Here is a 50,083-nt window from a genome sequence, read left to right on the forward strand (position 1 = left end):
AATCAAAATCATACTCGTACTTGTTTCTGCTTCCTGCTGGTATTTCAACAAAAGCGTCAAAAGTTTCAAATTTACTCATATTCTTAATTTTTAATCTCTTTTCTAAATTGGTTGCAAAAATACTCTAAATAGTGATTTAGAACAAGTTTTAATAACGATTTTAAAAATAAAGTGCAAAAGAACCTTTCACAACGAAATTGCGGGAGTCAGGCATGTCTTTGTAGTTTCCTTTCCAAGAGAGATCAATTCTAATGATTTTAAAAATATTGGCAACAGCTACATAGTATTCATAATAGGTGTCTGTAGGTGCTTTATATACCAAATTAGAAGCATTAATGTCTATGTTGTTTTGTGAAATCTTTCCATGTATAGCTCTAATTCCAATAATCTCTCTTAAGTTTAAATCGCGTAATACAGGAACTCTAGAGAAAAGACGTCCGTTGAAATTATGCTCTAAATGAAGAGAAGTATATTGGTCGGTAACAAAATCATAGTAGTCTAAGTTAGAGAAAGTATTCTCTATTAAGAACCAAGATTGGTTACCTGGAACTACACTTAATAGTCCAAGAGGTACAGTCCCAAATGTTTTACCAATTTCAAAAGTAGGGGTAAGGGTTCCAAAACCTCCTAAAATAATTGGTTTTCTAGCATAGAACTGCAGTTTTTCATAAGCAAAGTCACTTTTGAATACACCTTTAAAGCCTTGGCTGTATTTTAAAAATAAGCGTAAATATCTTGAGTCTAGATCAGTTCTATCTACACCAAAGCCTATAGGGCTTCTTCCAGGGGTATAATCTACTTCAAAACCAAGTTCGGATTGTCTGGTTTCATTGGAAATAATATTATCGGCCTTATTGACATAATAATCTAAATTAAACTCCGGCCCAGCAGGTTTTAAGGTTCTATAGGTAAAGATTGTTTGGAATTTTAAATTTTTCCAAGGTTCAATCTCTAGCCCTAATGTACTCAAGTTAATGGAGGTTAGTTTGGTATTGTCTCCACTACTAAATAAGGAGCTAGAAGCAAAGCTTCGACCTAGTACATCGGATGTTTCCGTTAAACTAACCCCTATTTGTTCAATATCTCTTCGATTACCTCCGTGGAGTATTAATCGATTGTTCTTATTAAGTAAAAAACGCCCACTTATACCATATTTAACCTGATGGTCTTTAAAACCATAAGCAGTATATCCCTCTAATCTCCAAGGGTCATTTTGTCCAAAGTAAGTTCTTGCTCCGAGTCTTAATCGCAGCCCTTCAATGTCATTATAGCCAATAGTGGAGAAAATAGGTCCGTAGGATATCTTGCCTCTATTGTAGTAGTTACTGACTATGGTTTCCGTTATATTAAATAACATTTTAAATTTTGGAACCGTCTTTAATGTATCTAGCATTTGATAAACTCCAACCTCGTCTTTACTTAGAGGTTCAAAGCGGTAAGTACTCCAGAACTCTTCATCCCTTTGATACATGTCCGGGTCGAAGTGGTTTACTTTTTCTACGTAAAAGTCTCCTGGATGAGGTATATTAAAACGATGGTTTTGGTATAAAGTAGTTCGTTTACCATACATTCCTTTAGAGGTTTCTTTCTTAGATAAGGCAAAATCACTCATAAAGTGATCTCTTGTCAATAGAAAGACAGAGTCATTTACTACATCAAACTCTTGTTCAATATAAATCTCTTTTACCCAGTTAATATTGGCATCTCTACTTGCCTCCATATTAATCTTTTTAATAGCAAAAGTAGTGTCGTTCACCCAAAAGTCTCCTTTAAAGGTTAACTCTCCTTTACGTCTAGGGTAGTATATGATATTGTAGCACCATTTATCATCTATATAGGTACTATCGGCTAATATATAGTTGTAAACATTAATTCCTGTTCTTGATAAGGGGCTAACAAAATCTTTGTCAAAAATCTTAATGTAGTTGTCATAGATATTGTATTGGGCATATAAGTCCTTTACAAAGGCAATAATACTTTGGTTGTTGTCAAAACCAGAGTTCTTATTTCCAAGGGATTTTTCTATTTTTCTACCACTAGTATTATCTCCATATACAAAGGCTACACTCTCATTGATAAAGATGGGAAGGTAGGTTTTCCCTGTCACTTTAGAAGTATCAAGTTGCTGGAAAATAAACTCCATTCCCTTGAAAATCTTTTTACTTTGGTAAGCGCTATCTATACTATTTAAGTCAAATTCTACTTTTTCGTACTTATCTAATTCGTATTGGTCAAACATATAAAGACCATTTTTGCGCTTGCGCTCCCAAATCTTACGTAAGATATCTAAGGCTGGGTTGTCTTTTTTGGAGGTTTTCCCTGCGAATATCTTTACCTCTTCTAGTAAGTTATCGGTTGTTAGAACAATTTCTAGATCTAAATTTACTTTGTTTTTTAGTTCTATTTCTAGGGTTTGGTAGCCTAAAAAGGAAATAACCAAAATAGGATGGTTCTTAGGAGATTCTAGATAGAATTTAGCATTTTCATTGGCAATTACCCCTTCTGTTGAATTTTTAAAGTAAACCGATGCAAATGGAACTTCATTATTTTGGTCATCGATAATTTTACCACTAACTTTTGTTTGAGCTAGAAGTAAAAATGGGCACAGTAGAAAGTAAAATATAAATATTAGCTGGTTTCTCATAATAGAATATAACGCATAAAAAAACTCCATCTTAACACAAATTAAGATGGAGTTACCAAATATAGTTTATTTTTTACTTATAAAGAACTTTATTCATTATTTATAAAGAACTTTTTTCACTGCTTTAACTACGTCATTAGCGTTAGGTAACCACTCTTGTAAAAGTAGTGGAGAATAAGGCGCAGGCGTATCTGCAGTAGTGATTCTTTGAATAGGTGCATCTAAGTGATCAAATGCTCTTTCTTGTACTTGGTAAGAGATTTCAGAAGAAATACTACCAAATGGCCAAGCTTCTTCTAAAATAACTAGACGATTTGTTTTCTCAACTGATTTTATTACTGTATCAAAGTCAAGTGGACGAACTGTACGAAGGTCAATAACCTCACATTCGATTCCTTCTTTAGCTAGTTCATCTGCAGCTTTGTAAGCCTCTTTGATGATTTTTCCAAAAGATACAATGGTAACATCTTTACCTTCTCTTTTGATATCAGCAACTCCAATTGGAAGTACGTAATCTCCTTCAGGAACTTCTCCTTTATCCCCGTACATTTGTTCTGACTCCATGAAAATAACTGGATCGTTATCACGGATTGCAGCTTTTAATAATCCTTTTGCATCATAAACGTTAGAAGGAACAATTACTTTTAACCCAGGTACGTTTGCATACCAGTTTTCAAATGCTTGTGAGTGTGTTGCTCCTAATTGTCCTGCAGATGCTGTAGGTCCACGGAAAACAATTGGAATGTTAAACTGTCCTCCAGACATTTGACGCATTTTAGCTGCGTTATTTATAATTTGGTCGATTCCTACTAAAGAGAAGTTGAAAGTCATAAATTCAACAATAGGACGGTTACCATTCATAGCGGAACCAACACCAATACCTGCAAATCCAAGCTCTGCAATTGGAGCATCGATTACACGCTTAGGACCGAATTCGTCCAACATACCTTTTGAGGCTTTGTAAGCACCATTGTACTCAGCTACTTCTTCACCTATTAAATATATTGATTCGTCGCGACGCATTTCTTCGCTCATGGCTTCACATATGGCCTCTCTAAATTGAATCGTTCTCATAATGTTATCTATTAGTCGTAATTAATTTACTCAAAAGCAAAAGTATAAAAAAATATTATAAAACACTTATTTAGTTGTGCCTTTTATGATTTTTAAAGCATTAGCCCTATTTAGCTAGGACTTAAAGCAAAACTATTGCCTAAGGGTGAGATTAACCAAGGTGATATTTGCTATACAAATGGTATTAGACCTTTTTTTTAACAAATCAGATGGGTTTGTAGGAAATACACCAAGGCTGACCAGTAAATATATTTGGTGATTTTACATGTATAATACAAGAGAGATTTGGGGTAAATCTATGGAAATGGGGTGTTTTTTGTTTTTTTTATTTGTGTAAAGTAGAGAGTTTGCAACTGTTTTTTTACCGATTAAATCCCTGTGCTTTAGCAGAGGTAAATGAAATGCACTTATAAAACAAGGCTTATATTTTTAGAAGTAGTTTGATTTTTGTATGCATGCATAGTAAAATATCGGAAAATATTCTTATTTTCGTCACTCTGAGAATAACAAAAATCAAAAAACTATAAATAATGAAAATACTAGTTTGCATCAGCCATGTGCCTGATACTACATCGAAAATTAACTTTGTTAATGGCGATACTGAATTTGATACAACTGGAGTTCAGTTTGTAATTAACCCAAACGATGAATATGCTTTAACCAAAGCAATTAAATTAAAAGAAGCTCATGGAGCCAGTGTTACTGTAGTAAACGTAGGAGATGCTTCTACCGAACCAACTATTCGTAAAGCACTAGCTATCGGAGCAGATCAAGGTATTCGTATTAACGAAAAACCTATCGATAGTTTTTCTGTTGCTAACGCTATTGCAAAAGTAGCTAAAGAAGGAGAGTACGACTTAATTCTTTGTGGAAAAGAGTCTTTAGATTATAATGGTGGAATGGTACCAGGAATGGTAGCAGCTTTACTAGGTTATGAGTTTATCAACTCTTGTGAAGGTTTACAAATCCAAGATCAAAGTGTAACTGCTATTAGACAAATTGATGGAGGAACAGAAACTATTTCTGCAAAACTACCTTTAGTAATTGGTGGACAAAAAGGATTAGTAGAAGAGAAGGATTTAATCATCCCTAATATGCGTGGAATTATGACTGCACGCTCTAAAGCTTTAAACGTTGTTGAAGCTACTGCGGATGAATTAGCAACTCAAACAGTGAAGTTTGACAAACCAGCTCCTAAAGGTGCTTGTAAAATGATTTCTCCAGATAATGTTCAGGAATTAATCGATTTACTTCACAATGAAGCTAAAGTAATCTAGTGCCAATTTTAATTTTAAAACTACAATTATGTCTATTTTAATATATGCTGAGTCAGCAGAAGGAAAATTTAAGAAAGTTGCATTAGAGTTAGCCTCTTATGCAAAAAAAGTTGCAGAATCATTATCAACAACTGTTGTTGCAGTTACCATTAACCAAGAGGACGTAAGTGAATTGGGTAAATATGGAGTAGATAAAGTGATTAATATCAACGCACAAGGATTATCTACTTTTAATGCTAAGGCTTATGCTAAAGCAATTCAAACAGTAGCACAAGAGCAATCAAGTCAATTAGTAGTACTTTCAAGTAGTACAGATAGTTTATATTTAGCTCCTTTATTGGCTGTGGATTTAAAAGCTGGTTTAGCTACCAATGTAGTTGCTTTACCAATTAGCACTTCTCCTTTTGTAGTAAAAAGAAATGCGTTTTCTAATAAAGCTTTTAACGAAACACAAATCAATACAGCTGTTAAAGTTATTTGTTTAGCTAAAAACTCTTTTGGTTTAATCGAGACTCCTGTAGATTCTACAGTAGAGCAAGTAGACCTAGCAGTAGATGCAGCTAATTTTGGTTTAAAGGTAGAGAAAACAGAAAAAGTTTCTGGAGTAGTAACTATTGCAGATGCTGATATAGTTGTATCAGGAGGAAGAGGATTAAAAGGACCAGAGAACTGGAAAATGATTGAAGATCTAGCAGATGTGTTAGGAGCAGCTTTAGCTTGTTCAAAACCAGTTTCTGACTTAGGATGGAGAGATCACGAAGAGCACGTTGGACAAACTGGAAAACCAGTTTCTGCTAACTTATATATCGCTGTGGGTATCTCTGGAGCTATTCAACATATTGCAGGGGTAAACTCCTCTAAGGTGAAAGTTGCAATTAACACAGATCCAGAAGCACCATTTTTTAAAGTGGCTGACTACGGAATCGTTGGAGATGCTTTCCAAGTAGTACCAGAACTTGTGGAAAAACTAAAACAGTTTAAGGCAAACAATCAATAAAGACCAACTCATTTGGCCTTATAAAGGTTGCAAATACTGCCTAAAGTGAAAATAAAGTTACGGGCAAGTAAAACGAAGTTTTTTTTATACCTTTGTTTTACTTGCCTTTTTTTATATTGAGAATACTAAAGATATGAGTTTAATAAAGTTAATGGTCAAAGGAATTTCCTATAGCCATACCCAAAATGGAGCATATGCCCTTATTTTAGATGAGGAGAAGGGAAATAGAAAATTACCCATTGTTATTGGAGCTTTTGAGGCCCAAAGTATTGCCATTGCAATAGAACAGGAAATCAAACCACCAAGACCTCTAACTCATGATTTATTCAAAACCTTTGCAGATTGTTTTGACATTGTAATCAAACAAGTCATTATACATAAACTAGTAGATGGAGTGTTTTTCTCTAGTCTTATCTGTGAAAGAGATGGAGTAGAGCAAATTATTGACGCTAGAACTTCAGATGCAATTGCTTTGGCAATTCGCTTTTATGCCCCTATATTTACCTATAAGGACATTATGGATAAAGCAGGTATTGTACTTGAAGTTAGAGAGTTTGAAGAAGACTCCTTTGAGGAAGACCAAGAAGTTAAGGATGGCAATATTGTAGCCCAAGTAGAGCAAATATTAGAGAATCCTTCTTCTGATCAAGCCTATAGTTCTTTTACTTTGGAGCAAATAAATTCTTTATTAGAACAAGCCATTAATAACGAGGACTATGAAAAAGCAGCTTTACTTAGAGATGAGTTAGCTAAGAGAAAATAGATAATTACAAAAGATATAATGAAACAATATAAAGACTTATTACAGCAAATAGTAGACCAAGGTGCAGGGAAAGAAGATAGGACTGGAACTGGAACTATTAGTATGTTTGGACATCAAATGCGTTTTGATTTAAGCCAAGGATTTCCTTTAGTTACTACTAAAAAAGTACACTTAAAGTCTATTATTCATGAATTATTATGGTTTTTAAAAGGAGATACTAACATTGCTTATTTACAGCAAAATGGAGTGAAGATTTGGGATGAATGGGCCGATGAGAATGGAGATTTAGGACCTGTGTATGGTTACCAATGGAGAAATTGGAACGGGGAGGGAATCGACCAAATCAAACAAGCTATTCATACTTTAAAGACCAATCCAACTAGCCGTAGAATTATGGTTACAGCATGGAATCCAAGTGTGATGCCTGATACTACTTTATCCTTTAGTGAAAATGTAGCCAATGGTAAAGCTGCTTTACCTCCATGTCACTCTTTTTTTCAGTTTTATGTAAACGATGGTAAATTATCTTGTCAATTATACCAAAGAAGCGCAGATGTGTTTTTAGGTGTTCCTTTCAATATAGCATCTTATGCTTTATTAACCATGATGGTTGCTCAGGTATGTGATTTAGAATTAGGAGACTTTGTACATACTTTTGGTGATGTGCATATCTACAATAATCATATGGAGCAAGTAAAAACCCAGTTAGAAAGAGAGCCAAAAGCTCTACCTACCATGGTTTTAAATCCAAAGGTGAAAGATATTTTTGATTTTACTTACGAAGACTTTACTCTTGAAGGGTATGATCCCCATCCTGGTATTAAAGCAAAGGTTTCGGTGTAGATAGTTTAATAGAATTAAAATATAAGATATGCAAGACAATCAAGAGTACAAAATGTATGATTATGCTAAGGCTAGAATAAAGCAAAAGAGATTATTGTTATTTCACTTTATACTATTTGCCTTAGGTAGTATTTTAATGTATTGTATTAACAACTTTATACAAGACCCTTTACTTGTTGGAGATTGGTGGATGTGGGCAGTAAGTGTATGGGCTGTTGTTCTGTTAATTCAAGTGGTAAATGTAGTCTTTGTAGAGCGTTTTATGGGTAAGGCTTGGCAGGATAGAGAGATGGAGCGATTAATTGCCTTACAACGTAAGAAAATTGAAGAATTGCGTAAAACGGTGGAAAAAGATTTTCCTTTAGTAAATGTAAAGAGAGACTTAGCGCAAGCCCCAACTACAGAACAAGATACCCTAGAGGATGTTTCTAAAGAGAAGGGAAAAGACGATATTATTTTATAGAAATTGCTTAAAAATGATTATATTAATAGCAGCAATAGGCAAAAATAAAGCCTTAGGTAAAGACAATAAATTACTTTGGCATTTACCAGACGATTTTAAGCATTTTAAAAACCTAACTACGGCTCATCACATTATAATGGGAAGAAAAACCTTTGAATCTTTTAAAGGGCTTTTACCCAATAGAACCCATGTGATTATTACCAGACAAAAGGACTATAAAGCCCCTGAAGGATGTATAGTGGTACATAGCCTAGAGCAAGCCTTAGAGGTTTGTAAAATGCAAGAAAAAGTTTTTGTTATCGGAGGTGGTGAAATTTATACTTTGGCTTTAGAACATGCAGATGTATTAGAGCTAACTCAAGTAGATAATGACTTTGAAGCAGACGCTTTTTTTCCAGAATTTTCTTTAGAACAATGGGAATTAACCAAAGAGGAATTTCACCCAAAGGACGATAAGCACCTTTATGATTTTACATTTTTAACTTACCAAAAAAAATAAGTTATGCGTTATTTAGTTTGTATTATACTTCTGTGGAGTAGCTGGAATAGTTTAGCACAAGATACTTTGAGTACTCGTTTTTCGAATTCAGAGAATATCGGAAAGGACCAAGTATTTATAGCCAAAGATATTTATGATAATACTTTTTTACAGCAGGATAATACATTACTAAAAATTAGTAAATACAATTCATCTAATTATACTAATTCCCAAATGGATTCTTTAACCCAAGTAGACATTACACTAGCTTTGTCTCCTTTGGTATTTTATAAAGAAAACCAAGTGGTTTTTAGTTTAAGCAGAGAATTAGCTCAAGTAAGTCGCATTGATTTTTCAGAGAAATTCCCTAATATGCAAGCCGTTTATGTAGCCAATAGTGCTGCAAGAAGGCTTTGGATTGTAGATGCTAATCACACAGGGGCTATTCGTCAGTATAATACTTCTTCCTACGAGAGACATTTGATATATACTTTAGAATCAGCCGAAAACAAAGATTATTATTCTACCTTAAACCACCTTTTTTGGGTAGATAAAAATAATGTTCTTCATGGTATTGACACCAAAGGAACTGTAGTTTTAGAATATGCTTTACCTTCTTTATACGATAAAATGCAAGTTTTGGATCCCAAAAAGCTATTTTATTTATACCAAGATAATCTCTATTATGTTGATATAGTTAAAGATAAGGTATATCCTATAGCATTACCAGATAAAAGCATTTTAGGGTTCTTTTATAACACCCAAAAATTGAGTATTTTTGTGGGCGAAAAATTAAACAATTACATAATAAAATTACCATAATGCATATAGCTATAGCTGGAAATATTGGAGCAGGGAAAACTACTTTAACTAAAATATTGGCTGACCATTATCAGTGGGAGCCTCATTTTGAAGATGTAGTAGATAATCCCTATTTAGATGATTTCTACCATCATATGGACCGTTGGTCTTTTAATCTGCAGGTGTATTTCTTAAATAGCCGTTTTCGTCAAGTATTGCAAATTAGAGAAAGTGGAAAGCATATTATTCAAGACCGTACCATTTATGAAGATGCACATATATTTGCACCTAATTTGCATGCTATGGGATTGATGAGCCAAAGAGACTATGAGAATTACTCTTCTTTATTTGAGCTTATGCAAGGTCTTGTTAATGGACCAGATTTACTTATTTACCTTAGAAGTTCAGTGCCTAATTTAGTGGATCAAATCCGTCAAAGAGGAAGAGACTATGAGAACTCTATCTCTGCGGAATACTTATCTAAGTTAAACGAACGCTATGAACAATGGATTAAGGGGTATAATAAAGGAAAACTTCTTATTATAGATGTAGATAATCTAGATTTTGTTGGAAAACCAGATGATCTTCAAGATGTACTTAAAAAAGTAGATTTACTTTTAGAGGATATAAAATAAAAATAGAAAAGCCTTTTAGCATGTTGCTAAAAGGCTTTTTTATTTGGGATACCTATCAAAAGTTCGCTTAATACTAAAGATTTTCACTTGTTTTAAACGACTAAGAGTAAAGGTCATTGGATAAAAAATCTTATTTGTCGAGTTTTTTAAGTGTTTATAGGTAAATATTCTTTATCTATATATTCTTTAAGTGTAATATTCTGTAATTAAACCTTTGTAGTAGAATTGTTTTGTAATTTGTATATTTGATTTGTGTTAAAAAAAAGGGTAACTAAGATCTTGTAGAATAAGGTCTTATCTATATGTCAGTTAAAGATAGCTAGGTCTTTAGAGGATTAACACCCCTAATTTTGAAAAGAAACATTTACTATTGAGAAAAAGATTGTTAGTCAAAAAAATGGTCGGAAAGTATTTCCGACCTTTTTTGGCTATTATCTTTTTTACAACATTGCGCTATTTGAAAAAAATAAGGTTTCTTATAGGACCTTATATATGTTTTATGAAGAAGTTATTTCGCGGAATAAGTGTTCTAGATTTTGATTTTTGATTCCCATAGACAAGGTTTTTAATCCTTGCTCTTGTGCGAAATCATATACTGCAGTACGATAATCTTGATCCAAAGGAAAAAGTAATTCCCATTTATTGTCATGAATATGGATTGCTTGGATCAGGTTTGGAATACGTTCAATAAATTGGATCTCGATTTTAAAGTCAAATTCCACTGCAATTATCTGCTTGTCCTTATGACCAAGCATATCTTTTAGGCTTTGGTCAGCTTTAATTTGTCCTTTATTAATGATGATTACTCTATCACACATGGCCTCTACCTCTTGCATAATATGAGTAGAGAGTAATACAGTTTTATTCTTACCAATGTCTTTGATTAATTGTCTTATTTCAATTAATTGATTAGGGTCTAATCCAGTGGTAGGTTCATCTAGTATTAATACTTGTGGGTCGTGTAATAATGCGGTTGCTATACCAAGACGTTGACGAAAACCTTTAGAGAGTTGGTTGATTTTTTTATCATACACCTCTTCTAAAGAAGTTTGCTGTACTACTTGTGTAATGCGGCTATGATCTACTTTGTAGATTTGCGCATTAAATTTTAAGTACTCCCAAACATACATCTCCAGATATAAAGGATTGTGCTCTGGCAAGTATCCAATGGATTTTTGTACTTGTTTAGCTTGTTTGTCCACATCAAAGTCATTTACTAAAGCCACTCCTTGATCAAGGGTACTAAAAGTAGTAAGGATTTTCATCATCGTTGATTTACCCGCGCCATTTGGACCTAAAAAGCCAACGATTTGCCCAGAGGGAATATGGAAGCTGACCTTATCTAAGGCTTTTAATGCTCCATAGGATTTGCTGAGGTTTTGAACCGATATTGACATAAAAAGTATATTTAAAAACAAAAGTAAGGTTTTATAGTTTATAAAAGAAGTGTTCTTTTTTAGCACCTTTAACCCACAGAGTAAATACGGTATGCAATAAGAATTTGCTTACAGGACGCTTTTGCTCTTTAAAATAAATAAAAGCACTATAGAAAAGCAAAGTAGTATAAAACATTAATTAGGTGGAATTCAGAGGTTTTGTAAAAAAAATAGTAGTCAAAGCTCTTTTTCACCTTAAATAAATAAAAATAAACACGAAATGTTGATAGAAAATTGTATTTTTCAAAGTCAAATAATAGCCAAACTATATAAATAAAAATAATTAATTACATTACAATGGAAAAAATGAATGTTAACACACAATGGTTAAGTATCTTTGCAGGGGAGAATCCTGCGATTATTGCTGGACCTTGTAGTGCTGAGACACCTGAGCAAGTGCTAAGTATAGCTAGATCATTACCTAAACAAGTGAAAGTATTTCGCGCTGGGATTTGGAAGCCAAGAACTCGTCCAGGAGGATTTGAAGGAGTTGGGGCTATTGGATTAAAATGGTTACAACAAGTAAAGAAAGAAACAGGTATGCTTTTAGCAACAGAAGTTGCTACAGCTGAACACGTACAATTGTGTTTAGAGCATGATATCGATATTCTATGGATTGGAGCTCGTACAGCTGTAAATCCATTTGCAGTACAGGAAATTGCAGATGCTTTAAAAGGTAGTGATAAAATCGTACTTTTAAAGAATCCTGTAAATCCAGACTTAGCTTTATGGATGGGTGGTATTGAGCGTTTGTATGAAGCTGGTATTACTAAATTAGGAGTTATTCATAGAGGATTTAGTACTTATGAAAAGACTAAGTATAGAAATAACCCAGAATGGCAAATACCAATTGATTTAAAGTTACATTTGCCTAATATTCCAGTTTTCTGTGATCCATCACATATTACAGGAAATAGAGAAAGAATATTGCAAGTTTCTCAACAGGCTTTAGATTTAAACTTTGAAGGTTTAATGATTGAAACGCACTGTGATCCAGATAATGCTTGGAGTGATGCAGCCCAACAAGTAACCCCAGAGAGTCTAGAAGAGATCATTGATCGCTTAACGGTTAGAAATATTACCGATTCTACAGAGGAGTTCTTACAAAAGATTCAGAGCTACCGTATTCAAATCGACGACATGGATAGCAAGTTGTTAGATTTATTGAGAAAACGTATGGCTATTTCTGATGAAATTGGAAGTCTAAAAAGAGATAAAAACGTTGCAGTTTACCAACAAGGTAGATGGAGTGAAATGTTAGAAAAACTACAAAAAGAAGGCCAACATATTGGTTTTACTAAAGAGTTTGTTACCGATATTTATACTGCCATTCACCAAGAAAGTATCCATAGACAGGATAAGATTATTAATAAGAAATAAAGTAAAGATAAAGGCATTATATGAAAGGAGTAGTTTACAAATCAACAGGTAGTTGGTATATTGTTAAAGCAACTGACGGGGTATTCTATGATTGTAGGATTAAGGGGAAGTTTCGCCTAAAAGGTATTAAGAGTACCAATCCTATTGCCGTAGGTGACCATGTTGAATTTGAGCTTGAACAAAATAATGATATTACCACTGGGGTAATTAATCATATTGAAAACCGTAAGAACTACATTGTTCGAAAAAGTGTAAACTTATCCAAACAAGTGCATATTATTGCCTCTAATATTGATACGGTGTTTTTAGTAGTTACTATCAATAATCCTGTTACAACAACAAGTTTTATCGATCGTTTTTTGGTAACTTCTCAAGCCTATGGTATTAAAACGGTATTGGTTTTTAATAAGATTGATACCTTTGATGAGGATGCTTTAAATGATCAATTGTATTTACAGTATATTTATTCCTCTATAGGTTATGACTGTATTCGGGTTTCTGCCACAACAGGAAAAGGACTTGATCAAATAAAAGAACGCATGCTAGGTAAGGTTTCTATGTTTAGTGGGCATTCGGGAGTAGGTAAGTCAACTTTAATCAATGCCATTGAGCCAGGGTTAAACTTGAAGACCTCTACTATATCCGAACAACATCAACAAGGACAACATACCACTACATTCGCTGAAATGTATGATTTGAGTTTTGATGCCCAAATTATCGATACCCCAGGTATTAGAGGATTTGGTGTGGTAGATATGGAGCCAAATGAAGTAGGGGATTACTTTCCTGAATTCTTTGCTTTAAAAGACCAGTGTAAATTTAATAATTGTTTACACCGACAAGAGCCCTATTGTGCTGTGAAAGATGCCTTAGATAGAGATGAATTATCTTGGTCTAGATACAGAAGTTATATTCAAATTCTAGATGGAGAAGAAGAACATTATCGAACCGATATTTATAAAGATGGAAAAAACCAAGACGAATAGTCTTGGTTTTTTTTTATATTAAAATATATTATTTATACTAAGGGGTACACCTTTTGATTATGTAACTTTGTCGTAATAGGCCAATTGAAATTAAATAAAATAAGCATGATACATAGCAAGTATTTTTATGTTACCTTTTTGTTGTTCACCACAGTAGTGTTTGGACAAGATTTTTTAGATAAAGTTACTCCCTTGGAGTTAAGTCAAAATCAAAGTGAAGTCTTTTTGCAAACCCCAATAGAGATCCTACAAGAGCATCAAGAAATCTATTTTGCTTTTAGCAATGTGGATGCGGAGTTTAAAGTAGTGGAGCAAATAAGTAGAAAGATAAAAGTGTACGATTCCAAAGCTGCTTCAAGAGCTAACCTTAAAGTGGATTACTTTCAAAATAATTATGTGCAAGAGCAAGTGGAACTACTCTCTGCTTATATCTATACTTTAGATAAGACCAAAGTAGTTAAAACAAAGGTGCCTTCTAGTTGGATGATAAGCAGTGAGAGCAAATCTTCTTTTAAGTATACAGGAATTGATTTCTCTAAAGTACCATCGGGAAGTATTATTGAATACTCCTATGCAAAAATGAGTAATTATTTAGATAACCTGCCAGTTTGGGAGATTCAAGGGAATTTACCTAAAATTATAAGTACCTACACTAGTAGGGTGCCTAATTATTATAATTACGAAATCATTGAATCAGGTTCGGTGAAAATCCTTAAAGAGCAAGCCCAAGTAATGAGTGATTTCTCTAGTTCGAGAATGTTTTTATCTCAAACTAAAGTGCCTTCTTTACAAACCAATATGATGGCCCAAAATATAGGAGAAATTCAAAATGAACCTTTTGTAGATAACTTACAGAATTATTTGGCCTACGTAAAGCAAGATTTGGTTTGGGTAGCTTATCCTTTATCCCCAAAGCAAGTTGTTCTGCCAAGTAAGAAAGAGTTTTTGGAGTCTTTGTATAAGAGTAGATCTTTCTATGGACAAATTAAAAACCAATCCTATTATAAAAAGAGTATAGATAAGCTTGTGTATATGGAGCTTGAACCTAAGGCAAGGGCTCAAAAAATATTAGAGTTTGTTCAATCTAAAGTAAAGTGGAATAGAAATTATTCCATTTATCCAGAATTTGGAGTGAAAACAGCCTTTAATAAATCACTTGGTAATTCAGCTGATATTAATTTAATGCTTATTAGTATGCTTGAGTATGTTGATTTAAAAGTTACTCCTTTACTTTTAAGTACGGTGCAAAATGGGCGAAAAACTACTTGGCAAAGCAATTATTATAATAACGTAATTGCTGCTTTACAAATAGGCGAAGATTATTACTTCTTAGACGCTAGTAGTCCTTTGTCCACCTTAGGCATATTGCCTTTAGAGGATTTAAATGGACAGGCCATTTCAGTGGCAGAGAATGCATCTTCTTTACATTTTAATTTAACCCCTGGATTTCTATCTTCAAGCTCTTTGGCTTACCAAATAGAGTTATTAAACAATGGCGCTATTAAAGGAAGTATGCTAGCCAATTATAATGGCTATGATCAAATCAAGGTAGGGTCTATATTTCAAGATGGTGGTAAGTTTGGTTTTGTTAGCGAGTTTCAAGCCAAAAATGGAGGTATTCGCTTGAGTAATCTAACCACATCAAATATGTATTCTTTAGAAAATACTTTGCGTTTAACCGCAAATATTTATAAAGAGAATGCAAGTGTTTTCTTCAATAACAAATGGTTTGTAAATGTCTTTGATTGGTTTGAGTTTAGAGTTAATCCATTTACAGCAAATACCAGACTCGGGGATATCTACTTTGGCTTTGCAAGTAAACAAAGTTATATGGTAGGAGTAAGTATTCCTCAGGGCTATAAATTAGAGAGTCTACCTAAAGATTTTACTATACAAGATGTAAGTATCGGATTAGGGGTTCAAGTAAAATTTAGTGCCCAAGCCAATAAGGTGGAGGCCCACTTAAACCTTACAAGAGCTCAGGCCAATATTAGTGTAGAGCATTACCCTAAAGTAAAAGCTTTCTTTGAGGAGTTAGAAAATAAACTACAGGACTACATTATTTTTACTCCAGTACAATAAAATAAAAATCATCTCTAAAAGAGATGATTTTTTGTTTATCTATCTATGGGTAACACTTTGATTTGGAATTAGGGTATTTACGGGGCTTTAAATGCGGCTTTAGTAAGAAATATGCACTAAAATCCCCTCTAAAATTCTTCTTAAGAGCTAAAGTTTTTTAAGTTTGTATAATAGGTAAGAAAAATAAAAACAGTGAGAGTAGTTATACAACGAGTAACACAAGCTAGTGTTAGAGTAAGTGATCAAGTGGTTGGTCAAATTAATCAAGGATTATTAGTATTAGTTGGAATAGAGCAAGAAGACAATGAACAAGATATGGATTGGCTTGCTAATAAAATTGCAAATCTTCGCATTTTCGACGACCAAGATAAGGTGATGAATAAATCTTTATTAGATATAGATGGTCAAATTCTACTAGTTAGTCAGTTTACCCTGCATGCCTCTACTAAAAAAGGAAATAGACCTTCTTACATAAAGGCAGCAAGACCAGAATTCGCCAATCAAATGTATGAGCAGTTTGGTAGTATTTTACAGCAAATTACTAATAAGCCAATACAAAAAGGAATCTTTGGAGCCGATATGCAAGTTAGTTTAAATAACGATGGACCAGTGACCATTCTTATAGATACAAAGGATAAACAATAGATGAATTACATAGCAAAACTAGGGTTATTCACCCTTTTATTTATTGTGCTAAACTGGTTTATCTCTCAAGACATGTTTTGCGCTTTACAACTAAACCCATCTTGTATGTTTAGTTTCTTTAGCAAATATATTGTCTTTATGATTGCCATGGTACTTTACGATAGATACAAGAGTAAAAAAAATATACAAAAACTTAAATAGTCAAGGAATTATGAATATACAAGATGCACAAAAAGCGGTAGATAATTGGATTAAAGAACATGGTGTTCGTTACTTTAATGAGCTTACTAATATGGCTCAATTAACCGAAGAAGTGGGAGAGGTGGCCCGTATTATTGCTCGCCGTTATGGAGAACAGTCGGAAAAGCCAAGTGATAAGGATAAAGATTTAGGGGAGGAGCTAGCAGATGTTATTTTTGTAGTATTATGTTTAGCTAACCAAACTGGTATTGATTTACAAAAGGCCTTTGACAAGAAACTAGATATCAAAACCAAAAGAGACCACGATAGACACCACCAAAATGAAAAATTAAAATAAAGCTTTTAACCAACCAACTAATAATTAACCAAAGTGAATATAGTATTACATCAAAGTAAAATAAAAAACAACCAAACCATTACTATCTCTGGTAGTAAATCAGAGAGCAATCGCCTTTTAATCTTACAAGAGTTATTTCCAAATTTAGTACTACATAATTTATCGGATTCTGATGATGTAAAAGCCATGCAGAGTGCTTTAAGTAGTAATGCATCTACAATTGATATACATCATGCGGGTACTACCATGCGTTTTTTAACCGCATATTATTCTTTATGTACTACTAAAAGACTTGTTCTAACTGGAAGTGAGAGAATGCAACAAAGGCCAATAGGTATTTTGGTAGATGCTTTAAGACAACTTGATGCAAATATCACTTATACTAAGAATCAAGGATATCCTCCTTTAGAAATTCAAGGGATTTTAAGCCAAGGAGGTAAAATTAGTTTGCCTGCTGATATAAGTAGTCAATATATTTCGGCTTTGTTATTAATTGGAACCAAATTGAAAAACGGTATACAATTAGAGTTAATTGGACAAATTACTTCTTTACCTTATATTCAAATGACCTTAAGTTTATTAGAAAGTCTTGGGGTACAGACAAGTTTTGAAGGTAATACCATTAAGGTTAGTCCTCTTTTGGATAACCCTGTGTTAGATTTTACTGTAGAACCAGACTGGTCTTCAGCTTCGTATTTCTATTCCATTATAGCTTTATCAGAAATAGGTACAAGTATTACTTTAAACAATTATAAAAAACAAAGCCTGCAGGGAGATAGTGAGATTGTTTCTCTCTACCAAGAGTTAGGAGTAGAAACGGTATTTATCCAAGATAAAGGTATTGTTTTGACTAAAATAAACAAGGGCACAGATTATTTTAAAGCCGATCTTATACAAACCCCAGATTTAGCTCAAACTATTGCAGTTAGCTGTTTTGCAATGGGTATAGGTTGTAAGTTAAATGGTTTACATACTTTAAAAATCAAAGAAACAGATCGCCTTGTTGCTTTACAAAATGAGTTAAGTAAGTTAGGGGCAGATATTCAAATTACCTCCGATAGTCTTTGTATTGCTCCGAGCTCTACAATTATAGCAAATGTAGCTATTGATACTTACCAAGACCATAGAATGGCAATGGCTTTTGCTCCACTTGCATTAAAATGCCCTATACAGATTAATGAAAGTGAGGTAGTAAGTAAGTCTTTTATTAATTTTTGGGAAATTTTATTAACTCTTGGCTTTCAAATGGATAAGCAAGATGCATTATAAAGATAAATAATTGGTTAAATACTTGACAAGGCCTACTAGAAGGTTGTATATTTGTAAATTGTTTTAAATAAAACAAGTCTTTGTTTAATTTTTAAAAAATTGTATTCAATGAAGTTATCAAACTTTAATTTTGATTTACCAGAAGAATTGTTGGCTGAGTTTCCTGCCGAATCTAGAGATGAGTCTCGTTTAATGGTAGTGGATCGCGCCAGTGGCAGTATCGAACACAAATTATTTAAAGACTTAATCGATTATTTCGATGAAGGAGATGTTATGGTATTAAACAATACTAAAGTATTTCCTGCTAGATTGTATGGTAATAAGGAAAAAACGGGTGCTAGAATTGAAGTTTTCTTATTAAGAGAGCTTAATGCAGAGCAACGTTTATGGGATGTATTGGTGGATCCAGCACGTAAAATTCGAATTGGAAATAAATTATACTTCGGAGAAGATGACTCATTAGTTGCTGAGGTAATAGACAATACAACTTCAAGAGGAAGAACACTTCGCTTTTTATACGATGGTTCTTATGAAGAATTTAGAGAGAAATTACAAGAATTAGGAGAAACTCCAATTCCAAAGTATATCAATCGTGAGGTTGTTCCAGAGGATGCAGAACGCTACCAAACTATTTACGCGAGTAAAGAAGGTGCAGTTGCAGCTCCTACAGCAGGATTACACTTCTCTAAACACTTAATGAAGCGTTTAGAAATTAAAGGGGTGCAGTTTGCTGAAGTAACACTTCATATTGGTTTAGGTACTTTTAACCCAGTTGAGGTAGAGGATTTATCTAAACATAAGATGGATTCAGAGGAAATGTTTGTGGATCAAGAAGCTTGTGATATTGTGAATACAGCTAAGGAGAATAAGCAAAGAATCTGTGCAATTGGTACAACTTCTATGCGCGCTTTAGAAAGCTCTGTTTCTTCTAGTCAAACATTAAATCCATTTGAAGGATGGACAAATAAATTTATCTTCCCTCCTTATGAATTTAGTATTGCTAACTGTATGGTAACTAACTTCCATATGCCTAAGAGCACATTAATGATGATGATTTCTGCTTTTTGTGGACATGATTTAATGATGAAAGCATATGATGAGGCTGTAAAAGAAAATTATAATTTCTACTCTTACGGAGATGCTATGTTAATTATCTAATTTCATCCGATATAAAATAAAAAACGCCTATAGGTTACCTATAGGCGTTTTTTATTGCTTTTTATTTTACTGTGTAAAGCCATGGCTTTTTCAGTAATACCCAAAGCTAAAGAGGCATCTAAGTTATCTTGTGTTTTCCATAAAGCACTTAAAGCAGACCAGACAACTACCCACTCTACCATTGTTTGGTATTTGATGTGAGCAATTTGACAAATAAGTAATATATGTTTTTTTAATCTACCAGGTTTGAGTGCAATGGCGCTATTGGGGTTGCATAATATATTGGCGTAATCAAATTCTCTTGGTCCAATGACTGCTTTAGGGTCAATAGCTACCCATTTGTTTTTTTTAGTTACTCCTATATTTAAATGATGTATATCTCCATGTAAGATAAGATCTTTACTTGGTTTGTTAAAAAGGTTAAGAGTAATATCTTTTACTTTGTAATAAAGAGAATCTTCTGGGAAGTCCCCTTCCATAATAGGGGTAAACCACTGTCTTAACAAAGGCGGATTCAAATGGTTATAATCTATTTTATTTTGGTGTAGCTCTTGGATAACTTTGGCAATTATCTCCGTGGCATTTAAGTCTTTTTTCTTGCTTAAGCTACAATAATGTAGCAGCGGGAAACTAGGTATGTACTCCATTAAAATGGCTGCTTGGTCGTAATGGTAAACCATAGCGCTTCCATTACCATTATAATAAGCCATTAATCCGCAGCCAATTTTTTCTTGTTTGTTGGTGGGGATTTTAAGTACTTTTTTTTGGTTTGCATCTTGGCAGTATTGAAGAATACTAGTTGGGGTTACTATAGGTTTTCCAATGGGCTGTAGTTGCCATTTTTGTAATTTTTCCTCTAATAGATGCATGTAGTAAGTGGTGATTTTTCCAATGGGCTATGGATTGCTTTTAAGGCATTTGTTTGTTTTGTTTTGAGCAGCTTTTCAAATGTAAACAAAAACCTTTACTTTTACTATAACCAAAAACATAACCCTAGTAAAAGATGATATTCGAAAACACTTTAGAATTTGCTAAAAAGCTAGACGCTGTTGATCCATTAGCTAGTTATCAACAACAATTTAATTTCCCAAAAATAAACAATAAGAAAGTAATTTATTTTACAGGTAATTCTCTTGGTTTACAACCCAAAAAAGCGGTAGAGTATGTAAATCAAGTGATGAAAGACTGGGCAGAACTAGCCGTAGAAGGACACTTCTATGCCGATAAGCCTTGGTGGGATTTTCATGAAAGATTCTCAGAACCTTTAAGCAAAGTTGTAGGTGCACTTGCAAGTGAGGTAACTGTAATGAACACTTTGACGGTAAATCTACATTTATTAATGGCTACTTTTTATAAGCCAAGTGGTAAGAGAATTAAGATTATTTGCGAAGAAAAGGCCTTTCCTAGTGACCAATATTTGCTTCAATCTCAAGTTAGATGGCATGGTCTTGATCCTAAAGAATGTATCATAGAGGTTAAGAGAAGAAAAGGAGAGCACAATTTCAGAACCCAAGATATTTTAGATGTTATTGAGCAGCACAAAGACGAGGTAGCCCTAGTTTTAATGGGAGGAATAAATTATTACACTGGGCAAGTTTTAGATATGCAAGCCATTAGTGAAAAAGCAAAAAGTGTAGGAAGTTATGTCGGATGGGATTTAGCCCATGCTGCAGGAAATATTATGTTGGAATTACACCATTGGCAAGTTGACTTTGCAGCTTGGTGTAGTTATAAGTACATGAATGCAGGACCGGGAAATGCCTCAGGATGTTTCATACATGAAAAGCATCACCATAACCAAGAACTTGTTCGTTTAGCCGGTTGGTGGGGACACAATAAGGAAAGACGCTTTTTGATGGAGAAGGAGTTTGATCCAATTGCTACTGCTCATGGTTGGCAAGTAAGTAATCCGCCTATATTAAGCTTGGCTCCTTATTTAGCTTCTGTAGAAATGTTTGATGAGGTAGGGATGAAAGCTCTTTGTGAGAAAAGAGATAAAATAACGGCTTATTTGGAATTTGTTATTCAAGATATTGCCAAGCAAAAACAAGTTAATTATCAAATAATTACCCCAGAGGATCCTAAAGAGCGTGCTTGCCAATTGTCTGTGCTATTACATGGACAAGGTAAAGGCTTATTTAATTATTTGATGAAGCAAGGTGTTATTGTAGACTGGAGAGAGCCTAATGTAGTACGTCTAGCTCCAGTTCCTTTATATACCAGCTATCAAGATATATATGATTTTGGACAAATATTAAAGGAAGCTAGTTTGTAAAATCAAATTTCATTGGTTTGTAAAAACAATGGATTATAATTATAAATTTGCAAAAAAATTTAAGACCTAGTAAGATGTCAACAAAACAAGAAAAAATAAACAGCTTTGATCCATCTCAACCTGGATTAGCAGATGCTACTATATATGGTTTACCATTTACCCAACAAGAAAGTGATATTATAATTTTACCTGTGCCTTGGGAGGTTACAGTAAGTTATGGTAATGGTACTTCACAAGGGCCTGAGGCTATTTTAGAGGCTTCTTATCAAGTAGACCTTTTACATCAACAATATCCTGATTTATGGAAATTAGGTATATATATGGATGATAAGGAGTCTGAGCTTGCAGAGCAAAGCCAAAAGTACAAAGAGTTAGCTCAACCGATTATCGAGCTATTGGAAAATGGAGAGGATATTGCTGATCATCCGGCATTACAAAAAGATTTAGATGCCATTAACCAGGCTTGTGCTAAGATGAATCAAGAGGTAGAGGACAGAACTTCTCATTGGCTTTCTCAGGGTAAACAAGTAGTTTTATTAGGTGGAGACCACAGTACGCCTTTAGGGTACTATAAAGCTATGGCTAAACACCACCAGGAGTTTGGTATTTTGCATTTTGATGCCCATATGGATTTAAGAGATGCTTATGAAGGATTTACTTATTCCCATGCTTCTATTATGTTTAATACATTAAAGCAAATTCCACAAGTGAGCAAAATTGTACAAATTGGTATTCGCGATTTTTGTCAACAAGAAGCAGAAGTGGTTTTATCTTCAGACAATAGAGTGTTAGTGCATACAGATATGGACTTAAAGCAACAAGAATTCACAGGAGTATCTTGGCATCAAAAATGTGATCAGATTATTCAAAGCCTACCAAATAAAGTAGTGGTTAGTTTTGATATTGATGGGTTACTACCATGGTATTGTCCAAATACAGGGACACCAGTTCCTGGAGGATTGACCTTTGAACAATCTACTTATATGTTAAGTCAGTTAGCTAAATCTGGTAAACAGATTATAGGAATGGACTTAGTGGAGGTTGCTCCTGGTGAACAAGGAGATGATTGGGATGGTAATGTTGGTGCACGTTTATTGTTCCATATGTGTGGAGCTATGGCAAGTTCTCAAAAAATGCAAGTTGGTAATGAAATAGTATTTCCAAAATAATCTATTTCTAACGATATAATATACAGAGCTCTTTGGGGGATAACCCAGAGCTCTGTTTTTTTTAATAATAGGTTTTTAACCTTTTAAGAAAGATAAGTAAGACACATGTTTTGCTTATAAACTTAAAGTAAGTATGAATTCAAGTATTGCAATTGTTGGAAGTGGTTTAGTAGGGGTAGCCCTAGCAATTACTTTAAAACAAAGAGGGTTGGATGTAGTGGTCTATGATAAAAGCAAAGATATACGCCAGATAGATTTTAAGGGACGTTCTATTAATTTGGCTCTTTCTCATAGGGGGTGGAAGTTATTGGAACACCTAGGTATAGACCAAGAGATCCGAGAAATAGGTATTCCCATGTCGCAGCGAGCTATACATATGGCTGATGAACAGGTAAAATACCAACCCTATGGAATGAATAAGGAAAGTATATGGGCTTTGTCTAGGTCGGAGTTTAATAAGAAACTTATTGATATTGCCATTCAAAGAGGTGTTGTTTTTCAATGGGAAACTCCCATCTGGGATATAGACTTGGACAAGGGGTTACTTTATACGGCTACTTTGGAGCAAGACAAATGGGAGTCTATTGCTCACCAGGTAATTTTCGGTGCTGATGGAGCCTATTCTAAGGTAAGGGCCCGTTTACAACGTCAAAGTAGATTCGAATACCAACAATCCTATTTGTCTCTAGGATATAAAGAGTTAGTTATTAGTCCTTCTAAAGAGGGTAAAGCGCTACTAGATCCTAATTCGTTTCATATTTGGCCTCGCAAAGACTTTATGTTAATTGCTCTAGCAAATACGGATAACTCTTTTACATGTACTTTGTTTATGGCTTATAAAGGAGATGTTTCCTTTGAGAGCATTCAAAGCCCAGGTCAAGTAGAGGAATTTTTCACTACCCATTTTCCTGATATTGTTAGATTGATTCCTTCTTATGATAAGATGTATAAAAATAATCCTGTAAACTCTCTAGTAACAACCAAGTGTTTTCCATGGATTCACAAAGATAAAGTTGCGTTAATTGGAGATGCTGCTCATGCTATGGTACCTTTTTATGGACAAGGTTTAAACGCAGGCTTAGAGGATGTTTTTATTCTAAATAAAATTATGGATGAAAATGCCCCTGAAGACTGGAGTAAGGTTTTTATAGAGTATCAACAACAAAGGAAACCAAACGCTGATGCTATTTGTGAACTATCCGATCGAAACTTTCAAGAGATGAGCGAGCATACTGCCGATGATAGCTTTTTACTTCGCAAGAGAATAGAAACGGATTTTGCTAAAGCTTATCCAGATCTTTGGTTGCCTTTATACGATATGGTTACTTTTAGTGATCACAGTTATAAAAGTGCTTTAGAACTTGGAAATAAGCAAAGAATTATCATGGATAAAATTATGAATCTTGCAGATGTTGAAAAGCAATATAAGCAAGGTACCTTATTAGATAAAATCAAAGATTTAGTATAAAAAAAGAAGGAGTTGTTTTTTTTTGATTGAGTTCAAAATAAGACAACTCTTTTTTTTATGTATTATAACCTGGGATATCTAAGGTGTTTGTTATAACAACAAGCACAATGTTTCTAAAGTGTATCTACATTATTAAGGAATGGTCAATAATAGGAATCAGATAAAGGTTATTAAGCATATCTATATACATTTGTCACGCCAAAAAGTAGAAGGATAGCCTAAGAGTAAACTCTTGTGATAAGAGAGGTTTTTAAGTAAGCAAAAGGTTAGTTTTTATAAAGACCTTACTTGTTTTAGTAATGCGGTGTGGTCTTAGGTAGGGATGTAAAAAGCAATGCTTTAGCGTTTTCACTACTTCAAAAGGACCTTTAGAACAAGTAAAATATCCTCAAAAGTAGAGACTGTTGGTGAAAAAAATATTTTTTTAAAAAAATATACGCTCTATTTTTTGCCTATAAATGGCAAGATATTTCTTGAAAATTGAAATTTTACTTACTGAGTATTTTATTATTTTTTAAGGTTTACTTTGAAATACTATTAATATATTTTGGTAAAAATGTTTTTGCATCGGAAAAATTTCGAATTTTCAAGTAAATAGCATAAGTAAGGAATTTCCAAAGGATTGAGTTAAAAGCCTTAATGGGGTTTCAAAGGATTTTAAAATATAGTAAAAAGGGATGAAAAAATATTTTTTTATCTTAAAAATAAACCTCAATTTGCGGAATCATTTTTCAACAATAAGGCCATTTAGCCTACAGCTTGCAAAAGCAGTGAATACAATAGTTGATATAAAAAACATAAAATACTATTAAAGTTCATTTTTGATAAAAAATGGGTATCATTGCTGAAATATTGTTTTTTGTATAGGCTGTAAATGTTAAAATTGAAAGTAGTGTAAAAAAGATAGTGGTATATTTGAAATAGACTTGTTATCTTTACCCATGCTTAACATTTTATTTAGAATCTTAAGCAAGGCAAAAAGAATAAAACTACATGAGGGTGATAAAAATTAAAAATATTGTTTTTAATTTTTTTATTTCGTGTAAAAACATAAATTTGCGACTCTCATCAGTTGTAAGTGAGAAAAAAAGAAAAATAAGTAATAATTGAAAAAAAGAATTAAATTTTAAAAAGATGACAAACGTATCAAACGAATTAGTTGAGAAAAAAAGTTCTGGCTCAGGAGCAAGTAGAGTAATTGCATCATTAGCAGTAGTTTTTTGTGTGGTTTTTGGAGCACTTATTTGGAACTATGTAATGGGTAGTCCATCTAACTTCGAAAATGGTGACCCAGAAGGACACCCACTTCCAGGAAATATCTTAGGTTTATTTTATAAAGGAGGTCCAGTTGTTGCTTTATTAATTGGATTAATGACAATGACAGTGGTTTTCTCTATCGAAAGATTTTTCGTAATCTCTAAAGCTGCAGGAAAAGGAAACATTGGAAAATTTGTTGCAAGTGTTCAACAAGATATCAACCAAGGAAGAATTAAAGAAGCAATGGAAGCTTGTGATGCACAACAAGGTTCAGTAGCAAACGTGATTAAAGCTGGTTTAATCAAGTACGAAGAAATGAAGAAAGAAGGTTTCTCAAGTGAGGAAGCTACTGAAGCAATTCAAAAAGAAATCGAAGAGGCAACTACATTAGAGATGCCAATGTTAGAAAGAAATATGATCGTTTTAGCAACATTAGTATCAATTGGTACATTAGTGGGGTTATTAGGAACAGTAACAGGGATGATTAAAGCGTTCTCGGCTTTAGCTACATCAGGTACTCCAGATTCAGCTGCATTAGCAACTGGTATTTCTGAGGCGTTAATTTGTACTGCTACAGGTATTGGTACTTCTACATTAGCTATTGTTATGTATAACTCATTCACTACTAAAATTGATAGATTAACTTATTCTATTGACGAGGCTGGTTTTGCTATTACTCAATCTTACAGAAGATTCAAAGGTTTAGTAAAATAATTTCGAACAAAGAATAATATATTAATATCCAATTATTTATCTGCTTTAAGATAAATATTGGATTAATTTAAACTATCAATGGCAAAAGGTAAAATGAAAAAGAAGAGTATGGGAGTGGATATGACCGCGATGTGTGACGTGTCATTCTTACTACTTACCTTCTTCGTATTAACTTCTACAGCGAAACTTCCGGAGCCATTACCTGTTGATACACCTAGTTCAACTGTTCAAACTAAATTACCTGAGAGTAATTTAGCAACAATAACTTTAGGTGATGATAAGGTTTTCTTTGGAGTTTTAGGAAGAGAAGATCGTATTGCAACCCTGGAAGAAATGGGTACTATTTACGGTATAGAATTTAATGATAAAGAGAAAGAAGCTTTTTCTTATTTAGAGGGATTTGGAGTACCAATGAACGAACTAAAAAGTTTCTTAAACCTGCCAGCAGATGTTAGAAATAAAACGTCTGCCGATCAAATAGGTGTTCCTACTGATTCTTTAAATAATCAATTAAAGGATTGGGTTAGAAGTGCACGTGTGGCTGCTAAGAATAAAAACAACCTTGTTCTAAACATCGCTATTAAAGGAGATGCTGACGAATCTTTCCCACATGTTAAAAATGTGATGGACATTCTTCAAGAGCAAAGAGTTAATAAATTCTTCTTAGTTACTGGACTTAGAAATGAGGATTTTTAATCATTAAAAAAACTGTAAATGGCTGAATTAAATACTGGTGGGTCTAAGGGTAAAGACACAAAAGTAAGAAGTAAGAAGCAGAACGCTGGTGTTGACTTAACAGCAATGGTGGACTTAGCATTCTTATTGATTACCTTCTTTATGCTTACCACATCTATGAATAAGCCCCAGTCTATGAACTTAGCAATGCCAGATAAAGCGGATGCTACTAAAGAAGACGATAAAACCAAAGTAGATGAGAATCGTACATTAACGATCCTACTTGGGGCTGATAATAAAATTATATGGTACATGGGTATGCCTCATGAACCAATCGAAGGACCAAACGATACATCTTATGGAAAAGCTGGTATACGTCAAGTATTACTAGGTAAAGAAAAGCAAGCAATTGCTTATTCACAAGATCCTGAAAAAGGTTTAATCGTTATTATCCGCGCTAGTGAAAACGCTAACTACCGTAACTTAATTGACATTTTAGATGAAATGGCAATTACTGGAGTTAAGTCTTACGCAATTGTGGATATTACCGATGCAGATTTAGAATTCTTAGGTGAACAGAAATAGTTAACGTCCTAACGGAAAAACAAGAAATTATGTCAAAATTAAATATCTTTAAAAAAGATTGGATTGATATTGTCTTCGAAGGTCGTAACAAATCTTACGGAGCTTATGAATTGCGATCTAAAGACCCAAAAGTGACTACTTTATCGTTATTGGCAGGTATGGCAGTATTTGGTATATTGCTAGCTTCTCCAATGTTAATTGATATTGCAAAAGGTACTTTTGGAGTTAAAAAGGTGAAGGTTTATGATGAGGTTTTAGAAATAAAAGACATCAACTTACCACCACCAATAGAGGAATTACCTCCTCCTCCAATAGAGGAAGAATTACCTCCACCACCTCCACCAGAGGTAAAGAGTGTGAACGACCAGAAAAAGTTTACAGAACCTGAGGTTACTAAGAAAGAAGAAGTAGTCGAAGAAATTGCAAAACAGGAAGAATTCGAAGGTGACGTAGATCCAGGAGCAAAAGATGCTGAAGGAGATAAAGAGCAAGGAGAAATTAAAACTGGAGATGCAACAGGAGATGCAAACAAAGATGATGTACCAGAGGTAGATGTAAATCAAATTTTTGATGCTGTACAACAAACTGCTCAATACCCAGGAGGGATGGGAGCGTTTAACAAGCTTTTCATTAGTAGATTTAGAACTCCAGATATCGATTCAGGAACTAAACAAATTCGTGTAATTGTTCAGTTTATTGTTGAGGTGGATGGTTCATTAACAGATATCAAGGTTCTTCGTGACCCTGGATATGGAGTTGGTAAAGAGGCTATTCGTGTATTAAATGCAATGCCGAAGTGGTCTGCTGCTCAACAAAACGGTAGAAACGTACGTTCTCGTTTTACCTTACCAATTACAATTCGCGTACAATAATTTATTAGTATGTTGAACAATAAATTTAAACAGAAATCGCCTTTACAGCGATTTCTGTTTGTTTTCGGATTATTCTTTTTCGTACTTTATCTAGGTTTAGGATGCATGTTTATTCTTTGGAAGGATATGCCTTTAACCCTTGATTATACTTCTAGAGCTCTTTTTGGAGGAGTATTAATCATCTATGGGGTATTTAGATTCTATCGATTATGGAATAAGTAAAAAAGCAATAAAGCACTTTTAAAAGCTTCTCTTTAATAAAAGAGAAGCTTTTTTTGATTAGTCTTCTTTGTAAATGCGTTAAAAACATATTTACACTAAGAAAAGATTTATTTTATTGCTTATCTTTATGATTATTAAATGCAAGAAAAAACCAATTTTTGGTTTTAAAAACACTAGAAATGAATAAAAGTATACAAAGAAGGACGTTTGTTCTTTGCCTAAGCCTATGTATAGGGCTTTTTTTTAGCCAATGTAAAGACTATAAACAACAAGTAGTAGTACCTTCAGAAGAGTTGGATTTTAGTCAAATAGCAGAAACTCCAGTCAGTGGACAAACTAGCATATTAGTAGAAGAAAGTATTTTCCCAATAGTGGAAGATGTCACTATATTATTTGAACATGAGTACAATAGAGCTAAGATTGATTTAGTGCAAACTTCTCAAGCGCAAGCTTTACATTTATTATTGAATGACTCCATTCGTATTGCTGTTTTGCCTAGAACTTTGAATGAGCAGGAAATGGCGCTTTTAGAAGGACGTGTAGTTCCTAAGCAGACTCATTTTGCAAGCGACGCTATAGTGTTTGTAGCTAATAAATCTTTCCAAGATTCTATTGTGGATTACCAGAAAATCATTAAAAATTTACAAAGAAAGGGTTCTTCTTTAGATCAAGGGGTGCAACTTAGTCAAGAAATAGACAAAGATCCAATATTGGTTTTTGATAGCTATAATTCCGCTGTATCGAGTTTTTTCCGCCAACAAACCAATAGCGAAGATTTCCCTAAAGATTATGCCTACTTTTTAGCCAATACCCAGGAGGTAATTGACTATGTTAATAAAACGCCTAACGCTATAGGAGTTATTGGATTAAATTGGTTAACCCAACCAAGTGAAGATATCGACAAACAATTGAAAAATGTAAAGGTTTTAGGAGTTAAGAATCCTAACGATGGAAAGTACTATAAAGCTACTCAGAATAATATTGCTACCAAAGATTATCCTTTAACTAGAGATTTATATATCATCGACCTACAAGGGAAGAATGGTTTGGGCTTAGGTTTTGCATCTTATGTTGCAGGATACAAAGGTCAAAGAGTTGTTTTAAAATCCGGTTTAGTACCCTTTAAAACGCCAACTCGTGAACTTGTGGTAAGACAATCATTGTAACCATTAAATATCTACCATATATGTTGAAAAATAAAAGATTATTAAGTGTAGGTATACTTGCTTTACTATCAAGTATGTCTACTTTGACGGCGCAAGACTTACCACAAGCTTTAAAAGCTATGGATAATGGTCAATTGCAACAGGCTAAAAGCATGTTAGAAGAGTTAATTAAGCAAAACCCTACTTCGGGTATTAATTATTATTATTTAGGCGATCTTTATTTAAAACAAAACCAGGTAGATTCTGCTAAAACTATCTTTAAAGAAGGATTAGAACTAAAAGACAATGGGTCTTTAAATTATATTGGACTCGGACAAATTGATTTATTGAATAAAGATGCGCAAGGTGCTATATTGAATTTTGCAAAAGCTCAAAGTAAAATCAAGAGAAAAGATTACGATCAAAAATTACTCGTTGCTCAAGGTTATTTAACGGGAGAGAACCCAAACTACGATATGGCTATTAGTATTGCTAATGAAGTCTTGCAAGATGATGTGCAAAATTCTAATGCATTTCATGTTTTAGGACAAGGGCTTTTAGGTAAAGGGGAGGTTCAGCCAGCTTATGATAATTTCAGACATGCTGTTGCCACTAACCCTGAGAATAATGCTGCGAAGTTAGCTTTGAGTCTTATTCTACAAAAATCTGGTAGTTATAGCCAAGCAAGTAGCCAATTAGAACAGCTTATCCAAAGTGATCCTAGTTTTTTACCTGCCTATAAAGCTTTAGGAGATACTTACTATCACTGGTCTTTAAAGGACAAGGGACAAAGTAGCGCTTTGCAAGCAAAAGCAGCTAAAGCTTATCAAGAATATAGCACTAAGAACCCATCAGATATTTCTGCAACGCAGGATTACGTAACGTTTTTATTAGATACTTCTACTCCTAGCAAAGCTATTGTTCTTTTGGATCAGCTAGCCTCTAAGGAATCTGGCGATGCTAACTGGACAGCTTTTATAGGGCAGTCTTACTATAAAGCAGGGGATTATTCTAAGGCAATAAGTTTTTTACAAAAGAATCTAGGACAAAGCCAAGGGGCTTCCCCAGAGGTATATTTTACTTTAGGTAGTAGTTATTTATTGGATACTTCTAATGGAGAGCAAAACCAGCAAAAAGCCTATGAGTATTTAAATAAAGCTATTTCACTGGATAAAAATACTAGCTCAGAGTTTAACACTCTAGGTGTTAGTTTATTTAGATCTAAAGAGTACCAAAAAGCTATAGAAGTATTTAAGATTGCTACAACGGATAAAACTGGAAGTAATTATGCAATCGATTTATATTATATCGGTTTGTGTTATTATTCTTTAGCTGACCAAGGTGAGCAAGACCAAACAAATTATGTAGCTCAGGCCACCAAGTATTTCGATGCTTGTTTACAAAGTAATCCTTCTATCGGGGAGGCTAATTTTTATAAAGCTAGAGCAAATCGATTAATAAGTGAAGATCCTGCTAATTACCAACTGGTATTTGAGGCATATGATAATTATGTAAATCAATTTAGAAAGTCAGAGCAATTACCAGATAAAACCGATACTGCTCGTTTAATTGAAGCTTATAATTGGTTAGGTAGCTATTATGCTAATAGCGATCAAAAACAAAAAGCGATAGAGTCGTTTAATATGACTTTAGGATTAGATAACACCAATGAATATGCCTTGAAAACAATACATGCTTTAGATGGTATGTAAAAGCGTATAAGCGAAGGGTAATGTGCTGTTTATAGGGAAAGTTTTTTTTGATTTTATTAAAACTTTTGAGTTGGAATAAAGCGTATCTTTGCAACTTTTACAAACAAGTACAATGCTAAAACAACAGGTAAATACCGAATTAGAAAAAGGGGAGGTTCTCCCATTAATGGAGGAGTTTTACACCATTCAAGGAGAGGGATATTATAGTGGGCATGCAGCCTATTTTATTCGTCTAGGTGGGTGCGATGTTGGTTGTCACTGGTGTGACGTTAAAGAAAGCTGGGATGCAGAGCTTCATCCTTTAACCAAAGTAGATACAATAGTTGCTAGTGCAAGTAAACAAGCTAAACTAGCTGTAATTACTGGAGGAGAGCCTTTGATGTATAACTTAGATTATCTTACCAAAGAGCTTAAAGCAAAAGGAATGCAGACAAATATTGAAACCTCAGGAGCTTATGAATTAAGTGGAGATTTTGATTGGATATGTCTTTCCCCTAAGAAAGCTAAATTACCAACCCAGAGTGTATACGATGCGGCCAATGAACTAAAAATAATTGTTTATAATAACCATGATTTTATTTTTGCCGAGCAACAAGCAAGTAAAGTAAATCCTGATGCACTTTTACTTTTACAAGTAGAATGGAGTAAGAGACATGAAATGGGGCCACTAGTAATAGAATATGTAAAGAATAATCCAAAATGGAAAATTTCTGTACAAACCCATAAGTATTTAGATATTCCTTAATGCTTATTGTAAGTAGATATAAAAAGAAAAGCCTTCAAATTAATTTGAAGGCTTTTCTTTTTATATAGAATATCTCGTTGGCTTACTAATTACAAGGTCAATCTTGCTAGGTAGTCGTCCGAATCTCCTTGGTAGATTAATTCGCACTTTAATCCGTTGCCAAATGCAGCATTAGATAAAGTATTATAATCTAAATATAGCCATGGAAAAGATGGGCTAATTTGATTTTTATAACGAAGAGTAAAACTTAATTCTCCATAATAATCCTTGTCTTGCATAGGTATCCAAACACTACCATCAGGCTGTTTATCGAACATATAGATCAAGTCACAACTATCTATTAGTATTTGCCCGTTAGGCTGTAATAAGGACTTTAAATGGCTTAAGTATTGGCTAATGTTCTTTAAATAACCAAAAATTCCTGTACCATTCATTAAAAGTAGAATAGTATCAAATTTTTGGTCCTTTACCTCAAGTAGATCTATACACTGTGCATTGCTTATGCCTTGTAGTTTACAAGCTTCAATACTTTGGCTAGAGATATCAATAGGGTAGACCTCTAGGCCTTTTTTTTGTAAGTACAAGCTATGCGCACCTGCGCCACAACCTACATCAAGTATTTTGCCTTTAGCCATATCTAAAGCGAGCTGCTCTATTTTAGGCATTTGCTTATAGGTTCTAAACAAATAAGCTATTTCCATTACTTCTTCCTCTGAAATGTCTGTAGAGGTGAAAATGTCCTGCGGATTATTGTTGGTTTGGTAGTCTAAGATAGCCTGACCTAAAAGATCTTTCATGGGGTAAAATTTTATTGCAATTTTAATTCGGGTTTTGGTAAATTTGCATCCAAATAAATTTAGATGGATAAAATACTTAAGGACCTTGGTAGAAATGCCAAAGATAAGCATAACGAGAATAAAAAGTATTTAGATAAGCTAAAAAAGAAGCCGCCAAAGGATTTAGATTATCAAATGCAGGAGATTCACCAGAAAGTATTTGACAATACAGATTGTTTGAAGTGCGCCAATTGCTGTAAAACAACTGGTCCATTATTTACAAATGCGGATATTGAGCGAATAGCTAAGTATTTAAAAATGAAACCTCACCAATTTACTCAAAAGTATTTGAGAATTGATGAGGATAATGATTTCGTATTACAAAGTGTACCTTGCACCTTTTTAGATGCACAGAACTATTGTATGATCTATGATGTACGACCAAAAGCATGTAGGGAATATCCACATACAGATCGCAAGAAATTCAATCAAATCACTGATCTAACACTTAAAAATGTTAGTATTTGTCCAGCAGCTTTTGCTGTGGTGGAGCAGATGAAAAAGAAGATTATTTTAAAATAATAGACGTTTTTCAAGTATTAGATAAAGAAGTGTTCTTCTTCTAATACTTGAAGATCTTCCTCTGTAATATCTTCTATTCTTTCTCCCATATAGGAAACTAATTCTAAGATTGCATTTTTCAACTTTTCAAAAAATGCCACGGCATTAGATAAATATCCTTTAATTATGTTAAATAGGTCTAGAATTCTATCCACAAATGCCAATATGCGGTCTTGTATGCTCATAATTATTCGTTTTTGATTGTCTTAGTCTCAAATATAAAGCTTTTTGAGAGAAAGAGTGGATAAAATGTACTAAATTTTATTGAATTATTCTAGCCATTCTTTAAAATTATTTATTAAGTTTTTACTTACCAATATGCTTTCGTTCTCCTGTATATTAGGTTGTAAAATGAGCTCTACTTTTTGCGAAGAATGCCTAATTATTTCTAAGATAGACTTTCTTTGGATAATATATTTTCTATTTATTTTAAAAAAATCACCTTCGTTTAATTTACCTATTACTCCCTTGATTGTATCATTATAGATATACGTTTTATTATCCAAAGTAGTAATGAAAAGATGTTTACCTTGAGCAAAAAAATAGGCAATCTCTGCAGCTTCAATTGATTTCAATTTATGTCCTAAGTGAACTAGAAATCTGGTTTTATAACTTTCTTGCTGGTCTTTATCTAGGCTTGATAGAGCCTCTAAGGTATTATTGTGTTGGAAACTTTGTGTAATGCTTTTGAATTTATTTAAGGCATCTAAAAGCTCTTGCTCGCTAAAGGGTTTTAGGATATAATCAATGGTAAATTGTTTGAAAACTTGAATAGCATAGGAGTCATATGCCGTTACAAAGATGATAGGGCAACTTATGTCTACAGATTCAAAAATCTCTAAACTTTTACCATCTCCAAGATGGATATCCATAAATAATAAATCTACCGTTTGTTCACTTAGATAAGCAATGGATTCCTTTACACTAGGCAATATGGTAATGGAATCAATGGGTAAAATAGTTTGCCTGTGAAGAAGTGTTTTTAAGTAAGCACTTGCTAGGCTTTCATCTTCAATAAGGGCTATTTTCATTGGTCTAATACATTTATTTTGTGTAAAAGTAACCATTTTCTACTTAGGGTAGAAAAAAGCCAAAAAAAAACTACTCTGGCTAGGAGTAGTTTTTTTAAGGGGGTTAATTAGGGAATCTAATTTTGGCTATAAATATGGGTTGTTTTGTTTTGCTTTCTTAGGGAAATCTAAGGTATATCTTATGTCGTTTTCAAATAAGAAATAACTTTCACTTCCTAATTTGTGTTCGATTTGTTTTTGATTAGCTCTACGCAAATCAAACCATCTATGTCCTTCAAAGGCAAATTCTCTAAAACGCTCATCTAATAAATACTTTTTAAAAGAAACTGCATTCATTGAGCTGATTTTAGCTTGCTCTTTAGCAAATCCCTGTGGAGTATAACGATTAACTAAAAGTTGCTCTAGAGTCTGCTTGGCTTGGTCTAATTGCTCTAGCTCAAGAAGAGCTTCGGCTTTAATCATATACATTTCTGAAGTTCTAAAGCTAACTTTGTTTTGAGCTGTTCCAACTTTGTCAACGATATAATTGTTATCCCATCTTTTTACAAAAGACATTGCAAAACGCAAATCATTCTCTTGGTCAAAACTTTGGATAAGATCTGGTGATACAAGAATAGAAGCTCGTAGTCCACCATTTAAAGTTAACTCTAAAGCTTGAATAGACTCCACAGATGTAAAATCTGCTAAAGAAGTTAGGTCGCTATTTAAGTCTTGTAACTCACTTCTGTACTCTAATACCTTATTAGCGCTTTCTAAGGCTTTGTCATACCTTTTTTGGTATAAGTATACTCTTGCTTGTAACGCTAAAACACTCATTTTAGAAAAGCGGTAATTCTTTCCAGTTTGGTGCGCATCTATTTGTAAATGTTCTAAGGCTTTATCAATGTTTTTATGAATTTCTTCATATACTTTTTCCACAGAAGAAGGAGCCTTTTTCTTTTCAATTTGCACTTCGTCCTCTATTACGATACCTCTATCTAAAGAGGCTTGCGCTTGAGTGGTATAAGGTTTTGCATAAAGGTTAACTAAGTCAAAGTACACCATTGCTTTCATACCATAGGCCTCTCCTAGAAGTTGTTGTTTTTCCACGCCTTCTTCCATAGTATTAACTCCATTTAAAATAATAGAGTTAGAGTGGAAGATAGCCTTGTAAAAAGCCTCATATGGAAAATCACTTGTTAATCTATCTTGAGCTTGGTCTTTATAGATATAAATATCTCTAATGGTAAAGAAAGATTCCTCCTCTCCAGTTAATAAGAATACTTCATCGGTTCTTATCGAAGATAAGGACTTATGTTGTGGATAGGTCTCATAAGCGGTAAGAAAAAACTCTCTATACTCTTTTACTGACTTTGGGATTACTTGACCTTGTGGTTGAATATCTAGGAATTTATCACAGCTAGCTGTGGTAAAGACAATAGATAGTGCACAAAGCATTTTATATATTTTTTTCATTGTTCTAGCTTTCTAAAAAGTTACATTTAATCCAATAGATACTGACTTTTGGATCGGTTGAGCGTAAATATTACCGTAAGTTTCTGGGTCAAAATACCCATTATAGTTACTACCGAATACAAAAAGGTTTCTAGCCTCAATGTTAACACGCGCATTGCTAATTCTTACTTTATCTAGCATAGCTTGTGGGAAATTATAACCTAAACGAATACTACTAATTCTAAGGTAGCTAATTTCTTTTGCCCAAATATCTAAGTATTTATAAGCATTACCATTATCTAAACCTCCGAAGAATTTAGTAAGCATATAGTTGTCTGTTCCGTCAAAGGCATCATCTCCAGTTATACCTGGTAATGTTCCATTTGGATTTTGTGGGCTCCAGATATTAAGTACATCTTTTGTGTAATTTCTTCCTGGATCAACAAAAGCACTTTCATAACTTGGCTGACGTAAAATTGTTTGCTTCAAGTTAAAGGCTGCTGAGATAGTTAAATCAAAGTTCTTATATCTGAAATTATTAATAATCCCTCCAGTGAACTTTGGATCATTATCTCCTTTGTAAGTAAATAGATCTCTATATTCTTCAGGAGTTAATTCCGATGTAACCATATACCCTGGTAAGAAATCTGCCCAGGCATCTTTTAATTTGAAAAGCTCAACACCACTTACTTTTTGGTCTCCTTTCCAGAATAGTAAATTACCATTGTCATCTAAACCAGCTGTTTTAATAACAAAAACAGAGTTAACCGGTCTTCCTTCTCTAGATGGGTAGTAATCGTTATCTCCAACTTGGATTCTATCTACTCTACTTACGTTTTTAGCAAAGTTGATAGTAGTTGTCCAGTTAAAGTCTTGGTTAGCGATATTTCTTGTACTTAAAGAAACCTCAAAACCTTTGTTTGTAACTTGAGCCCAGTTCATATTAGTAAACTCAAATCCTGTTTCTAATGGAAGAGCTTTAAGTCCAATTAAATCTGTACTCTTTCTGTTGTAAATATCAAAAGCGACAGATACTCTGTTGTTAAATGCTCCAAGGTCAAAACCAAAGTTAGTATTGGTTGTTTTCTCCCAACGAAGTGTTCCGTTTGGCGCATTGTTTACTGCAATACTTCCTTCAGGATATCCAGGTAAAATAGTAGACATTTTATATTCTCCAATTAAGAATGGAGAAGTAGTACGGTCAATATTTCCTTGTAAACCATAAGAAGCTCTTAAGCGTAGATTAGAAATAATATCTTGGTTTTGCATGAATTTCTCATTACTTACTAACCAAGAACCTGAGATAGCCCATAGTGGAACATATCTATATTTAGGATCTACTCCAAAAAGGTTAGAACCGTCATATCTAACACTTCCAAATACAGTATATCGTCTGTCGTAAGTATAGGAAGCAGTACCAAAGAAAGAAGCATAAGCATTCTCAATTCTACCTTTTTTATAGGTTTCATATTTTTTTTCTGTAGCAAAATCTGTCCCTATTGGGAAGATAATTGGCTTAGAAGTAAGAGTATTGGCATCATATCCAAAACCTTTGGTTTTAATTTGAGTACGGTCCTCTTTTCTAATTTCCATACCAGCCATTACATCTAGCTCATGTACGTCGTTAAATACAGTGTTGTAGTTTAACATTGTCTTCCAGTTATATTGGAAGAAATCATCGGACAAGTTTTCAATAATTCCACCATCTGGCAAGAAGTATTTCATTTCTTTACTAGCACTGTCATAGTATCTAGTACCTTGACGGAACTTTCTTGTACCATAGGTATCTTGAGATTGATACTTTTCTGTATTGCTATCGTCTAATTGTAAACCTAATTGAGTAGTAAGTTTTAAATCATCAATAATTTGATAATTAAGGTCAAATACTGCTTTGATAGATTTGTTAGTCAATTTATACTTAGAATTGTTTCTCTCCTCTAAAAAGTTAAAAGGAATATAGTAATCCTCCGAACCTAAGATATCTGGATCGTAAACATATCCACCATTTGCATCAAAAGGTTGTAAATATGGATTTACGTTTCTTGAATAGTTTGCAGGGTTAACATTAGCATCTATATCCGAGATAAAGCTAGATCTATTGCTCTGAGACGCAAAAATCGCAGCTCCGAACTCTAGTTTGTCTGTTAATTGGTAGTTGTTTTTAAATGTTAAGTTGTAACGCTCAAAACCAGTACCGATAGTAGCACCTTGCTCATCAAAATATCCCAAAGAGAAGTAGTAATCCGATTGATCTGTACCTCCAGAGATATTAACTCCATATTGTTGGTTAACTGTTGAGCGGTATAGTAATTTATCCCACTGTGTATTGATGTCTCTTAGCTGGTTAATTCTATCTAAAGTAGAAGTAGATAAACCTGCTAATCCGTTATTTCTAAAACTTTGTAATTCTCCAGTTTGATTTAATATTCTACTGATTTCTCCTTGTCCTGTACGTAAATGATTGATATCAGAACGCGATGCCAACATTAATTCAAAGTCCACTTTTTCAGAAGCGTTCATTAAATTTAATTTATTGAAATCAGGTCTTTCATTAATAAAGGTATTTGCGGTAAAGTTAACGCGCATTTGCCCTTTTTTTCCTCTTTTAGTAGTAACTAAAATTACACCATTAGCTGCTCTTGCACCATAAATAGCTGTAGCAGAAGCATCCTTTAAGATAGTGATGTCTTGAATATCATCTGGGTTTAATCCAGCGATAGAATAGTTTTGTAATTGGTCAATATTATCTTTGTCATTAAAGTTTGGAACATCATTCCCCTCTAATGGCATACCATCTACAACCCAAAGCGGGTCCTGAGGACCATTTAAAGAAGCAGTACCACGTATTCTAATTTTTGCAGGTGCTCCAGGAGCTCCTGTTTGATTTAATACAGCCATACCAGCTACTTGTCCTTGTAACATATTATCTACAGTTGCTACTCCGTATTGGTCAATAGCATCCATTCCAATTTGTGCTACAGCACTAGTTAACTTTCTTTTTTCAATGGTTTGGTAACCTGTAATAACTACTTCATCCATCATATTGTCATCGTATCCCAACACAATAGTATAGTGAGTAGCTGAACCTAATTGCACTAATTTAGATTCGTAGCCCATAAAGCTAACGCGCAATGCTTTTGCATTGGCAGGAACCTCTAAAGAGAAGTCTCCATCGTAATTTGTGATTGTACCTATAGAGGTACTTTCTATGATTCCTTGGTGAGTGGTTTCATTGGAAACACTTTGGGTTTCTACAATTACCGATGCACCTGGTAGGCCTAGTTTGTCTGCGGAATCAAGAACAATACCTGTAATTATTCTAGGTTGCTGTGCAAAGGCAACACTACAAATTAACAGAGTAAATAAAAGAAAAAATTTCTTCATGATAGTTAATAAAAATGTGAGTTAGTTTTATTTATTATAGATCCAATGCTTGGTCAATTCTATTGATTAAGTCAGCATAATGTGCCTTTGTAGCTGGATCTTTAATGTTCTTCTTTTTTGTAAGAGTTTGTTTAATCTTTAGTAACTCTCCTTTTTTATAAGTTGTTACCTCTGATACTCTTTTCATTACTGCATAGTTGATATTGCGTATAGCTTTATCCTCTTGCAATGCATTACACATAGTTGGGAAACCTAGGTTAGTCTCTACGTGTAATCCCTTTTTATTTGTTTTTTCAAATAGCTTATTTACATCTATAATTAAAGCGTCTACATAGTTTTTCTGTGTCATACGCTCTAAGATAGTTAAGGACTTATTTTTATTTGTCTTCTCGAAGATTGCCTGGTTAAGCATTTCAAATAAGTCAGTAATCGTAAAGTTTAGCTCTTGTTTATTTTGCTCTTGCTTTACTTGGTTCTCAAGTAAGCGAAGTAATCTTTGATCACTTAAGATGTAGTAAATAGCTGTGTATTGTAACTCTCTAGCTAAAGCATATGGAGAGTATTCAAACGGACCAACAGGAGAAGATTTTAAACCATAGGTTTTGTCGATAATCTCTGGGTTGAAAAACAACCATGTTGGGATTGTCAATACGTTTTCACTTATATATTCTACTGCTCTTTTTTGGATGTCATATGGAACTGGTGTATAAGTATTTTTATTATTTCCATAAGTAGCATGGTCAAAGTAAACTCCACCGATATTATTTAAAACATGTTGGTTGTAAGTTTGCCATTGTCCAATACTTGCCATAAGTAATTTTCCAGCCTCTGTATAATCTTTTCCTTGTTCATAGGTCCAAGGAAGAATGTTTTCTACTACGATTTGTAAGTTTTTCAAACCATATGTACTAGCTTTCATTGCATCATCTCCAAGGTCTTCACTTTGACTTCTTGGGTCAATAGTGTTTAAGTAGCTTTGTTGCTCCCCATAGAAATAAATTGGATCATCTTGATGATCTTCAATCATTTTTTTAAGGGCCTCTTTCTCTGTTTGGCTATCTGGGTACCAACGGTATCCCCATTCGATAGCATATTTATCGTATAAACCAATTTTTGGAGTTATTGCAGTAACACCATCCCCTGGTTGTGCTACATAATTATATCTAGCATAATCCATAATAGAAGGAGCAGTTCCTCCCATTTTGTCTGTAAATGTTTTAGAACGAAGAGAGTCTACTGGGAATGCAAAGGAAGATCCCATGTTGTGTTTTAATCCAAAGGTGTGTCCTACTTCATGCGAAGAAATAAAGCGAATAGCTTCTCCCATGTGGTCATCAGAGAATTTGTTTGCTCTTGCTTTTGGATCAATAGGTCCTGTTTGAACTCTCATCCAAGCATGAACAGAAGTCATTACATTATGCCACCAAATAATATCAGCTTCGATAATTTCTCCACTTCTTGGGTCCATAACTGAAGGTCCCATAGCGTTAGACTTTGGAGAAGCAGCATAGGTAATTACCGAGTAGCGTACATCATCAATGTCGAAATCTACATCTTGTTCTGTTGGCTCTTTAGCAATAATAGCGTTTTTGAACCCTGCTTGTTCAAAAGCAATTTGCCAATCGGTTACTCCATCTTTGATCTTTTGTCTCCATTGTGGTGGAGTAGCTGGATCGATATAATATACGATAGGATTTTTAGGTTCTACTAATTCTCCTTTTAAGTATCTTTCAATGTCTTGCTCTTTAGGCTCTAGATTCCATTTTGTGATAAACTCTCTAGATTCCATTTTGTGCTGCTCATCAGTGAATAGCCAGTTTTGTTCTGTAAAATATCCAACGCGTTTATCAGCTATTCTTGGCTTCATTGGTTCTTTAGATAGTAAAACGATATTTGTAGTTACACCTAATGAGACAGCCATATCTCCTGTACCTTCATTAACAGTTGTAGTTAATAGAGATTTTACTACAAGGTTTTTTTCAAAGGTTTTTACAGCTTCAATATAAGAAAGGTTAGTTTTAATAGAAGTAGGTAACCCTAATCCTGCTAAAACGTCATTAAAGCTTTTTTGATTTCCATCAAAAACTTTATTTACTTTAATTACTGTAGAAGTAGAATCTGCATTTTTTGCTTCAATATCAAAAACCTCTAAAACTGATTCAATAAAGTTGTTTTTAACTGATTCAGTAATAGCATCATCTATTGGAGAAGAAACACGTGGGTTTTGTGTTTTTACCCAAATTTTATTTGCAAGAGTATCTTTGTGAAAAGTAATTAATTTATTCTCGTAGTTCATCCCTTTATTTGCTCCTGCATCATTAATCTCCAAAGGAACTTGGGAAAGCTTATTTACAATTAAAAATTGACGATCTAATAAACTATCGGGAATTTCAAAATAGATATCGGTCTTTACCTGGATAGTGTTGAACATTCCTTTTTTGTAAATACCTTTCTTTAAAAGATCCGCATAGCTATTCTTTTTAGCATCTGTAGAATCTTTTTCTTTGGTAAGCTCTTTGTCAGCTTTCGGGGTTGCTTTTTTGTTGTTAGCTAAGCTTGGGTAGGCTGTTAAAAAGCTAAAACAAAACAGTAAAGCACTGATAGTTAGTTTAACCGATTTTTGGTTCATTCCAATAGTAAGTTATAATTATAGGCCCTAAAACTAAGGCGGTATCCTTAGAGTAAAAAATTTTAGGGAGTGAATGGCTTTAATATGGGAGTGAACGGTTTTATTCTATTGTTGAATAAATGGTAATACACATACAAAATCGTCCCTTTTTATTTGGGCTGCAAAGTTAGGAACATTATAGTAATCGTAAATAGTTTTAAGATAATTTAACCCGAAGTTTTCACTGTGTTTAGTATTGTGTAAAGGTTGGTAGTTATTTGTTACTAAAAGTTGATCTTTTTGCAGTATAATTTGTATAACTAATGGATTGTCAAGGGTTGCGATATTGTGCTTAAGAGCATTTTCTATGGTGATTTGCAATGCCAGAAAAGGGATTTTGTCCGTACTTTTGTAAGACTCCTCCTCAATTATATTGATTTTTAGCTCTTGGTTAAAACGAATCTTTTGTAGATTAATATACTGTTTTATGAAATTTAGTTCTTGCTCCACACTTACAATATTAGTACTTGGTGGATGGATAAGGTAGCGATAAATCTTACTTAAATTTAAAGTGAATTCCGTTGCTGTATTAGCATCAATGTTAATAAGCATGTATAAGGAGTTAAGCGAATTGAATAAAAAATGAGGGTTGATCTGATTTTTTAACTGCTGTAATTCTGCTAGTGCTTTTTCTTTATCTACCTTTTCATAGGCTACGGCTAGTAATTCTTTTTGGGTTTGCGCTCTTTTATTGGCACGAAAAAAAAGAAAGAACAGTATAACTATGATAGCAACTGCTGTTATGAAAATTAAAGTAGTGCTTTGCTTTATAGGTTGTAGGTTGTCATCTGCATTGAATTTTGGGAAGTTAACCATGATATATCCCGAAAGATTATCACTTTTAAATGGCGCTAAAAATCGGATAATATCTAATTTAAGATATTCTGATTCTCTTACCCCTAGTTCATTAGTTTGTTGAGAATTAATGGTGTCTTTTTCGCCTATAATGCCTTTTTCAAATAAGTTTGCTCCTAATAAATTAGTGTCAGGATGGTAAATACACAAGCCATTCTTGGTGAAAATAAAAGCATAATTGGCATTAGTAGCATCTACATCGGCTAGGTAAGTATGTAGGTTGTTTAAATCTACTGTAATTCCATAGAAAATTCTTAATTGATCGGGTAGCTTTACTTGACGGTAAAGTAACCACTGTGCTTTGTTATCTTGTTGTACTAAAACTGCAGAATTATTTGTTGGATCGTTTTTTACTAGATCCAAGTACATAGGAGGGATATAGGTTTGGTCGGTAGCAGTATACCATTGTACAGGGGTATTGTCTTTATCTACTATGATATACCAATTCAAAGAAATATAATCTCCAGGTGTGTATACTTGGTTAATAATTTCAAAGTTCTTCGATAAGTCCTTTCTATGTGCATAGTAGCTTATGGTATCTAAAGAGCTTAGATAATTATCAATTTTTTTAAATTCTATCTCTAAAGACTTTAGCTTATTGGTAAAGTTTTTCTTTGTTATATAGGCATAGTTCTGCTGGCTATTCTTTGTAATGGAATAGCTAAGGGTAAATAAAGCGCCTATAGTTATAAGTAGTATTACAATACCAATTACTAAGTATGCTTTTTGGGATAGATAGGTAGTTTTAGGTATTTTCAATGTTAGTTATAAATCAAATAAGGTTGACGTAATGTTTTAAAATCCTCAAGACCTTTAATCCAAGATGCTCTAATTTGCTTTTCGCTCACATTTTGTTTTATTTGCTGTTCTAACTCTGTAGTACCTGCAAGTTTGGTAAAGAAGTTGTTGAAGAATTTGTCTTTTGCCTTACTGTTTTGATAGGCTTTGATAAGCCATTTTATTTCTAATTGGTCTAATGGGGCAGTGTCTTGTAGGTTTTCTCCATGACAAAGTTTATTTTGATTCATTGGATGTTTTGCTCCTGGATTAGAAACAGGTGTAAAACTAAAAGGCATATTTTCTAAATAAGGACTTCCATATATTTGGAACTGTAGGTTTGTTCCTCTTCCACTAGAAACATTGGTTCCTTCAAAAAAGCATAAACTAGCATATAAATCAATAGATTTATCATTAGGTAAATTAGGAGAGGGGGCAACGGGAAGCGAATATTTAGTACCTCTAGTGTAATTCAAACACGGAATAACAGTTAGGTCACAAGATGTGTCGGTTTGTATCCAATTTTGTCCATTAATCATTTTGGCATATTCTCCCATTGTCATACCATGCATGGTAGGTATAGGGTGCATTCCTACAAAGCTTGTGTTTTTCATCTCTAGGGTTGGACCATCAATGATGTGAATATTGGGATTTGGACGGTCTAAAACTATTACAGGTATGTTGTTTTGCGCACAGGCTTGCATTAAATAATGTAAAGAACTGATATAAGTGTAAAACCTAGCACCTACGTCTTGCAAATCAAAAAGCATTACTTCAACCGAGTCAAGTTGTTCTTTGGTTGGCTTTTTATTGCTTCCATATAAGGATATTACCGGTAATCCTGTTATAGGGTCTTTTGAGTCTTTTACATGTTCTCCGGCATCGGCTGTTCCTCTAAAACCATGTTCAGGGGCGAAAATTTTTATTAATTCCACCTGGTTGTTTAATAAGAAATCCACTGTAGATATTTGCTTATCCTCTTGATTAACAACACCAGTTTGATTGGTGAGTATAGCTACTTTCTTACCTTTTAATAGATCTGCATAAAGATCTATTTGTTGGGCTCCTACAACAATTGTTTCCATTGGAGACGCACTTGAAGAGAAAGGATTTTGCTGTGATTTTACATTAAGGCTAAAAAGCAATGTAAAGACTAAAAATAAAACTGTATTTTTGAACATTGAATTAGATACTACCATACCTTGAAATTAGAATATTTTATAACCAAACGACTTGTTACTACTAAAAACTATAAAAGTAGTATATCTGCTCCAATAATTAAAATTGCAATTACAGCAATTGCTTTGGGAATTATTATGATGCTTATTTCAATTTCCACAGGGCTTGGATTAAAATATAAGATCAGGGAGAAGATTTCTGCTTTTAGCGGTCATATTGTAGTAACTAATTACGATAACAACGCAAGTGATATCACTTTAGTTCCTTTAGAGAGAGACCTCAGTAAATATAACGATTTTCAAAATATAGAGGGGATTAAGAATATTGCCCCTTTTGCCAGTATTGCTGGGATAATACGTACTGCTGACTATTTTGAAGGCATAGTATATAAAGGAGTAGACTCTATTTATGATTTTACTCCCATGCAAGAATATCTTGTACAAGGTAGATTACCTAATCTAACCATGCAAATGAGCAATGAGGTATTGTTATCTCAGTTTATTGCTGACCGTTTAAATTTAAAGTTAGGAGATAAAATTACTACCTACTTTATGAAGGAATGGGGTAACAAAGTGCCATTAGTAAGACAATTTGAAATTGTTGGTATATATAGTTCAGGTATACAGCAATTTGATGCTAGTGTTGTTTTAGGGGATTTGCGTCATGTCCAGCGATTAAATAGATGGAAGCCTAATCAAATTGGGGGCTTTGAGTTATTAATTGATGATTTTGATCAAATACAAACTATAGGGGACAAGGTGTATCTAGAGCTTCCTTCCATAGTGGATAGTAAGACAGTCATGGATAAATATGCCAATATATTTAGCTGGATTGATATGTTTGACTTTAATATTCTAGTTATCATAGTTATCATGGTAATAGTAGCCTCTATTAATATGATTGTTGCTCTACTTGTTTTAATTTTAGAGAGAACCCAAATGATTGGAACCCTTAAGGCCTTAGGGGCTAATAATTGGAGTATTCGAAAGATATTTCTATACAATGCTTCTTATTTGATTATAAAGGGACTTTTCTATGGTAACATAATTGGCCTTTCTCTTTTATGGATTCAGAAATATTTTGGTATCATTACTTTAGACCCTGCTTCTTATTATGTTAGTCAAGCTCCTGTACTGCTAAGCTTTTGGCATGTATTGTTGTTAAATTTAGGAGTGATTACTATTTCCATGTTAGTTTTATTAATTCCTTCCTATTTAATTACTAAAATTACCGTTGTGAAAGCTCTTCGTTACCAATAGAAGTATTTTATACCTGGAAGATTTAGTTTTGTCTTTAAATCAGTACCTGAATTATCTGTAATAGTGTTTTGGAGTAGGTGAGTTGTAACTTTTGAATATTCTACTGCTTTAAGACAATTATTGGCAGTTCTTTATTGTAAGTAGAACTAAAGGAAAGATAAGTTTATTTTACACAGGAATATTTTATCACTTTTTAGTTTCCTGTTTCCTTTTTTTTAGGCGAAATTTTATAGATTTCACTTGTGTTTTATTGGTCTAAAAAGGATTTTTTTGCCTTAGTTGAAAAAAGTATTTTTTGAGTTTATTGGGGTGAAATGGGTGTTTTATTTGCAAGTATGTAATTATGTTAATGTTTCTTTAGGGACTTTTCAAAAACATAATTTAAACTTAATGTCCTTTAATTCTAGTTTATTGATAAAATAACTGCTCTTTTAACCTTGTTTTTTGGGTTTTGTTTATTTTAAACAGGGGTATAGCCTTTTTGTAATAAAATTGCAGTAGTGTTAAAAAACTTGATTAATTGTTAGTAATGTGTCAGAATAAAAAGACAAAAAACTAAGATAAGTGTAGTTTATATTTTTATTATTTTCCTATATTGTGCTCTTGTTTGTACAAAAAGTGTGTTTTAGACACTTTTTTCTTTATTAATACCTCTTGTAGTTGTCTGTATATAAGACTGCATGTTTATCTAGGGGAAATAATTAAATATTTAGATGGGATTTAAACGATATTCTGATGCAACCACAATAGGTTTCGCATTATTTGCAATGTTTTTCGGAGCTGGTAATATAATACTACCTCCAATTATTGGACTGATGACTGGTAGCGACTGGAGTTTCGCTGTAGCTGGTTTTTCTATAACTGCTATTTTAGGTCCTTTCCTTGGTATTTTGGCTGTACTATTCTCTGGGGATAGTTTTACGGATTTAGGAAAGCGTATCAATAGTACTCTAGGATGGATTTTAGCTACGGCTATTATTTTGAGTATTGGTCCATTGGTGGCAATTCCAAGAACAGCAGCAACTACTTATGAAATCGGAGTATTGTCTGTTTTTCCTTCGATAGATCCTGGAATGGGAGCTATTATTTCTTCAATAGTTTTCTTTGGTATAACAGCTCTTTTGAGTATATCACCATCTAAAGTGGTAGATATTATTGGAAAATATTTAACCCCTTTATTATTAGTCATCCTAATTTGGTTACTTGTTATTGGTATTACTAATCCAATTGATCCTGCTATGTTGGCGGATTTGAAAAATCCAGAAGCCTTTAGAATAGGATTTACAGAAGGGTACCAGACTTTAGATGTATTGGCCTCGGTGATTTATGCCGGTATTATCATTACTGCTGTAAAAAGTAAGGGGTACGTTAAAATGGGTGAGAAGACAAATGTTGCTTTATTGTCTGGGTTTATCGCAATGTTTTGTTTGCTTTTTATTTACGGAGGTTTAGTATACTTAGGAGTAACATCAGGTTATGAATATTCAGGAAGCTTAAAAAGAACAGAGTTATTACTACATATATCTAATGGATTACTAGGGAAATCAGGTACTTTAGTTTTAGCACTTTGTATCGCCTTAGCATGTTTAACTACTGCTATTGCTCTTGTTTGTGCTACGGGTACTTTCTTCCATAGTTTAACAAAAGGTCGACTTAGTTACCGTCTGGTTGTAATTTTAACTTGTGTGTTTTCTGCGGTATTAGCTGTAGAGGGTGTAGATAAAATTATTGAGTACGCGGGACCTTTCTTAGGAGTAATCTATCCGATTACTTTAACTTTAATCCTATATATGGTTGTATTTGGTAAAGTAGTATATAGAAAAGCACCTTTTGTGGCAGCCATTTTGATGACAACGATTTTGTCGTTATTCTCTTTTAGTGGAAGTGTAGCCTTAGGGTATGGCAATGGGGAGTATAGTACTATGGTTAATAAAGTAGTTAATGCTATTCCTTTAGCTTCTTATGATGTACCATGGCTTATTCCTTCAGCACTAGCATTTGGAGTGGTTTTCTTTTTTGGAAAATTTATAGCTCCAAAGAAACAATAGAACTTAATTCCTTTAAAGGGTGATATAAAAAAATGGGCGACTCAATTTTAGAGTCGCCCATTTTTTTATTTTTATAGAGATATTTTTTCTCCTTGTATTGGGAAAATGTAATTTACATGTAATGGATTGTCTTTGTATAGTTGATTTTTGATTGTTTCAATGGAATTTTGAGAAGGTTTTAAATGGGTAACAATAATATTGATTCCTTTTAATTTCTCCTTAGTGGTATAAGTGGCTAAGTTATTTAATTCCTCTTGAAGCAATTTTGGGGTTAAATGCCCGTATAGTGCATTTTCGGGTTGTTCATTAGGGAAGGATACTTCTATTAAAATGTTTTTTAGTTTATCCTCTATTATTAAAGGTGCAATATCTTTCCATATTATATCTAGGTGATTTGTTTTCTCTATGCGATCTGCCCCAGTATCTCCAAAGTAAAGTACATATTGCTTATTATCGTTATTGATTAATAAAGCGGAACTTGTTTGAGGATTTACATGACTAAGCGTATAAGCTTTAGCTGTCATAGTTGTGTTTGCAATAGGGAACTCTTGCATTTGGTCTAAAGTTGTGTAGGTGTATTTTCCTATTATCGGAGCCTCACCTTGATCTGCAAAATTGGCCCATGCTGCATTTGTAAAATAATTTTTTGTAAGCACTTCTATAACTGGGCTAAAACCATATATAGGTTTAGAAGAGTCTTCAGGGGAGTTGATAATTAATCCTGCTAGATGGTCTAGGTGGCCATGACTTATAAAATACCCTTTTATATAATTTTGCTGTACATGTTGAGCATCTTCATTAAAGGTATTTAAAGCTATGGCTTTATTTATACCACTTCTTATAGTTCCGGCATCTAAGCTTAAGTAGGCATTACTTTGTTCTACTCCTATTAAGTAAGCAGATAAGTTGCTTTCGTCCGAACCTCCATATACTCCAAGAGGAATAATTTCTAGAGATTGGCTATATCCATATAATGAAAAGACTGCTGCTATAGTTAAAAATATTTTTCTCATGATATTTGTATTTTAGGCAAATTTAGAGTTATTTATTTTTAAATGAAAAGCTACCTATATATATAAGAAGAAAACAAACTGTATTTTTAGAAAAGTTGTTCATGGTGATTCCATGGGGAGCGGACTTTTATGGGGATATTTTTACTATTTATACTTGTAGGGTTTACCTTGGATATGGTGTTTGGTCGTTTTACTGGGGTTTTGTTTTCTCTTACTACAATAGGGTGTTTATTATCTAGTTGTTAAGCTGAAAAAAAACAAACACATAAAGTGCTTGTTTATAGCTACTTGTGGTTTGTGTGTGAAAAATAATAAAAAAAAGCATGTATAAAGTTTGGAAGTAAACAATAAGTTTCTACTTTTGCACCCGCATTAAGCAAGACGATCTTATACAAAAAGAAGTAAAGTTACCTTTTAAAAACATTAAAGAAATTTTAAGAAAAATAAATTTGGATAATGAAAAAATAAGGTGGTATCTTTGCAGTCCGCTTTAGGAAATACAAGGGCTGGCAAGAAATTAAAAAATAAAAATTTTCGAAATTTCTTTGGTAGTTTAAAATAAAGTATTACTTTTGCAACCGCTTTGAGAGATAAGCGAAACATTTGAAGACACGTTCATAGACATATTGGATTGACAGCAAAATTTAACAAAGAGTAAGGCAAATCGCAAGATTTGATTTATATATCTAATTTAAGATATAAAAAATATACGATGAAGAGTTTGATCCTG

43 protein-coding genes (1 of these 43 cut by a window edge) are annotated in these 50,083 nt (G+C 33.5%); 29 read left to right on the forward strand and 14 right to left on the reverse strand.

The window, feature by feature from the left end; all coding sequences use genetic code 11:
• The 3 genes from ACYSNM_RS01870 to ACYSNM_RS01880 form a co-directional block, all read right to left on the reverse strand.
• Positions 1–79: the 5' end (the start) of an inorganic diphosphatase gene (locus tag ACYSNM_RS01870; protein WP_461755391.1), read on the reverse strand. Its footprint begins 449 nt before the window's first position; the window shows 79 of its 528 coding nt (coding positions 1–79); the start codon lies at positions 77–79; its stop codon lies beyond the left edge, outside the window.
• 81 nt (positions 80–160) lie between these two features.
• Positions 161–2,644 (reverse strand): DUF5686 and carboxypeptidase-like regulatory domain-containing protein, encoded by a 2,484-nt coding sequence (locus ACYSNM_RS01875; RefSeq protein ID WP_461755392.1) that lies wholly within the window; start codon positions 2,642–2,644, stop codon positions 161–163.
• A gap of 96 nt (positions 2,645–2,740) precedes the next feature.
• Entirely contained in the window at positions 2,741–3,718 is a 978-nt protein-coding gene (locus ACYSNM_RS01880) for a pyruvate dehydrogenase complex E1 component subunit beta (RefSeq protein ID WP_461754852.1), read from the reverse strand.
• A 530-nt stretch (positions 3,719–4,248) separates the two neighbouring features.
• On the opposite strand from ACYSNM_RS01880, the gene ACYSNM_RS01885 reads away from it, so the two are divergent.
• From ACYSNM_RS01885 to ACYSNM_RS01920, 8 genes are all read left to right on the forward strand, one after another.
• Entirely contained in the window at positions 4,249–4,995 is a 747-nt protein-coding gene (locus ACYSNM_RS01885; protein WP_461755393.1) for an electron transfer flavoprotein subunit beta/FixA family protein, read from the forward strand.
• A 28-nt stretch (positions 4,996–5,023) separates the two neighbouring features.
• The gene (locus ACYSNM_RS01890) at positions 5,024–5,992 is read left to right on the forward strand and encodes an electron transfer flavoprotein subunit alpha/FixB family protein (protein ID WP_461755394.1); all 969 of its coding nucleotides are present in this window, start codon (positions 5,024–5,026) and stop codon (positions 5,990–5,992) included.
• A gap of 133 nt (positions 5,993–6,125) precedes the next feature.
• Positions 6,126–6,755, forward strand: a complete 630-nt coding sequence (locus ACYSNM_RS01895) for a bifunctional nuclease family protein (RefSeq protein WP_461755395.1) — start codon at positions 6,126–6,128, stop codon at positions 6,753–6,755.
• A gap of 18 nt (positions 6,756–6,773) precedes the next feature.
• Positions 6,774–7,598, forward strand: coding sequence for a thymidylate synthase (locus ACYSNM_RS01900; protein ID WP_461755396.1), 825 nt, complete (start codon positions 6,774–6,776; stop codon positions 7,596–7,598).
• A gap of 28 nt (positions 7,599–7,626) precedes the next feature.
• Positions 7,627–8,061 (forward strand): 2TM domain-containing protein, encoded by a 435-nt coding sequence (locus ACYSNM_RS01905; RefSeq protein ID WP_461755397.1) that lies wholly within the window; start codon positions 7,627–7,629, stop codon positions 8,059–8,061.
• 13 nt (positions 8,062–8,074) lie between these two features.
• Positions 8,075–8,560 (forward strand): dihydrofolate reductase, encoded by a 486-nt coding sequence (locus ACYSNM_RS01910; RefSeq protein WP_461755398.1) that lies wholly within the window; start codon positions 8,075–8,077, stop codon positions 8,558–8,560.
• A 3-nt stretch (positions 8,561–8,563) separates the two neighbouring features.
• The gene (locus ACYSNM_RS01915; protein WP_461755399.1) at positions 8,564–9,361 is read left to right on the forward strand and encodes a hypothetical protein; all 798 of its coding nucleotides are present in this window, start codon (positions 8,564–8,566) and stop codon (positions 9,359–9,361) included.
• Positions 9,361–9,975 carry a deoxynucleoside kinase gene (locus tag ACYSNM_RS01920; protein ID WP_461755400.1) on the forward strand — a complete coding sequence of 205 codons (615 nt, stop codon included), beginning with the start codon at positions 9,361–9,363 and terminating at the stop codon, positions 9,973–9,975. The genes ACYSNM_RS01915 and ACYSNM_RS01920 overlap by 1 nt, the downstream gene beginning before the upstream one ends.
• Positions 9,976–10,472: 497 nt before the next feature.
• Here the strand turns inward: ACYSNM_RS01920 and gldA are convergent, their stop codons facing one another.
• Positions 10,473–11,372, reverse strand: a complete 900-nt coding sequence (gldA, locus tag ACYSNM_RS01925) for a gliding motility-associated ABC transporter ATP-binding subunit GldA (RefSeq protein WP_461755401.1) — start codon at positions 11,370–11,372, stop codon at positions 10,473–10,475.
• A gap of 336 nt (positions 11,373–11,708) precedes the next feature.
• On the opposite strand from gldA, the gene ACYSNM_RS01930 reads away from it, so the two are divergent.
• The 7 genes from ACYSNM_RS01930 (at position 11,709) to queA (ending at position 19,469) form a co-directional block, all read left to right on the forward strand.
• Entirely contained in the window at positions 11,709–12,791 is a 1,083-nt protein-coding gene (locus tag ACYSNM_RS01930; RefSeq protein WP_461755402.1) for a chorismate mutase, read from the forward strand.
• 20 nt (positions 12,792–12,811) lie between these two features.
• On the forward strand, positions 12,812–13,777 hold the full coding sequence (gene rsgA, locus ACYSNM_RS01935) for a ribosome small subunit-dependent GTPase A (protein WP_461754863.1): 966 nt from the start codon (positions 12,812–12,814) through the stop codon (positions 13,775–13,777).
• A gap of 105 nt (positions 13,778–13,882) precedes the next feature.
• Positions 13,883–15,859 carry a hypothetical protein gene (locus ACYSNM_RS01940; RefSeq protein WP_461755403.1) on the forward strand — a complete coding sequence of 659 codons (1,977 nt, stop codon included), beginning with the start codon at positions 13,883–13,885 and terminating at the stop codon, positions 15,857–15,859.
• Between the two features lie 192 nt (positions 15,860–16,051).
• A complete protein-coding gene (gene dtd / locus ACYSNM_RS01945; RefSeq protein ID WP_461755404.1) occupies positions 16,052–16,504 on the forward strand; it encodes a D-aminoacyl-tRNA deacylase in 453 nt (150 codons plus the stop codon).
• A 211-nt stretch (positions 16,505–16,715) separates the two neighbouring features.
• Positions 16,716–17,042: a nucleotide pyrophosphohydrolase gene (locus ACYSNM_RS01950; protein ID WP_461754351.1), complete on the forward strand. Its 327-nt coding sequence runs from the start codon at positions 16,716–16,718 to the stop codon at positions 17,040–17,042.
• Positions 17,043–17,075: 33 nt separating this feature from the next.
• A complete protein-coding gene (locus ACYSNM_RS01955) occupies positions 17,076–18,311 on the forward strand; it encodes a 3-phosphoshikimate 1-carboxyvinyltransferase (protein ID WP_461755405.1) in 1,236 nt (411 codons plus the stop codon).
• A 108-nt stretch (positions 18,312–18,419) separates the two neighbouring features.
• Positions 18,420–19,469, forward strand: coding sequence for a tRNA preQ1(34) S-adenosylmethionine ribosyltransferase-isomerase QueA (queA, locus tag ACYSNM_RS01960; RefSeq protein ID WP_461754349.1), 1,050 nt, complete (start codon positions 18,420–18,422; stop codon positions 19,467–19,469).
• 38 nt (positions 19,470–19,507) lie between these two features.
• Here the strand turns inward: queA and ACYSNM_RS01965 are convergent, their stop codons facing one another.
• Positions 19,508–20,338 (reverse strand): aminoglycoside phosphotransferase family protein, encoded by an 831-nt coding sequence (locus ACYSNM_RS01965; RefSeq protein ID WP_461755406.1) that lies wholly within the window; start codon positions 20,336–20,338, stop codon positions 19,508–19,510.
• A 134-nt stretch (positions 20,339–20,472) separates the two neighbouring features.
• On the opposite strand from ACYSNM_RS01965, the gene kynU reads away from it, so the two are divergent.
• From kynU to ACYSNM_RS02020, 11 genes are all read left to right on the forward strand, one after another.
• Positions 20,473–21,744, forward strand: coding sequence for a kynureninase (kynU, locus tag ACYSNM_RS01970; RefSeq protein ID WP_461755407.1), 1,272 nt, complete (start codon positions 20,473–20,475; stop codon positions 21,742–21,744).
• A gap of 74 nt (positions 21,745–21,818) precedes the next feature.
• Positions 21,819–22,913: an agmatinase family protein gene (locus ACYSNM_RS01975; protein WP_461755408.1), complete on the forward strand. Its 1,095-nt coding sequence runs from the start codon at positions 21,819–21,821 to the stop codon at positions 22,911–22,913.
• A 133-nt stretch (positions 22,914–23,046) separates the two neighbouring features.
• Positions 23,047–24,381, forward strand: a complete 1,335-nt coding sequence (locus tag ACYSNM_RS01980; protein WP_461755409.1) for an FAD-dependent oxidoreductase — start codon at positions 23,047–23,049, stop codon at positions 24,379–24,381.
• A gap of 1,134 nt (positions 24,382–25,515) precedes the next feature.
• Entirely contained in the window at positions 25,516–26,352 is an 837-nt protein-coding gene (locus tag ACYSNM_RS01985) for a MotA/TolQ/ExbB proton channel family protein (RefSeq protein ID WP_461754344.1), read from the forward strand.
• A 78-nt stretch (positions 26,353–26,430) separates the two neighbouring features.
• Positions 26,431–27,048 carry an ExbD/TolR family protein gene (locus tag ACYSNM_RS01990; RefSeq protein WP_461754343.1) on the forward strand — a complete coding sequence of 206 codons (618 nt, stop codon included), beginning with the start codon at positions 26,431–26,433 and terminating at the stop codon, positions 27,046–27,048.
• An 18-nt stretch (positions 27,049–27,066) separates the two neighbouring features.
• Positions 27,067–27,612: an ExbD/TolR family protein gene (locus ACYSNM_RS01995; protein ID WP_461755410.1), complete on the forward strand. Its 546-nt coding sequence runs from the start codon at positions 27,067–27,069 to the stop codon at positions 27,610–27,612.
• A gap of 29 nt (positions 27,613–27,641) precedes the next feature.
• Positions 27,642–28,484 (forward strand): energy transducer TonB, encoded by an 843-nt coding sequence (locus ACYSNM_RS02000; protein WP_461755411.1) that lies wholly within the window; start codon positions 27,642–27,644, stop codon positions 28,482–28,484.
• 9 nt (positions 28,485–28,493) lie between these two features.
• Positions 28,494–28,706, forward strand: a complete 213-nt coding sequence (locus ACYSNM_RS02005) for a hypothetical protein (RefSeq protein WP_461755412.1) — start codon at positions 28,494–28,496, stop codon at positions 28,704–28,706.
• A 179-nt stretch (positions 28,707–28,885) separates the two neighbouring features.
• On the forward strand, positions 28,886–29,872 hold the full coding sequence (locus ACYSNM_RS02010) for a PstS family phosphate ABC transporter substrate-binding protein (RefSeq protein WP_461755413.1): 987 nt from the start codon (positions 28,886–28,888) through the stop codon (positions 29,870–29,872).
• A gap of 20 nt (positions 29,873–29,892) precedes the next feature.
• A complete protein-coding gene (locus tag ACYSNM_RS02015) occupies positions 29,893–31,563 on the forward strand; it encodes a tetratricopeptide repeat protein (protein ID WP_461755414.1) in 1,671 nt (556 codons plus the stop codon).
• Between the two features lie 112 nt (positions 31,564–31,675).
• A complete protein-coding gene (locus ACYSNM_RS02020) occupies positions 31,676–32,308 on the forward strand; it encodes a 7-carboxy-7-deazaguanine synthase QueE (RefSeq protein WP_461754337.1) in 633 nt (210 codons plus the stop codon).
• Positions 32,309–32,397: 89 nt separating this feature from the next.
• On the opposite strand, the gene ACYSNM_RS02025 is transcribed toward ACYSNM_RS02020, so the two are convergent.
• Positions 32,398–33,105, reverse strand: coding sequence for a class I SAM-dependent methyltransferase (locus ACYSNM_RS02025; RefSeq protein WP_461755415.1), 708 nt, complete (start codon positions 33,103–33,105; stop codon positions 32,398–32,400).
• Positions 33,106–33,168: 63 nt separating this feature from the next.
• Here ACYSNM_RS02025 and ACYSNM_RS02030 point away from each other — a divergent pair, with 63 nt between their 5' ends.
• Entirely contained in the window at positions 33,169–33,666 is a 498-nt protein-coding gene (locus ACYSNM_RS02030) for a YkgJ family cysteine cluster protein (RefSeq protein ID WP_461755416.1), read from the forward strand.
• A 17-nt stretch (positions 33,667–33,683) separates the two neighbouring features.
• Here ACYSNM_RS02030 and ACYSNM_RS02035 read toward each other — a convergent pair whose 3' ends face one another.
• The 7 genes from ACYSNM_RS02035 to ACYSNM_RS02065 form a co-directional block, all read right to left on the reverse strand.
• Entirely contained in the window at positions 33,684–33,890 is a 207-nt protein-coding gene (locus ACYSNM_RS02035; RefSeq protein ID WP_461754334.1) for a hypothetical protein, read from the reverse strand.
• 84 nt (positions 33,891–33,974) lie between these two features.
• Positions 33,975–34,736 (reverse strand): LytR/AlgR family response regulator transcription factor, encoded by a 762-nt coding sequence (locus ACYSNM_RS02040; protein ID WP_461755417.1) that lies wholly within the window; start codon positions 34,734–34,736, stop codon positions 33,975–33,977.
• Between the two features lie 126 nt (positions 34,737–34,862).
• On the reverse strand, positions 34,863–36,191 hold the full coding sequence (locus tag ACYSNM_RS02045) for a RagB/SusD family nutrient uptake outer membrane protein (RefSeq protein ID WP_461755418.1): 1,329 nt from the start codon (positions 36,189–36,191) through the stop codon (positions 34,863–34,865).
• 12 nt (positions 36,192–36,203) lie between these two features.
• Entirely contained in the window at positions 36,204–39,554 is a 3,351-nt protein-coding gene (locus ACYSNM_RS02050; protein WP_461755419.1) for a SusC/RagA family TonB-linked outer membrane protein, read from the reverse strand.
• A 34-nt stretch (positions 39,555–39,588) separates the two neighbouring features.
• Positions 39,589–42,183 (reverse strand): zinc-dependent metalloprotease, encoded by a 2,595-nt coding sequence (locus ACYSNM_RS02055; RefSeq protein ID WP_461755420.1) that lies wholly within the window; start codon positions 42,181–42,183, stop codon positions 39,589–39,591.
• Positions 42,184–42,288: 105 nt separating this feature from the next.
• On the reverse strand, positions 42,289–43,836 hold the full coding sequence (locus tag ACYSNM_RS02060; RefSeq protein WP_461755421.1) for a histidine kinase: 1,548 nt from the start codon (positions 43,834–43,836) through the stop codon (positions 42,289–42,291).
• Positions 43,837–43,838: 2 nt separating this feature from the next.
• Complete coding sequence (locus ACYSNM_RS02065) at positions 43,839–45,053, reverse strand: exo-beta-N-acetylmuramidase NamZ family protein (RefSeq protein WP_461755422.1); 1,215 nt, start codon at positions 45,051–45,053, stop codon at positions 43,839–43,841.
• Positions 45,054–45,056: 3 nt separating this feature from the next.
• Between ACYSNM_RS02065 and ACYSNM_RS02070 the strand changes: the two genes are divergently transcribed.
• Together ACYSNM_RS02070 and brnQ are read left to right on the forward strand one after the other, a co-directional pair.
• The gene (locus ACYSNM_RS02070) at positions 45,057–46,292 is read left to right on the forward strand and encodes an ABC transporter permease (RefSeq protein ID WP_461755423.1); all 1,236 of its coding nucleotides are present in this window, start codon (positions 45,057–45,059) and stop codon (positions 46,290–46,292) included.
• A 713-nt stretch (positions 46,293–47,005) separates the two neighbouring features.
• Positions 47,006–48,340, forward strand: coding sequence for a branched-chain amino acid transport system II carrier protein (gene brnQ / locus ACYSNM_RS02075; RefSeq protein ID WP_461755424.1), 1,335 nt, complete (start codon positions 47,006–47,008; stop codon positions 48,338–48,340).
• A 71-nt stretch (positions 48,341–48,411) separates the two neighbouring features.
• Here the strand turns inward: brnQ and ACYSNM_RS02080 are convergent, their stop codons facing one another.
• Positions 48,412–49,353, reverse strand: a complete 942-nt coding sequence (locus ACYSNM_RS02080; RefSeq protein ID WP_461755425.1) for an MBL fold metallo-hydrolase — start codon at positions 49,351–49,353, stop codon at positions 48,412–48,414.
• Positions 49,354–50,083: the final 730 nt, after the last annotated feature.

The sequence above is a fragment of the Myroides sp. LJL116 genome, assembly GCF_054871685.1.

What these genes read in the sequence shown, in the direction of transcription:
- ACYSNM_RS01875 (WP_461755392.1), bottom strand. Translation starts at nt 2,644, where the DNA reads ATGAGAAACCAGCTAATATTTATATTTTACTTTCTACTGTGCCCATTT.
- ACYSNM_RS01880 (WP_461754852.1), bottom strand. Translation starts at nt 3,718, where the DNA reads ATGAGAACGATTCAATTTAGAGAGGCCATATGTGAAGCCATGAGCGAA.
- ACYSNM_RS01885 (WP_461755393.1), top strand. Translation starts at nt 4,249, where the DNA reads ATGAAAATACTAGTTTGCATCAGCCATGTGCCTGATACTACATCGAAA.
- ACYSNM_RS01890 (WP_461755394.1), top strand. Translation starts at nt 5,024, where the DNA reads ATGTCTATTTTAATATATGCTGAGTCAGCAGAAGGAAAATTTAAGAAA.
- ACYSNM_RS01895 (WP_461755395.1), top strand. Translation starts at nt 6,126, where the DNA reads ATGAGTTTAATAAAGTTAATGGTCAAAGGAATTTCCTATAGCCATACC.
- ACYSNM_RS01900 (WP_461755396.1), top strand. Translation starts at nt 6,774, where the DNA reads ATGAAACAATATAAAGACTTATTACAGCAAATAGTAGACCAAGGTGCA.
- ACYSNM_RS01905 (WP_461755397.1), top strand. Translation starts at nt 7,627, where the DNA reads ATGCAAGACAATCAAGAGTACAAAATGTATGATTATGCTAAGGCTAGA.
- ACYSNM_RS01910 (WP_461755398.1), top strand. Translation starts at nt 8,075, where the DNA reads ATGATTATATTAATAGCAGCAATAGGCAAAAATAAAGCCTTAGGTAAA.
- ACYSNM_RS01915 (WP_461755399.1), top strand. Translation starts at nt 8,564, where the DNA reads ATGCGTTATTTAGTTTGTATTATACTTCTGTGGAGTAGCTGGAATAGT.
- ACYSNM_RS01920 (WP_461755400.1), top strand. Translation starts at nt 9,361, where the DNA reads ATGCATATAGCTATAGCTGGAAATATTGGAGCAGGGAAAACTACTTTA.
- gldA (WP_461755401.1), bottom strand. Translation starts at nt 11,372, where the DNA reads ATGTCAATATCGGTTCAAAACCTCAGCAAATCCTATGGAGCATTAAAA.
- ACYSNM_RS01930 (WP_461755402.1), top strand. Translation starts at nt 11,709, where the DNA reads ATGGAAAAAATGAATGTTAACACACAATGGTTAAGTATCTTTGCAGGG.
- rsgA (WP_461754863.1), top strand. Translation starts at nt 12,812, where the DNA reads ATGAAAGGAGTAGTTTACAAATCAACAGGTAGTTGGTATATTGTTAAA.
- ACYSNM_RS01940 (WP_461755403.1), top strand. Translation starts at nt 13,883, where the DNA reads ATGATACATAGCAAGTATTTTTATGTTACCTTTTTGTTGTTCACCACA.
- ACYSNM_RS01950 (WP_461754351.1), top strand. Translation starts at nt 16,716, where the DNA reads ATGAATATACAAGATGCACAAAAAGCGGTAGATAATTGGATTAAAGAA.
- queA (WP_461754349.1), top strand. Translation starts at nt 18,420, where the DNA reads ATGAAGTTATCAAACTTTAATTTTGATTTACCAGAAGAATTGTTGGCT.
- ACYSNM_RS01965 (WP_461755406.1), bottom strand. Translation starts at nt 20,338, where the DNA reads ATGCATCTATTAGAGGAAAAATTACAAAAATGGCAACTACAGCCCATT.
- kynU (WP_461755407.1), top strand. Translation starts at nt 20,473, where the DNA reads ATGATATTCGAAAACACTTTAGAATTTGCTAAAAAGCTAGACGCTGTT.
- ACYSNM_RS01975 (WP_461755408.1), top strand. Translation starts at nt 21,819, where the DNA reads ATGTCAACAAAACAAGAAAAAATAAACAGCTTTGATCCATCTCAACCT.
- ACYSNM_RS01980 (WP_461755409.1), top strand. Translation starts at nt 23,047, where the DNA reads ATGAATTCAAGTATTGCAATTGTTGGAAGTGGTTTAGTAGGGGTAGCC.
- ACYSNM_RS01985 (WP_461754344.1), top strand. Translation starts at nt 25,516, where the DNA reads ATGACAAACGTATCAAACGAATTAGTTGAGAAAAAAAGTTCTGGCTCA.
- ACYSNM_RS01990 (WP_461754343.1), top strand. Translation starts at nt 26,431, where the DNA reads ATGGCAAAAGGTAAAATGAAAAAGAAGAGTATGGGAGTGGATATGACC.
- ACYSNM_RS01995 (WP_461755410.1), top strand. Translation starts at nt 27,067, where the DNA reads ATGGCTGAATTAAATACTGGTGGGTCTAAGGGTAAAGACACAAAAGTA.
- ACYSNM_RS02000 (WP_461755411.1), top strand. Translation starts at nt 27,642, where the DNA reads ATGTCAAAATTAAATATCTTTAAAAAAGATTGGATTGATATTGTCTTC.
- ACYSNM_RS02005 (WP_461755412.1), top strand. Translation starts at nt 28,494, where the DNA reads ATGTTGAACAATAAATTTAAACAGAAATCGCCTTTACAGCGATTTCTG.
- ACYSNM_RS02010 (WP_461755413.1), top strand. Translation starts at nt 28,886, where the DNA reads ATGAATAAAAGTATACAAAGAAGGACGTTTGTTCTTTGCCTAAGCCTA.
- ACYSNM_RS02015 (WP_461755414.1), top strand. Translation starts at nt 29,893, where the DNA reads ATGTTGAAAAATAAAAGATTATTAAGTGTAGGTATACTTGCTTTACTA.
- ACYSNM_RS02020 (WP_461754337.1), top strand. Translation starts at nt 31,676, where the DNA reads ATGCTAAAACAACAGGTAAATACCGAATTAGAAAAAGGGGAGGTTCTC.
- ACYSNM_RS02025 (WP_461755415.1), bottom strand. Translation starts at nt 33,105, where the DNA reads ATGAAAGATCTTTTAGGTCAGGCTATCTTAGACTACCAAACCAACAAT.
- ACYSNM_RS02030 (WP_461755416.1), top strand. Translation starts at nt 33,169, where the DNA reads ATGGATAAAATACTTAAGGACCTTGGTAGAAATGCCAAAGATAAGCAT.
- ACYSNM_RS02035 (WP_461754334.1), bottom strand. Translation starts at nt 33,890, where the DNA reads ATGAGCATACAAGACCGCATATTGGCATTTGTGGATAGAATTCTAGAC.
- ACYSNM_RS02040 (WP_461755417.1), bottom strand. Translation starts at nt 34,736, where the DNA reads ATGAAAATAGCCCTTATTGAAGATGAAAGCCTAGCAAGTGCTTACTTA.
- ACYSNM_RS02045 (WP_461755418.1), bottom strand. Translation starts at nt 36,191, where the DNA reads ATGAAAAAAATATATAAAATGCTTTGTGCACTATCTATTGTCTTTACC.
- ACYSNM_RS02050 (WP_461755419.1), bottom strand. Translation starts at nt 39,554, where the DNA reads ATGAAGAAATTTTTTCTTTTATTTACTCTGTTAATTTGTAGTGTTGCC.
- ACYSNM_RS02055 (WP_461755420.1), bottom strand. Translation starts at nt 42,183, where the DNA reads ATGAACCAAAAATCGGTTAAACTAACTATCAGTGCTTTACTGTTTTGT.
- ACYSNM_RS02065 (WP_461755422.1), bottom strand. Translation starts at nt 45,053, where the DNA reads ATGGTAGTATCTAATTCAATGTTCAAAAATACAGTTTTATTTTTAGTC.
- brnQ (WP_461755424.1), top strand. Translation starts at nt 47,006, where the DNA reads ATGGGATTTAAACGATATTCTGATGCAACCACAATAGGTTTCGCATTA.
- ACYSNM_RS02080 (WP_461755425.1), bottom strand. Translation starts at nt 49,353, where the DNA reads ATGAGAAAAATATTTTTAACTATAGCAGCAGTCTTTTCATTATATGGA.